This is a genomic window from Sinorhizobium sp. 22678, assembly GCF_052044265.1.
In the GTDB taxonomy this organism is placed as follows: Bacteria; Pseudomonadota; Alphaproteobacteria; order Rhizobiales; family Rhizobiaceae; genus Sinorhizobium; species Sinorhizobium meliloti_A.
Genome location: NZ_JBQEMS010000011.1, coordinates 57,672 through 104,663, shown reverse-complemented (window position 1 = coordinate 104,663; position 46,992 = coordinate 57,672). Strand labels below are relative to the sequence as shown.

General features: G+C 62.4%; 52 protein-coding genes, 2 tRNA genes and 2 pseudogenes (1 of these 56 cut by a window edge). 15 read left to right on the top strand and 41 right to left on the bottom strand.

Annotated elements, in window-relative coordinates:
* From fliI to ACTJKL_RS17950, 3 genes are all read right to left on the bottom strand, one after another.
* On the bottom strand, positions 1–927 hold a 927-nt coding region (gene fliI / locus ACTJKL_RS17960), incomplete at its 3' end, for a flagellum-specific ATP synthase FliI (RefSeq protein WP_440853445.1).
* 45 nt (positions 928–972) lie between these two features.
* Positions 973–1,698, bottom strand: a complete 726-nt coding sequence (flgF, locus tag ACTJKL_RS17955) for a flagellar basal-body rod protein FlgF (protein ID WP_411923365.1) — start codon at positions 1,696–1,698, stop codon at positions 973–975.
* Between the two features lies 1 nt (position 1,699).
* On the bottom strand, positions 1,700–2,479 hold the full coding sequence (locus tag ACTJKL_RS17950; protein ID WP_379941691.1) for a DUF1217 domain-containing protein: 780 nt from the start codon (positions 2,477–2,479) through the stop codon (positions 1,700–1,702).
* Positions 2,480–2,701: 222 nt separating this feature from the next.
* Between ACTJKL_RS17950 and motA the strand changes: the two genes are divergently transcribed.
* From motA to ACTJKL_RS17920, 6 genes are all read left to right on the top strand, one after another.
* Positions 2,702–3,580, top strand: coding sequence for a flagellar motor stator protein MotA (gene motA, locus ACTJKL_RS17945; RefSeq protein ID WP_018094219.1), 879 nt, complete (start codon positions 2,702–2,704; stop codon positions 3,578–3,580).
* Position 3,581: 1 nt separating this feature from the next.
* Positions 3,582–4,529 carry a FliM/FliN family flagellar motor switch protein gene (locus ACTJKL_RS17940; RefSeq protein ID WP_440853444.1) on the top strand — a complete coding sequence of 316 codons (948 nt, stop codon included), beginning with the start codon at positions 3,582–3,584 and terminating at the stop codon, positions 4,527–4,529.
* A 55-nt stretch (positions 4,530–4,584) separates the two neighbouring features.
* Positions 4,585–5,157 carry a flagellar motor switch protein FliN gene (gene fliN, locus ACTJKL_RS17935; protein WP_275596775.1) on the top strand — a complete coding sequence of 191 codons (573 nt, stop codon included), beginning with the start codon at positions 4,585–4,587 and terminating at the stop codon, positions 5,155–5,157.
* A gap of 87 nt (positions 5,158–5,244) precedes the next feature.
* Positions 5,245–6,282: a flagellar motor switch protein FliG gene (gene fliG, locus ACTJKL_RS17930; RefSeq protein WP_440853443.1), complete on the top strand. Its 1,038-nt coding sequence runs from the start codon at positions 5,245–5,247 to the stop codon at positions 6,280–6,282.
* A gap of 209 nt (positions 6,283–6,491) precedes the next feature.
* Positions 6,492–7,574: a flagellar biosynthesis protein FlhB gene (gene flhB, locus ACTJKL_RS17925; RefSeq protein WP_100669601.1), complete on the top strand. Its 1,083-nt coding sequence runs from the start codon at positions 6,492–6,494 to the stop codon at positions 7,572–7,574.
* A 2-nt stretch (positions 7,575–7,576) separates the two neighbouring features.
* Positions 7,577–8,017, top strand: coding sequence for a BspJ family T4SS effector nucleomodulin (locus tag ACTJKL_RS17920; protein WP_512557049.1), 441 nt, complete (start codon positions 7,577–7,579; stop codon positions 8,015–8,017).
* A 54-nt stretch (positions 8,018–8,071) separates the two neighbouring features.
* Here the strand turns inward: ACTJKL_RS17920 and visR are convergent, their stop codons facing one another.
* From visR to ACTJKL_RS17820, 20 genes are all read right to left on the bottom strand, one after another.
* Entirely contained in the window at positions 8,072–8,812 is a 741-nt protein-coding gene (visR, locus tag ACTJKL_RS17915) for a transcriptional regulator VisR (protein WP_379941678.1), read from the bottom strand.
* 11 nt (positions 8,813–8,823) lie between these two features.
* A complete protein-coding gene (gene visN / locus ACTJKL_RS17910; RefSeq protein WP_100669607.1) occupies positions 8,824–9,561 on the bottom strand; it encodes a transcriptional regulator VisN in 738 nt (245 codons plus the stop codon).
* A gap of 825 nt (positions 9,562–10,386) precedes the next feature.
* Positions 10,387–12,060: a flagellar basal-body MS-ring/collar protein FliF gene (fliF, locus tag ACTJKL_RS17905; RefSeq protein ID WP_100669609.1), complete on the bottom strand. Its 1,674-nt coding sequence runs from the start codon at positions 12,058–12,060 to the stop codon at positions 10,387–10,389.
* A 321-nt stretch (positions 12,061–12,381) separates the two neighbouring features.
* Complete coding sequence (gene cheT / locus ACTJKL_RS17900; RefSeq protein WP_440853442.1) at positions 12,382–12,756, bottom strand: chemotaxis protein CheT; 375 nt, start codon at positions 12,754–12,756, stop codon at positions 12,382–12,384.
* A gap of 30 nt (positions 12,757–12,786) precedes the next feature.
* A complete protein-coding gene (gene cheD / locus ACTJKL_RS17895; RefSeq protein WP_018094208.1) occupies positions 12,787–13,338 on the bottom strand; it encodes a chemoreceptor glutamine deamidase CheD in 552 nt (183 codons plus the stop codon).
* Positions 13,335–13,724 carry a response regulator gene (locus ACTJKL_RS17890; protein WP_003529938.1) on the bottom strand — a complete coding sequence of 130 codons (390 nt, stop codon included), beginning with the start codon at positions 13,722–13,724 and terminating at the stop codon, positions 13,335–13,337. Before ACTJKL_RS17890 ends, cheD begins: the two co-directional genes overlap by 4 nt.
* Complete coding sequence (locus tag ACTJKL_RS17885; protein ID WP_100669613.1) at positions 13,724–14,773, bottom strand: protein-glutamate methylesterase/protein-glutamine glutaminase; 1,050 nt, start codon at positions 14,771–14,773, stop codon at positions 13,724–13,726. Before ACTJKL_RS17885 ends, ACTJKL_RS17890 begins: the two co-directional genes overlap by 1 nt.
* Positions 14,770–15,678, bottom strand: a complete 909-nt coding sequence (cheR, locus tag ACTJKL_RS17880) for a protein-glutamate O-methyltransferase CheR (protein WP_100669614.1) — start codon at positions 15,676–15,678, stop codon at positions 14,770–14,772. The genes ACTJKL_RS17885 and cheR overlap by 4 nt, the downstream gene beginning before the upstream one ends.
* Positions 15,675–16,142, bottom strand: coding sequence for a chemotaxis protein CheW (locus ACTJKL_RS17875; RefSeq protein WP_100669615.1), 468 nt, complete (start codon positions 16,140–16,142; stop codon positions 15,675–15,677). The genes cheR and ACTJKL_RS17875 overlap by 4 nt, the downstream gene beginning before the upstream one ends.
* Before the next feature lie 5 nt (positions 16,143–16,147).
* Positions 16,148–18,424 (bottom strand): chemotaxis protein CheA, encoded by a 2,277-nt coding sequence (locus ACTJKL_RS17870; protein WP_440853441.1) that lies wholly within the window; start codon positions 18,422–18,424, stop codon positions 16,148–16,150.
* A gap of 20 nt (positions 18,425–18,444) precedes the next feature.
* The gene (locus ACTJKL_RS17865) at positions 18,445–18,810 is read right to left on the bottom strand and encodes a response regulator (RefSeq protein ID WP_018094203.1); all 366 of its coding nucleotides are present in this window, start codon (positions 18,808–18,810) and stop codon (positions 18,445–18,447) included.
* Positions 18,811–18,813: 3 nt separating this feature from the next.
* A complete protein-coding gene (locus ACTJKL_RS17860; RefSeq protein ID WP_100669617.1) occupies positions 18,814–19,107 on the bottom strand; it encodes an STAS domain-containing protein in 294 nt (97 codons plus the stop codon).
* Positions 19,108–19,131: 24 nt separating this feature from the next.
* On the bottom strand, positions 19,132–20,733 hold the full coding sequence (locus ACTJKL_RS17855) for a globin-coupled sensor protein (RefSeq protein WP_440853440.1): 1,602 nt from the start codon (positions 20,731–20,733) through the stop codon (positions 19,132–19,134).
* A gap of 704 nt (positions 20,734–21,437) precedes the next feature.
* Entirely contained in the window at positions 21,438–22,826 is a 1,389-nt protein-coding gene (locus ACTJKL_RS17850) for an FGGY-family carbohydrate kinase (RefSeq protein ID WP_440853439.1), read from the bottom strand.
* On the bottom strand, positions 22,823–23,137 hold the full coding sequence (gene rhaM, locus ACTJKL_RS17845) for an L-rhamnose mutarotase (RefSeq protein ID WP_018094198.1): 315 nt from the start codon (positions 23,135–23,137) through the stop codon (positions 22,823–22,825). The genes ACTJKL_RS17850 and rhaM overlap by 4 nt, the downstream gene beginning before the upstream one ends.
* Before the next feature lie 10 nt (positions 23,138–23,147).
* Positions 23,148–24,152, bottom strand: a complete 1,005-nt coding sequence (locus ACTJKL_RS17840; protein ID WP_018094197.1) for an ABC transporter permease — start codon at positions 24,150–24,152, stop codon at positions 23,148–23,150.
* Positions 24,152–25,132 (bottom strand): ABC transporter permease, encoded by a 981-nt coding sequence (locus tag ACTJKL_RS17835; protein WP_018094196.1) that lies wholly within the window; start codon positions 25,130–25,132, stop codon positions 24,152–24,154. Before ACTJKL_RS17835 ends, ACTJKL_RS17840 begins: the two co-directional genes overlap by 1 nt.
* On the bottom strand, positions 25,129–26,640 hold the full coding sequence (locus ACTJKL_RS17830; protein ID WP_437407846.1) for a sugar ABC transporter ATP-binding protein: 1,512 nt from the start codon (positions 26,638–26,640) through the stop codon (positions 25,129–25,131). The genes ACTJKL_RS17835 and ACTJKL_RS17830 overlap by 4 nt, the downstream gene beginning before the upstream one ends.
* Before the next feature lie 234 nt (positions 26,641–26,874).
* On the bottom strand, positions 26,875–27,864 hold the full coding sequence (gene rhaS, locus ACTJKL_RS17825) for a rhamnose ABC transporter substrate-binding protein (protein WP_440853438.1): 990 nt from the start codon (positions 27,862–27,864) through the stop codon (positions 26,875–26,877).
* 114 nt (positions 27,865–27,978) lie between these two features.
* Entirely contained in the window at positions 27,979–28,791 is an 813-nt protein-coding gene (locus ACTJKL_RS17820) for a DeoR/GlpR family DNA-binding transcription regulator (protein ID WP_018094194.1), read from the bottom strand.
* Positions 28,792–28,992: 201 nt separating this feature from the next.
* Between ACTJKL_RS17820 and ACTJKL_RS17815 the strand changes: the two genes are divergently transcribed.
* The 6 genes from ACTJKL_RS17815 to ACTJKL_RS17790 all read left to right on the top strand — a co-directional run bounded on the left by ACTJKL_RS17815 (position 28,993) and on the right by ACTJKL_RS17790 (position 34,156).
* A complete protein-coding gene (locus ACTJKL_RS17815) occupies positions 28,993–31,092 on the top strand; it encodes a bifunctional rhamnulose-1-phosphate aldolase/short-chain dehydrogenase (protein ID WP_440853437.1) in 2,100 nt (699 codons plus the stop codon).
* A gap of 13 nt (positions 31,093–31,105) precedes the next feature.
* A complete protein-coding gene (gene rhaI, locus ACTJKL_RS17810; protein WP_275596788.1) occupies positions 31,106–32,398 on the top strand; it encodes an L-rhamnose catabolism isomerase in 1,293 nt (430 codons plus the stop codon).
* Between the two features lie 153 nt (positions 32,399–32,551).
* The gene (locus ACTJKL_RS17805; protein WP_004435988.1) at positions 32,552–32,806 is read left to right on the top strand and encodes a GlsB/YeaQ/YmgE family stress response membrane protein; all 255 of its coding nucleotides are present in this window, start codon (positions 32,552–32,554) and stop codon (positions 32,804–32,806) included.
* Positions 32,807–32,876: 70 nt separating this feature from the next.
* A complete protein-coding gene (locus ACTJKL_RS17800) occupies positions 32,877–33,065 on the top strand; it encodes a hypothetical protein (RefSeq protein ID WP_018094191.1) in 189 nt (62 codons plus the stop codon).
* Positions 33,066–33,143: 78 nt separating this feature from the next.
* A complete protein-coding gene (locus ACTJKL_RS17795; protein WP_440853436.1) occupies positions 33,144–33,605 on the top strand; it encodes a YbaK/EbsC family protein in 462 nt (153 codons plus the stop codon).
* 161 nt (positions 33,606–33,766) lie between these two features.
* Positions 33,767–34,156 (top strand): DUF930 domain-containing protein, encoded by a 390-nt coding sequence (locus ACTJKL_RS17790; RefSeq protein ID WP_018094189.1) that lies wholly within the window; start codon positions 33,767–33,769, stop codon positions 34,154–34,156.
* Positions 34,157–34,439: 283 nt separating this feature from the next.
* Here ACTJKL_RS17790 and ACTJKL_RS17785 read toward each other — a convergent pair whose 3' ends face one another.
* The 13 genes from ACTJKL_RS17785 to ACTJKL_RS17725 all read right to left on the bottom strand — a co-directional run bounded on the left by ACTJKL_RS17785 (position 34,440) and on the right by ACTJKL_RS17725 (position 43,625).
* A complete protein-coding gene (locus ACTJKL_RS17785) occupies positions 34,440–34,751 on the bottom strand; it encodes a hypothetical protein (RefSeq protein ID WP_100669626.1) in 312 nt (103 codons plus the stop codon).
* 203 nt (positions 34,752–34,954) lie between these two features.
* Entirely contained in the window at positions 34,955–36,037 is a 1,083-nt protein-coding gene (locus tag ACTJKL_RS17780) for a nucleotidyltransferase family protein (RefSeq protein WP_275596790.1), read from the bottom strand.
* Entirely contained in the window at positions 36,024–37,124 is a 1,101-nt protein-coding gene (locus ACTJKL_RS17775) for a serine kinase (RefSeq protein WP_440853435.1), read from the bottom strand. Before ACTJKL_RS17775 ends, ACTJKL_RS17780 begins: the two co-directional genes overlap by 14 nt.
* A 267-nt stretch (positions 37,125–37,391) precedes the next feature.
* Positions 37,392–37,467 (bottom strand) — tRNA-Phe (locus tag ACTJKL_RS17770).
* A 240-nt stretch (positions 37,468–37,707) separates the two neighbouring features.
* Positions 37,708–37,920: a DNA gyrase inhibitor YacG gene (yacG, locus tag ACTJKL_RS17765; RefSeq protein ID WP_018094182.1), complete on the bottom strand. Its 213-nt coding sequence runs from the start codon at positions 37,918–37,920 to the stop codon at positions 37,708–37,710.
* A gap of 4 nt (positions 37,921–37,924) precedes the next feature.
* Complete coding sequence (locus ACTJKL_RS17760; RefSeq protein WP_004435951.1) at positions 37,925–38,545, bottom strand: Maf-like protein; 621 nt, start codon at positions 38,543–38,545, stop codon at positions 37,925–37,927.
* Between the two features lie 97 nt (positions 38,546–38,642).
* Positions 38,643–38,861: a translation initiation factor IF-1 gene (gene infA, locus ACTJKL_RS17755; RefSeq protein ID WP_004435948.1), complete on the bottom strand. Its 219-nt coding sequence runs from the start codon at positions 38,859–38,861 to the stop codon at positions 38,643–38,645.
* A gap of 157 nt (positions 38,862–39,018) precedes the next feature.
* A complete protein-coding gene (locus ACTJKL_RS17750; RefSeq protein WP_440853434.1) occupies positions 39,019–39,498 on the bottom strand; it encodes an arsenate-mycothiol transferase ArsC in 480 nt (159 codons plus the stop codon).
* Between the two features lie 13 nt (positions 39,499–39,511).
* On the bottom strand, positions 39,512–39,988 hold the full coding sequence (locus ACTJKL_RS17745) for a UPF0262 family protein (RefSeq protein ID WP_018094178.1): 477 nt from the start codon (positions 39,986–39,988) through the stop codon (positions 39,512–39,514).
* The gene (gene hisD / locus ACTJKL_RS17740; RefSeq protein ID WP_440853433.1) at positions 39,985–41,289 is read right to left on the bottom strand and encodes a histidinol dehydrogenase; all 1,305 of its coding nucleotides are present in this window, start codon (positions 41,287–41,289) and stop codon (positions 39,985–39,987) included. Before hisD ends, ACTJKL_RS17745 begins: the two co-directional genes overlap by 4 nt.
* A gap of 64 nt (positions 41,290–41,353) precedes the next feature.
* The gene (locus tag ACTJKL_RS17735) at positions 41,354–41,794 is read right to left on the bottom strand and encodes a DUF2948 family protein (protein WP_100670012.1); all 441 of its coding nucleotides are present in this window, start codon (positions 41,792–41,794) and stop codon (positions 41,354–41,356) included.
* Between the two features lie 154 nt (positions 41,795–41,948).
* Positions 41,949–43,241: a UDP-N-acetylglucosamine 1-carboxyvinyltransferase gene (gene murA / locus ACTJKL_RS17730; protein WP_275596795.1), complete on the bottom strand. Its 1,293-nt coding sequence runs from the start codon at positions 43,239–43,241 to the stop codon at positions 41,949–41,951.
* Positions 43,242–43,409: 168 nt separating this feature from the next.
* On the bottom strand, positions 43,410–43,625 hold the full coding sequence (locus ACTJKL_RS17725; RefSeq protein WP_018094174.1) for a hypothetical protein: 216 nt from the start codon (positions 43,623–43,625) through the stop codon (positions 43,410–43,412).
* Between the two features lie 261 nt (positions 43,626–43,886).
* On the opposite strand from ACTJKL_RS17725, the gene ACTJKL_RS17720 reads away from it, so the two are divergent.
* Positions 43,887–43,961: transfer RNA gene (locus ACTJKL_RS17720), tRNA-Thr, on the top strand.
* Positions 43,962–44,051: 90 nt separating this feature from the next.
* On the opposite strand, the gene ACTJKL_RS17715 is transcribed toward ACTJKL_RS17720, so the two are convergent.
* Positions 44,052–44,477 carry a hypothetical protein gene (locus tag ACTJKL_RS17715; RefSeq protein WP_379941647.1) on the bottom strand — a complete coding sequence of 142 codons (426 nt, stop codon included), beginning with the start codon at positions 44,475–44,477 and terminating at the stop codon, positions 44,052–44,054.
* 59 nt (positions 44,478–44,536) lie between these two features.
* On the opposite strand from ACTJKL_RS17715, the gene ACTJKL_RS17710 reads away from it, so the two are divergent.
* Entirely contained in the window at positions 44,537–45,280 is a 744-nt protein-coding gene (locus ACTJKL_RS17710) for a hypothetical protein (protein WP_275596797.1), read from the top strand.
* Positions 45,277–45,834 (top strand): type II toxin-antitoxin system VapC family toxin, encoded by a 558-nt coding sequence (locus ACTJKL_RS17705; RefSeq protein ID WP_440853432.1) that lies wholly within the window; start codon positions 45,277–45,279, stop codon positions 45,832–45,834. Before ACTJKL_RS17710 ends, ACTJKL_RS17705 begins: the two co-directional genes overlap by 4 nt.
* Before the next feature lie 268 nt (positions 45,835–46,102).
* Here ACTJKL_RS17705 and ACTJKL_RS17700 read toward each other — a convergent pair.
* The 4 genes and pseudogenes from ACTJKL_RS17700 to ACTJKL_RS17685 all read right to left on the bottom strand — a co-directional run.
* Positions 46,103–46,286 (bottom strand): annotated as a pseudogene (locus ACTJKL_RS17700) (adenylate/guanylate cyclase domain-containing protein); the annotation flags it as partial.
* A gap of 35 nt (positions 46,287–46,321) precedes the next feature.
* A complete protein-coding gene (locus ACTJKL_RS17695; RefSeq protein ID WP_440853431.1) occupies positions 46,322–46,606 on the bottom strand; it encodes a copper-binding protein in 285 nt (94 codons plus the stop codon).
* A gap of 21 nt (positions 46,607–46,627) precedes the next feature.
* Positions 46,628–46,762, bottom strand: a pseudogene (locus ACTJKL_RS17690) (cupredoxin domain-containing protein); the annotation flags it as partial.
* A gap of 27 nt (positions 46,763–46,789) precedes the next feature.
* Positions 46,790–46,992, bottom strand: partial view of a multicopper oxidase family protein gene (locus ACTJKL_RS17685; protein ID WP_440853430.1) — the 3' portion only. It continues 1,147 nt past the right edge of the window; 203 of the gene's 1,350 nt are visible here — the last part of the coding sequence; its start codon lies off the right edge, out of view; the stop codon is at positions 46,790–46,792.

The following is a 46,992-nucleotide window of genomic DNA, read 5'->3' as shown; positions in this document are numbered from 1 at the left end:
GGCGCGCTCGAGCAGCCGCGGCAATTCGGTGAAGACCGAGGCCGGATAGCCGCGGGCGATCGGCGGCTCCCCCGCTGCCGTCGCCACCTCGCGGATCGCATGAGCGAAACGGGTGACGCTGTCGACGATGAGCAGCACGTTGTCGCCCTTGTCGCGATAATGTTCGGCAATCGTGACCGCGGTCAGCGGAGCCATTTTTCTCAGCATCGGGCTCTCGTCGCTGGTGGCGACGACGGCGACCGATTTCGAAAGATTGTCGCCCAGCGTATCCTCGATGAACTCCCGCACTTCGCGGCCGCGCTCGCCGACCAGCGCGATCACCACCTTGTCGAAGGCGTCGGCGCGGGCCAGCATGGAAAGCAGCGTCGATTTGCCGACGCCGGAACCCGCGAAGATGCCGAGGCGCTGCCCGAGGCAGAGCGGGGAGAAGATGTCTATCGCCCGCACGCCCGTCCTGAAGCCCTGCTCCACCCGCTTTCGCGTCATGGAGGGCGGCGCGGTGTTCGCGATCGAGCGGCGGATGTCGCCCTGCAGCAGCGGACCCAGACCGTCGATCGGCTCGGCTAGCGCATTGATGGTGCGGCCGCACCAGTTGTCTGTCGGCGCTATGCGGAAGGCACCCTTGCGGATGACGACGTCATGGATGCCGATCGGGTCCCCCGGTTCGATCGGGCAGACGACCACCCGCTCGGGCTCCACGCGGACGACTTCGCCGAGATGGGTGCCGGTCGTGCTCTTGTGCGCGACGAAGTCCCCGAGCCGGACATGCCGCGACAGGCCGCTGACCGTGTAGTGCCCCGGCGAAATCGTCTGGACATGACCGCCCGGCGCGATGGCAAAGTCGGGATTTGCATAGCGCTCGACCAAACCGGCGAGCGCTGCGAGCGACGTCGACGTCGCAGTTTTTTCAACAGCTTCGCGTGCCATCCGGCTTTCCGTTCCGTCCCGCCCTAAATTCCGTCGACAGAATCATCAACGGCTGCCGCCGAGCGTCTCGATGGCTTTGTCGAGCGATCCCTCACTGTCGCGCATCAGCGCGGTGACGTTGTCGAAGGCGCGGGTGATCATGATCAGCTGCGACATTTCCTGTACGGCGTTCACGTTCGACTCCTCCAGGAAGCCTTGCATCACGCCGACATCGAACCGATCAACGACCGGTTCCGGCTGGGCAGCCGGCATAACGGAACTGTTGTCGTAACGCATGAAGCCTTTGCTGAAATCCGTCTCGTAAAGCCCGAGCAGGGCGATCTGCACGCCGTTCTGGTGAATGGCTCCATCGGCACCGACGGTAATTTCACCGGCACCGCCGTTCAGCTGGATCGGCGCGCCGCCGGCATCGAGCACCGGATATCCCTTGATGGTCACGAGCTCGCCGGTCTCCGTCAGCGTGAACCGGCCGTCGCGCGTCAGCGCCGGGCCGCCGGGCGTCTCGATCGAGAACCAGGCGTTGCCCTTGATGGCGAAATCGAGCGCGGAGCCGGTGCGCGCGAGCCCGCCGGTTTTGCTGCTCAGGAATTCCTCGCCTTCCGACACATAGGAAACCTTGGTCGGCCTGGTGTCGCCAAGCACCTGGTTGAACTTCACTTCCGTGGCGCGGAAGCCAACCGTGTTGGAGTTGGCGACATTGTCGGCCAGCGTGTTCAGGCGCTTTTCAAGCGCCATCTGCGACGAAAGCGCGACATAGAGACCGGTCTGCAAATCAGCGTCCCCCGAGTTTGAGATTGTTGATGGTCAGAAGCAGGTCGGGAGAAATTCCGTAGCCGCTCGACGCGCCGAAAACCGCAAGCGGGTCATAGCCGCCGGAAGGATTGTCGATTTCCCAAAGGGCGGTGAAGCGGTCCAGGAACTCGGCTGTTTTCTGAGGGTCCTGGAAATCCTTGAAATCGATCGCCGCCTCGTAGGCCTCCGCCTGGCGATCCACATCGGCGGCCGCGAATTCGGCCGGCAGCTGCAGGACGGTACGGACCACACTCGAGAGGGCCTCGTCGGCGATGATTTCGTAGCCATTGGCAATCGTCGGCGCCATGCGCTGGAAATAGAGCGCCAGCCGCACGCCGGTGTTTTCCTCGCCGGCTTTCTGCTCCAGCGTCTGCCGCGTGTATTTTTCGGACACGCCCTTCTGCGCCCTCTCGAAGGCAGTAGCGGCTTCGCCGTGCCGGGCGAAATTCAACGACTCCACCAGCGCCTTGTAGCGCCCGTCGGCCAGCTTGTTGGCAAAGGCGTCTTCACTGTCGATGCCTTCGGCGAGCACCTTGCGCATGAAGGCCTTGGCATAGGCCATGTCCTCGAGGCCGTGCGCCTTCATGGCGTAGTTGTAGAGCCGGCTGTCGGCGAAGAAATCGTCGAGCGTTTTGATGCTGCCGATCTTCGACAGATAGTACTCCGTCTCGCGGGCGACGTCCGGCTGCGCCGAAACGCGCTCCAGCGATTTCGTCAGATCTGCAGTGATCAGCCTGTAGCTCGTATAGGTCGTCGTCACGATCGGCTCGCCTGTCGCATGAAGCGTGAGGAAATGTGTGCGGTCTTCAGCCCGCACCGACTGTCGGGGTTCGGACGCGATGCGATCCTACCCTGGCCAACAACCCTGACGGCGTTGGCTTGCGCGAACCTGTCCCGGACGCCGGGTCTCCGCGGCCAGCCTCACGCAAGGATCGGACCCTATTTCATCGGAGGAAAATCACGATTGCGACAGGTATCGGCAATGAACATCATCATCGGGCTTCTTGTGACTTTCGGCTGTATCCTCGGCGGTTACATGGCGATGGGAGGCCACCTGGAAGTCCTCAACCAGCCTTTCGAGCTGATGATCATCGGCGGAGCGGGCATCGGCGGCTTCATCATGGCCAACTCGATGAAGGTGGTCAAAGACACCGGCAAGGCGCTCGGCGAGGCCTTCAGGCACAAGGTGCCGAAGGAACGTCAATACCTCGACACGCTCGGCGTCCTCTACAGCCTGATGCGCGACCTGCGAACGAAGTCGCGCAACGAGATCGAGAGCCACATCGACAATCCGGAAGAATCCTCGATCTTCCAGTCCGCACCCACCGTCCTGCAGAACAAGGAGCTGACCGCCTTCATCTGCGACTATGTCCGGCTGATCATCATCGGCAACGCCCGCTCGCATGAGATCGAGGCGCTGATGGACGAGGAAATCCAGACGATCACCCACGACAAGATGAAGTGCTACCACGCGCTGACGAGCATGGGCGATGCGCTGCCGGCGATCGGCATCGTCGCGGCGGTTCTCGGCGTCATCAAGGCGATGGGCGCGATCAGCGAAGCACCGGAAGTGCTGGGCGCCAAGATCGCCGCCGCACTCGTCGGAACGCTGCTCGGCGTGTTCCTTTCCTATTCGATCGTCGGCCCCCTCGTCGCAAACATCAAGTCCGTACGGGAAAAGCAGAACCGACTCTATGTCATCGTCAAGCAGACGCTGCTTGCCTACATGAACGGTTCGGTTCCGCAGGTCGCACTCGAATACGGCCGCAAGACCATCTCCGCCTATGAACGGCCGTCCATCGATGCGGTCGAACAGGAAATGATGAATCCCGGCGGCGGCAGCGAAAGCAAGGCGGCCTGACATGAGCACGAGTACCGCATCGAACGTCCATGCATTCGACAAAAGGCTGATCGCGCGCATGACCGGCGCGCTCGGCGACGACAAGGCCATCGGCCGAACCGCACTCGAGCTTGCCCAGTTCTTCGACGAACTCCTGCCCGGTGTCCTGCAATCGGAGACCGGATGCGACGTCACGATCGCCTATGCGGGCTTCCGGACGGGGCTCCGCAACGAGCTCATCGCTGCTCTCGGAGACGGAGTCCTGCTCGGCGATCTCTCCCTGCGAAACTGGTGCGCGGACTTCCAGGTCGGCTGCGACAGTCCGGTTCTGATCGCACTTGTCGAGGCTCTGCTCGGGGCCGAACCGACGAGCATCGAGGAGCCGGCCCCACGCTCTCTGTCGAAGATTGAGATCGATGTCGCCTTGCCGGTGTTTCATGGCATCGCCGAGGTCCTGCGCACTGCAGTGAACGCGCCCGGCGGGTTCGAGCCCGTTGTCGGCCGTCCTTACAACAGCGCGGAACGGGCAAAGCCCGATCCGGCGCTTGAAGACGTTTTCGCAGCCTCGATCGACATGACCATAGGCCTCGGGCCGGTGCTCTCCACTTTCTCGGTCATCGTCCCGCAAAGCACGCTCCTCAAGACCCGCATCATCTCTCGCAAAGGTGCCGGCGAGGACCGGAACGCGAAGACCGAATGGACGGAACAGCTGGAGGAGCAGGTCCGCCGATCGGCCGTCGCGCTCGAGGCGCGCATCCGGTTGGAAAGCCTGACGCTCGACACTCTCAGCCGCCTGCAGGCCGGGGATGTCATCCCTTTTCACGACGGGCAGGATGTCCGCGTGGAGGTGAGCGCCAACGGGCGCGACCTCTATGTCTGTGAGTTCGGCCGTTCGGGTTCGCGATACACGGTCCGGGTCAAGGATACCCACGGCTCCGAGCAGGACATCCTTCGCCACATCATGAGTTAATCCTCCCTCGCCCGGCAGAATGCCTGAGGCAAGCTTCAACTGGAATATTCGGCACATGGCACCCAAGAAAGCAGCACCCATCGCAGAACCGGCCGCATTCGCGGCAGACGCCGAGCTCGACCAGGCGATCGACGACCTGCGCGGCGTTCTCAAGAAGGACGGCGAGGCTGACTTCGGCGCCGATTTCGCCGCCGCCGGGCCGCTCGAACAGCCCGTGGATTTCGGCAGCGACTTCGGTTCCGCCGACAGCGCTGGATTCGGCGGGGATTTCGGCGGCGACTTCGCGGAATCCGGCTTCAGCGCGGACTCCGCGGTTCCCGGCGCGGATTTCGATGCGGCACCGGCCGCCGGTGAAACGGCGCCCGGCAGCGGAATGACCGCCAATATGGACCTGATCATGGACATCCCGATCGATGTCCAGATCGTACTCGGGACAAGCCGCATGCAGGTCTCCGGCCTCATGGCGCTCACCGAGGGCGCAACGATCGCGCTCGACCGCAAGATCGGCGAACCGGTCGAGATCATGGTCAACGGCCGGGTGATCGGCCGCGGAGAAATCACCGTTCTCGAGGGCGATGTGACCCGCTTCGGCGTCAAGCTCCTGGAGATCAAAGGCAGCAGGAAATAGAGCGGGATGAGGAAAGGTGTAAGCGGTTTTCCGCCCGCATCCCGTTTCAACTCACTAGGAGCCCGATGATCGGGCGGGGATGAATCCATGACGGATTTCGGAAGTTTCGAGGCACAGGCTCAGGCGCTCGCACAACCGCTGAGCCAGACGGAAAAGGCGGCGGCGGTGCTGCTCGCAATGGGCAAGTCGATTGCCGGGAATCTGCTGAAATTCTTCACCCAGAGCGAGCTGCAGGCCATCATCGCCGCGGCACAATCGCTCAGAGCCGTGCCGCCGCACGAACTGGAAGCGCTCGTCAACGAGTTCGAGGATCTCTTCACCGAAGGTGCAGGCCTCATGGACAATGCCAAGGCCATTGAGAGCATTCTGGAAGAGGGCCTGACGCCCGACGAGGTGGACGGCCTCCTCGGCCGCCGCGCCACCTTCCAATCCTACGAGGCGAGCATCTGGGACCGGCTGATGGATTGCGATCCTGCGATCATCGCGCAATTGCTCGCCCGGGAACATCCGCAGACGATCGCCTATGTTCTGTCGATGATGCCGTCGAGCTTCGGCGCCAAGGTGCTGCTGCAGCTGTCCGACAAGAAGCGGCCCGAGATTCTCAACCGTGCCGTCAACATCAAGAACGTCAACCCGAAGGCGGCGGCAATCATCGAGGCGCGGGTGATCGAAATCATCGAAGAGATGGAGGCCGAGCGCAACTCGCCCGGCCCGGCTAAGATCGCCGAAGTGATGAACGAGCTCGATAAGCCGCAGGTGGACACGCTGCTCGCCTCGCTCGAAACGATCAGCACCGATTCGGTCAAGAAGGTCCGGCCGAAGATATTCCTCTTCGACGACATCCTTTTCATGCCGCAGCGCAGCCGCGTGCAGCTCTTCAACGACGTCTCCACCGACGTCATCACCATGGCGCTCAGAGGTTCTGCTGCGGAGTTGCGCGAGTCTATTCTCGCCTCCATCGGCGCCCGCCAGCGGCGCATGATCGAATCGGACCTCGCCGCCGGCGATGCCGGCATCAATCCCCGCGATATCGCGATCGCGAGGCGCTCGATCACGCAGGAGGCGATTCGCCTCTCCGCAAGCGGGCAGCTCGAGCTCAAGGAAAAGGAAGCGGAGGCCGCCTGACGCCTCCGGCCTGCCGATATATCGCGTTTCGTTTCCGATTTCTGTTGACCCGCGCGGGCTGCCGCACACCCGCACTTGCGCAGGGGCCTGTCCGGGTTCACCACAAAGCGAGCGCTTGCGTCTGCTGCCACGATTCCCTCGCGAATTCGGGTCGAGGGGTAACCGGAAGCGTCGTTCACATTGTCGCCTGCTGAGGAGCTTGCTGTTTCATGGCGGAAGAGCAGGACAAGGACAGTAAAACAGAAGCGCCGTCGGAAAAGAAGATCTCCGACGCGACCGAGAAAGGCAACGTCCCTTTCTCGCGTGAGGTGACCGCTTTCGCCTCGACGCTGGCGATCTACATTTTCGTCGTCTTTTTCCTTTCGGACGGCGCGGCAAACATGGCCGAGGCGCTGAAGGACATTTTCGAGCAGCCGGAAGCCTGGCGCCTCGACACCGCAACCGACGCCGTCGCCCTGATTTCGCATGTCGTTCTGAAATGCGCCGCGCTGGTTCTGCCGGTTTTCATCCTACTTATCGTCTTCGGCGTCGGGTCGTCGATCTTCCAGAACCTGCCGCGGCCGGTCCTCGACCGCATCCAGCCGAAATGGAACCGGGTATCGCCCGTGGCCGGTTTCAAACGGATCTACGGCGTTCAGGGGCTGGTGGAATTCGGCAAGTCGCTGTTCAAGATCATCGTCGTTTCGATCGTCGTCGTCCTCGTGCTCTGGAACGATTATTTCGCCACGCTCGACATGATGTTCTCCGATCCGGTGACGATCTTCACGACGATGATCTCCGACCTCAAGCAGATCATCATCGTCGTTCTCTTCGCCACCGCGACGCTCGCCATCGTCGATCTCTTCTGGACGCGCCATCACTGGTACACGGAGCTCAGGATGACGAAGCAGGAGGTCAAGGACGAGCTGAAGCAATCGCAGGGCGACCCGATCGTCAAATCGCGGCTCAGATCGATGCAGCGCGACCGCGCCCGCAAGCGGATGATCTCCTCGGTTCCGCGAGCAACCCTGATCATCGCCAACCCGACCCACTATGCCGTAGCACTGCGCTATGTGCGCGAGGAGAGTGACGCGCCGGTCGTCGTGGCCATGGGAAAGGACCTGGTGGCCCTGAAGATTCGCGAGATTGCGGAGAAGAACGGCATCCCCGTCTTCGAGGATCCGCCGCTTGCACGCTCCATGTTTGCACAAGTCTCGGTGGATAGTGTCATTCCACCGGTGTTTTACAAGGCAGTCGCCGAACTGATTCACCGGGTTTATGCAGCTCAGCCGCAACAAAGACGGGTGACATGATCTTGAAAAAGTGCCAATTCTCCGAAGAACGAGAACAGATAGTTGCGGAGGCGATCCGTCCGGTTGCGACCGAATTGCGCCTCATCGATGCTGCGGATTTCATCGCGCTTCTGCGCTTCGAGTCCTATGCGAGCATCGCCGATTTGGTGGAATCGGCGGCAGAGCTCTATTTCCTGCCCGGCACCGTGAACTTCGGCCTCGGCGGCAACTATAACCTCGACTGGGACAGTCGCCCGGAGGTTATCCTCGACCTCGAACTGAAGCCCCGCGGCGTGACTGTCTATGCGCGCCTTGTGCTCGCGGGCGATACGGCCGGTATCGAGATCAGCCACATCAACTTTCAACAGCCCTCCGGCAATCCGGACGAGAACACGGCCTTTCTCGCCAAGAGCCTGGCAGAGGCGAAGTTCGTCAAAACCTATCCGTTGCCGCTGGCGAGTTGAGGAAATCGAACAGGCCGCGGCGGGAATTCCGAATCTCGACGGACCTTAGCTATGCTAGCTGATATAGCCAAGGCGGATCGCCTTGGCTATCGCCTGAATCCGGTTGACGGAGTCGAGCTTCGTCGTCGCGGCCCCGAGATAGGCATTCACCGTATGTATCGAGAGGCCCATCTTGTCGGCGATCTCCTCGCTGATATGTCCATCGCCGGCCATTTGCAGGCAGGCGATCTCGCGATCGCTCAAGGCTTCGGTCTTGAACAGGCGCTTCTCGTCGGCGGCCAGGAGGTCTGTCATGATCTGCGCGCTGCGGCCGTGCAGCTCGACGATCTGCTCGCCCGAAACATCGATGTAGCTGCCGGCGAAAATCACGTAGCCGTTGCCCTGCGCGCCGAGCCTTATCGGAAAGGCGATGCCCGAATAGGAAAGCTTGCGCTCTCTCAGCCGGCGCGTGAACGGGCCGAAATCCGAGGCTTCGGCGGTCTGATGCTCGCCCTGACCGTTCCAGAGCACCGGCAGCAGGGAAAGATCGAGATGCTGGAGCAACTCGTCGCCGTAGAGAATGATCAGATCACGCGCGTTTTCCTCGCAAGCGGCTCCCCAGTTGTGGAGGACGCAGGTGAGCTTACGCGTTCCGGGGACGCCCCTGCCATTCGTTCGCAGAACGGCGAAATTCTTGGCGTTGATCTGCCGTTGCATGGCCTGCAAGCGCGTCACCAGCGTCGCCGCCCGCGCCGCGCGGACGTTGCGACCCGACCGGCCGGCGTCGTCGCGATCCTGCGTCACGAGATAAGGCATCGTCACCGCTCCTAAACCAGATTGTTGCGCACCGCGTGGGCGATCGCTTCCGACCGCGTTCGCGTCGCCGTCTTGCGCATTACGCTGGTGATGTAGTTGTTGATCGTGTTGCGGGAGATCCCGAGTATGACGGCGATCTCATCGCTCGTCTTGCCTTCGGCAATCCAGAAAAGACATTCGAGCTCGCGCTCGGTCAGTTCGCATTCCCGGTCGTGGCGCACATCGGCCTTGATCTTGTGACTGGCGACATAGCCGGCAAGCACCGCGATGTCGCGCAGCGCCTCCTGGGAGAGGATCACGTCCTCGGGGAAGAGCAGCATCAACGAGAACCGCGTGCGCCCTACGCTGAAGGTCACAGCGCAATAGCTCCGGCTGACCCCCCGCGGCAAACCGATATCGTCGGGCAGCGTATGGAAGGCCGGCTGCAGTTGGGCGAGGCACTTTTCCAGTTCGGTGATCTTCGTATGGAGCCCGGCGATGATGCCCGAAAGACGCCGAACGATGTCGAACGGCCAGTCGGAACAGACGACAAAATCCAGTCCGCCGTCCTGCGAAACATCGTGCCGGGCGAGAAGGTAATGGGTTGCGCCGACATATTCCGTCAGCGCCGCCAATCCGTTGCCGAGTCCCGTACCCGAGGCCACTTCCCCAAGCCTTCGGATCAGTTGCTCCCTTGATATTTTGCGTCCACAAACCCGCGGCGCAGCGGTCTCCGAAGACCAGACTGCGTCCGACCGCGACATTTCCATAACTCTCAGCCCCCGTGCCGGATTCGGCGCCCTGGAATGTCACGCTTGCCCTGTCGTCCCCGACAGCCGGCTTCGCCGGTATTCTTGCCACCAAGCGAGTATCAGGACGCGAATCAATTGCTAAACTGTACATCGCCGCCCCCAAAAAGACAGGGCGTCCTGTTGCGCGATTACTTGCCAACCTTGCCTTGAGCCATTCACGTATGCGTGAGCCGGTCGGCGGCCGGGCACGCTTTCACTCCGACCAATTCTCTAATCAAGATGTTGATAATAAACGGTATCCTGCAATCGTCGTTTGTGGCCGCACGGTTGAAAATCCGTCACACCGGACGGGAGTTCGCCCTTTCGTTGCAGATAGGATGCTTTCAGGACGCCTCAACTCTTCATCCAAGACTTACTTTAAGCCGGGGAATGTTGCCGAAATGCATCAAATCCTGGCGGGCTCATTGATAGCAACGCCGGGAATGCGGAAAGTCTGTGCTTGAAATTATATTCCGCTCTTTCGAAGATATATTTTGATACAGCTCCGGATCCCGCAAACAACGCGGAGTAACTGACTGCGCGAGCCGCGGCACGGAGAGCGGCGTGCGAATCTAAATTAATTAAAAATTGGTTTAAATTTTCCGACAGCCATCGGACGGGATCCATGACGAGGGGCGGATTCTTTGACCGGACTCCGCCGTGTCGTCGCCAGCCGGAGCTAGACTCGCCAATACTCTCGGAAGGCCCTTGCGCCGGCGCGGGCCGGATTGAGGCGCGCCCAATAGACAAAGTCCCGCCTGTTGGGCGGGACCTCGTTCCAGTTCAGGTTTCCGCCGGCGTTTTCTACGCTGCCCGATCGACCGCCCATTTTCGCAGGATCTTCGCCGCCCGCTCTTCGCTGATCTCGACCATCCGGGCGAGACGCCGCTCCGGCCCTTCCTTGACGCGGCGGTTGAAGCCCGCCTCGTCGCCGAGATTGAGCAGATCGTCGCCGCCGTCGAAGCCGAAATCGGAGCCGAACCCCTCCATGAGGGCACCCCCTGCGCCGGCGCCTGCCGGCGAGAAGTCCGGCAGTTCGAGCCCGGCGGCTTCGCCTTCGAGCTTGCCCGCCTGTCCGCCGAAGCCCAGCTGGCGGGCAAGCGGTCGCATCCCGAACCATACGACCAGGAAAGCGACTGCGACGAAGGCGAGCGCGTTGATGATGCCGCCGAGGTTGCGCGTCAGCATTTCCATGATCCCCGGACCCGGCACCGCCTGGTCGAGGAGCTGTGTCTCCACGAAATCCATGGCGTTCAACGTCACGACGTCGCCGCGGCCCGGATCTATCCCGGCGGCAGAGGAAACGATCTTCTGCATCTCCTGGAGATAGGCATCGATCTTCGCCTGATCCGCCGGTTCGCCAGCCATGGCCGCGAGGCGCCCGCGATTGACGACGACCGCGATCGACAGTCGCTCGATCGAATAGCTGTTCTTGACGGTGGCGATCGTCTTGCTGTTGATCTCGTAATTCGTCTGCTCTTCCTTCTTCTCCGCCTCGTCGCTCGACTGCTGACCGGCTCCGCCGCGCGGCGCGGCCTGAGGGACGTTCTGCTGTACCGTCGCGGCATTGTCCGGCTGCTGCTGGCTGGACTTCTGCTCTTCCTTGATCACGCGCGTCGAGCGCTCGACGCGCGATTCCGGATCGAAGACCGTCTCCTGAATCTGCTGCGCATCGGTGTTGAGCCTGGCGGTGACGCTGGTGCGGAAATTGTCCATCCCGAGGAATGGCGCCAGCGCATTGTCGATCTTCTTTTCGAGATCGGACTGAACGTTCTGGACGACGCCGAGTGACTGATTGAGCGCGCTGTTCGACGGGTCGTCGCCGGATGCGAGCAGTTGGCCGGTCGAATCGAGGACGGTGACGTCGTCGACATCGAGGCCCGGCACGGACGACGCGACCAGATGCCGGATCGAGGACGCGGCGCTGCGGCCGACCGTGGCGCTTGCCCGTATCATGACCGAGGCCGTCGGCGTCTGCTCGGCCTTGCGGAAGCTGCCGCGCTCCGGCATGACGATGTGGACGCGTGCGGCGGCGATGCCGGAGATCTGCTGGATCGTGCGGGCGATTTCGCCCTCGAGCGCCCGAACGCGGGTCACTTCCTGCATGAAAGACGTGAGCCCGAGCGAACCGACATTGTCGAAGAGCTCGTAACCGGCATTGGCGCTGCTCGGCAGGCCGCGCTCGGCAAGCAGCAGACGGGCCTTGCCGGTCATGCCCACGGGCACCTGGATGCTGCCGCCGTCGGTGCCGACTTCGAAGTCGACGTTGGCTTCTGCAAGCGCAATGCTGATCTGGGTGACGTCGCTGCGTTCGAGACCGACATAGAGCGTCTCGAAGGACGGCCGGTTCACATAGATACCGGCACCGAGGACGAAGCCGATCGCCACGACGCCGGCCACGGCAAGCGCAATGAGCTTTCCTTGTCCGAGATTGCTCAGATTTTTCGTGAACATCGAGAATTGATCGAACAGATTCATTCTGTTTCCGCACCCAGTATCGCAAGGCACCCGCTCCGATTATCCGGTCGGTACCCTGCGCAGATCCAACATTCGGGTTTGCTGGAAAACGGCTTGCGCTCAGCCGTTCTGCATTAGCCGCGAATCTACCAGCCCCGGAAGCGAAGCTAGGACACGAAACTTGCGCGAACTTGGCGAAAGGTCAGGTATCGGCGAACTGTCGCGCAGCGCACCGTCCCGATCGCGCGGCCGCCCCTCGTCCGCCAGTCGGGAGAGGGTTAGCCCTCGGGTTAAACCCGGGTGCGACCCGAAGGAAGGGGCACTCCTCTGCGACGGCGCCCCTCAGAAGGCCTCGAAGTCGCCGGACGCCTTGGTCAGCGGCTGCGAATGCCCATGCCGGAGAATGCCGCTGCCGAGCGCTTTCTTCATGTCGGCAAGCTTGACGAGGCTGACTGCGGTGGTGACGTCGACCAGGCAGGTGTCGGGAATGGAGGCGGTGATGGTATCGATGAACTCGGCGAGCCCGCGCGTCTTCTGCACCGCGAGGTCGATGCCCTGCAGCACCATGATCCTGTCCGCACCGGCGCAGTCGTCGCTCATGAGTTGAGGCTCGATGCGCTCGATCAGATAGGCGACATCGTGGAGCTCCGTGACGACGCGCATCAGCACGTCCGGCAGAGATTCTTCCGCGTGAGGCTGGTTGTGGTCTTTCTGCATTGTTTCCTCACGTGGCCTCGGCCGGTATGATCAGAAGAATTCGATGGAGCTTTCGGCCGGCTTCGGCACGGCGGGCCGCTGGTCCATCTGAAGCGCCCGCTGTGCCTCCACGCCCGTCAGCGCATATTGGCGCGCGCGCCCGGACGACGGCCAGTATTCGAGCTTGCGCCCATGGTCGCCGCCGGTGCTTTCGCCGACGATGCGGATACCCTCGTCCATCAGGAACTGGCGCGCGAAGGCGGCATTCTGCTCGCCGACATTCGAGAAACGCGCAATCGTCCTGGCGCCGCCGAAGATCTTCGCCTCCAGCCGGTCGCGCCGCGCCCCCTGCTTCAGGAGGCCGTTGATGAGAAGCTCCATCAGGTGCACGCCGTAGCGCGTGGCGTCCGCGCCGGAGCTCGGCGAGGTCGCCGATCCCGGCAGCAGGAAGTGATTCATGCCGCCGACGCCGGCCACCGGATCGCGCATGCAGGCGGCCACGCAGGAGCCGAGAATGGTCGAAAGCACGATATCCGGATCGTTGACGACCTTGAACTCGCCCTGAATGACATGAACGCGCCTGCCGGCAGCCTCGGTGTTCATTTCAGCGCCCCGAACACGGCCTCGATCGCGGCTTTCATCTTTTCGATCGTGAACGGCTTGGCCAGCACGTTGTTGGCGCCGAGCGCAGCCGCCTTCTGCACCAGGGCGCGGTCGCCCTGTGCCGTGAGGATGATGAAGGCCGCCTTCTTCGTGGCCGGGTTCGCACGCACCGCCTGGAGCAGGCCGAGCCCATCCATTTTCGGCATGTTGAAATCGGAGATGACCAGATGATGGGGATTCTGAGCCATGATCTTCATGCCCTGTTCCCCGTCACCGGCGGCGGTGATCTGCTTGAAGCCGAGCTGCTGCAGTGCGTCGCCCAAGAGCAGACGACTCGTGACCTGATCGTCGACGATCAGAACTTTTATCTTTTCGGCGAGAGACATTATTCGATTCCTTCTTTTCGGGCTGCCGCCGTCTTCAAAATCTCCTCCCCGATCGATCCGAGGGGGAGCTGCGTTTCGACCGCGCCCAATTCATAGGCGACGCGCGGCATGCCGTAGACGACACAGGTCTTTTCGTTCTGACCGAAGGTGCGTGCCCCGGCATGCCGCAATTTCAGAAGACCGGCGGCGCCATCGCGGCCCATTCCGGTAAGAATCACCCCGATGGCGTTGCGGCCCGCCAGTTCGGCGACGGAACCGAACAGCACGTCGACCGAGGGTCGATGTCCGTTGACCGCCGGCTGATCCACCAGGCGGCAGCAGGGCGCGGCGGCATTATGCACCTCAAGATGCCGTTCGCCGCCGGGCGCCAGGTAGACCTTTCCGACCTCGAGCCGCGCGCCATCCGTCGCCTCCTGGACCGTCGGGGCGCAAAGCCGGTTCAGCCGTTCGGCGAAGCTCTTCGTGAAGGTGTGCGGCATGTGCTGCGTGATCACCGTCGGCGGGCAATTTGCCGGGAACTTCTGCAGGACCGTGATCAGAGCCTCGACCCCGCCGGTCGAAGCTCCCATCGCGACGATCTTGCGCCCTGCCCGGTAGTCGGAAACGGCTGTCACCGCCGGCGCGGCCGCCCTGTTGCTGGTGATCATGGACTTGCGCTGCGAACGCGCGGCCGCCTTGACCTTGTCGGCGAGATCGCGGAACGGATGCGGATCCCCTTGCTGCGGCTTGCCGACGCAGTCGAAGGCGCCGATCTCGAGCGCGGCGATCGTGGCTTCCGCGCCCCTATGCGTCAGCGTCGAGACCATGATCACCGGCATGGGCCTCAGCCGCATGATCTTGTCGAGGAATTCGAGGCCGTTCATATTCGGCATCTCGATGTCGAGGGTCACGACATCGGGGTCGAGCTGCTTGATCGCCTGGCGCGCCTCGAGCGCGTCGGCAGCCTGCCCGACGACCGAAATGTCCGGATCGGCATTGAGCACGGCGGAGATGAGGCCGCGCATGGTGGCCGAGTCGTCGACGACGAGAACACGTGCGGGAGTGCTCATGCCCGACCTCCGTGGAACTTGCCCGTGTGGCGATAGGTCGTGATGCCGATATTGTCGAAGAGCGCCTTTGCATCCCCCGACACACGTTCCGAGTGGCCGATATAGAGGTGCCCGCCATTGTCCAGCACGCCGGCGAAGCGCGACCAGATCTTCATCTGCGTCGGCTCGTCGAAATAGATCACGACGTTGCGGCAGAAGATCACGTCGAACGGCCCCTTGAGCGGCCACTGCGCCATCAGGTTGAGCTCGTTGAAGGTGATCAGCCGCTTGACGCGATCGTCGACCTGCCACTTGCGGCGGCCGCCGACTTCGACCTCGCTGAACCATTGCTTGCGCATGGCAGGGTTCACCGTCTCGATCGCCGTCGCGTCGTAGGCGCCGGCCCGCGCCAGCGACAGGATCTTCGGGTCGATATCGGTCGCGAGGATGCGAAAGTCGTAGTCCGCGGCATTGGGCAGCAGCGACAGCACCGTCAGCGCCATCGAATAGGGCTCCTGGCCATCCGAACACGCCGCAGACCAGATGCGAACGCGACCGCCGTTCTTCGCGCGGGCGATGAGACCCGGCAAAACGTCTGTTTTCAGGTGCTCGAAATGATGGTTCTCGCGGAAAAAGCGGGTGAAATTCGTCGTGAGATGCGAAAGCATGTCGCGGCGCGCCGCCGCCCCGGCAGGCGAAGCGACGAGCTGGCAGTATTCGCGGAACCCCTTCAGTCCGAGATTGCGGATATGCTTCGAAAGCCGCGAATAGACGAGCGATGCCTTCGATTCGTTGAGATAGATGCCGGCATCCGCGTAGATCATCGCGGCGATCTCGGTAAGATCGCGGCGGGTCAGCGGATATTCTCCGCTCGCGAGACATTCCTCCGGATACGGACTCTGATCGATGTTGGCCCGGACCCTCATGCCGCCTCCCTTTCCTCGCTCGGGAAGACCGAGTCGAGCTCTACGAGGCAGATCATGCGCCCCTCTATCGCCAACACGCCACGTGCGAAACTCCGCTCGAAATCGGACGCGATGTCCGGTGTCGGCTGAATATCGCGGTCGGAGACGGTGAGAATGTCGGAAACGGCGTCGACCAGCAGGCCGACCACCCTGCTGTTGACCTGTGCGACGATGATCACGTGCCGAACCGTCGGCTCGGCCGCCTTCATGCCTAGCCGGGCGGAGAAATCGACGATCGGCAGCACGGCGCCGCGCAGATTGATGACCCCGAGCACGCAGGCGGGCGCATGCGGCATGGGGGTCGCCGGCGTCCATCCGCGAATTTCGCGCACCGACATGATGTTGACGCAGAATTCCTGGTCGCCGACGCGGAAGGCGATCAGCTCCCGTCCCCCACTGGTCAGATGTTTTGCGGCATTGGTCATGGGGATTATCCGGCGGCAGCAAGAGACATTTCGGGTTTCAGGGATTGCCCGCGCGACGCAGCAACGATGGCGTCGACATCGAGGATGAGTGCCACGCGCCCGTCGCCGAGAATGGTGGCCGCGGCGATGCCGGGCACATGCGTGTAGTTGGCTTCGAGGCTCTTGATCACCACCTGGCGCTGGCCCTGGATGGCATCGACCATCAACGCGCGCTGGCCGCCGCCTTCGGATTCGACGAGAAGCGCCACACCTTCGACCGGGTTGGCCTGTGCCCCGCGAAAGTTAAGGATGCGGCCCACATCCACCAGCGGGCAGAAGGAGTCGCGGATCGAGATCAGCCGCTGGCTGGACCCGAAGCTGTGGATCGCGGAGGCCTCCGGCTGCAGCGTCTCGACGATTGCCGTCAGCGGCACGACGAGCGTCTGGTTGGCGACAGTCACCACCATGCCGTCGAGGACGGCGAGCGTCAGCGGCAGGCTCATGGTGAAGATCGAGCCCTGGCCCGGCTTCGAAGAGATGTTGATGCGGCCGCCGAGTGCCTGGATGGAGCGCTTGACGACATCCATGCCGACACCGCGGCCGGAAATGTCGGAGATCTTGTCGGCCGTGGAGAAACCCGCGTGGAAGATCAGGTTGTCGACCTCCTCGTCCGAAAGGTTTGCGTCCGCGGCAATGAGATCGTTGTCGATCGCCTTCTGGCGCACCTTCTCGCGATTGATGCCGGCGCCGTCGTCTGCAAGCTCGATGACGATGCGGCCGGAACGGTGCTTGGCCGTGAGCCGCACCGTTCCTTCCGGGTTCTTGCCCGCGGCAACCCGTTTTTCGGGCGTCTCGAGACCGTGATCGACCGCGTTGCGGATCATGTGCGTGAGCGGCTCGGCGAGCTTGTCGATGACCGTCTTGTCGACTTCCGTATTTTCACCCTCGGTGATGAGACGGACGGACTTGCCGGTCATGTCGGCGATTTCGCGGACGATGCGGGACATGCGCTGGAAGACCGGCTTGACCGGCTGCGCGCGGATCGCCATGACGCTGTCCTGGATTTCGCGCGTAAGCTGCTGCAGTTCCTCCAGGCCCATATTGATCGACGACGTGCCGTTGGTGTCGTTTTCGATCACGCTCTGCGACAGCATCGCCTGGTTGATGACGAGTTCCCCGACGAGATTGATCAGGCGGTCGACCCGATCGAGATCGACGCGAATGGTCGGGGTCGCGGCGGAAGCGGCCTGCTGGGCGGCAGCCTGTGCCGCCGATGCCGACTGGGAATTGCGGGCATTCTCCGGGGAGACGCGCGCCCTAGACTGCGCCATTTGCAGGACGTTGCTCGCCGTCTGCGCCGCCGCGACGGCCGCATTCCGGGGGTCGCCCTCGCTGGTGGCGGCCCGGTTCTCTTGCCCGGCAGGCGCCTGGGCTTCCTCATCGAGGATCGAAAGGTCGAAGGGGACGGGCTGCATCGGCAGGTCCTCGTCCATCCCGACCATACCGCCGGCAAGCGCGACGTCGAGGTCGCAATCCCACTCGGCGAATTCGAATACGGAGCGGATCGCCTCTTCGCCCTGGTCGGTCTTGAGCGAAACCTTCCAGGAGAAATAGGCGGCCTCCGGATTCATCCGGTCCAGCGGCGGCAGAGTGTCCATCTCGCAATGGATGCTCATTTCGCCGAGGCGCGAGAGATCGCGCAGGAGCAGCGTGGCGTCGTTGCCCTTGGAATAAAGATCCGACTTGGGCTTGAAGACGATCTCATAGGTGGACGGTTCGATCGTCGGCTCGTCGCCTGTCTCGAAATCGTCGAAGGAGAAGGCAACCGGCTGGAAGCCTTCCTCGTTGACGGCCGGAGCAGCAGGGGCAATGGCGGCCGGCGCCGCCTTCGGCGCGGATTCGGCGGCGGCTTGCGGCAATTCGCCGTTGGCGAGCGCTTCGAGTTCCTTGATCAGTTGCCGGCTGCGCGCCTCGTCGACGCCGCCGCCGTCACGGGCGGCGTTGGTGAGATCGGCAAGCACGTCCGCCGATCTCAGCATGACTTTCAGAACGTCCTGATTGGGTTCCAGCCTGTTGGATCGAACGCAATCGAGCGTCGTCTCGAACACATGTGCGAAGGAGACGAGATCGTCGAGCCCGAAGGCGCCGGCGCCACCCTTGATGGAATGGACCGCACGGAAAACGGCATTCACCGTTTCCGGATCGCGATCGCCGTCATTGAGCTTGAGGAGACCCGATTCCAGTTCCGCGAGTTGCTCCTCGCATTCCTGGAAGAAAATCTCTTTGATTTCGTTCATGTCCATTGGATGGCTGTCCCCGGAATTCAGGCCGTTACGCGCTCGATGGCATCGATCAGCTTGGTCGGGTCGAACGGTTTGACGATCCAGCCGGTGGCGCCCGCCTGCCGCGCACGGTTCTTCTTGTCCGCATCGCTCTCGGTGGTCAGCACGAGGATCGGCACCGCACGGTAGCGATCGTTCTTGCGCACACCCTCGATGAAGCCGAAGCCGTCGAGGCGCGGCATGTTGATGTCCGTTACGATCACGTCGGGGTTGGCCGTGTCGAGCTTCTCGAGGCCCTCGACGCCATCCTCCGCCTGGATCGTTTCGAATCCGGCATTGTTGAGGGTGACGAGAAGCATGTTCCGGATCGTCCGGGAATCGTCGACAGTCAGAACTCTCTTCTTCATTGCTCAAATCTCCTTTGCCATCAGGGGACCGATGTCCGCCCCGATGAGCTGTGTCGTCTTGATGAAAGCGTCGGACACCTCGGCAAAGGTGAAAGACAGGCGATCCGCTTCCCAGCTTCTCGCGGCGGCCATGAGCACCTGGACACAAAGCGCCCCGACGCGCTCGACGGCGGACGCGTCGATCGCCACGGCACCGCCTTTCAGTGCCAGGAGGCTTTCATGCAGCACCGTTGCCTCGTTCAGGTCCAATACCGGAGCGAGCTTCAGCGTGTTTCGTGCGGAGTTTCTGCTGGCCATTTTTCCCTCGCTTGACATGCCCTGCTAACGCCGCCATCCGGCCAGATGACGTTCGGAAGTGACTTCGACGAACGGTCTCGTGGTCTCGTCTTCCGGCGCGTCTATCCTCATCCGCGGGGCGAAGCTCGCGGCCGATCTCGCCTGACGGTCGAGATGAAAGCGGCGGACGGTCTCGCCCAGCTCCACGATGACACCGTGAAGATCGTCGGCCGACGCGAGTGCCGCGCCCCCGAGTGCGGCGCTTCGGTTCATCGCCCGCGCGATCCCGTCGATTTCCGATGTTGCGGAGGCAAGATCGCTCACCTGACATTCCGCCTCGCGGGCAATGCCGGTGACGGCCTCGTTTATGGAGATTACCTGTTCGGCGATGCTGCTGATCGCGTGCTGTGTCCGGCCGACGATCTCGACCCCGGCCACGACCTGGCCCTTGGTTCCGGTCACGAGTTGCTTGATCTCGCGCGCCGCTTCGCCGGAGCGTTGCGCGAGCGCACGCACCTCCTGCGCGACGACAGCGAAACCGCGGCCGCTTTCGCCCGCCCGTGCGGCCTCGATTCCTGCGTTGAGGGCCAGGAGATTGGTCTGGAAGGCGATCTCGTCGATCACGCCGATGATCTGACCAATCTTCTCGGCGGAAGCCTCGATGTCCGCCATGGCAGAGATCGCCTGACCGGCGATCTCGCCGCTGCGTTCCACGGCGATCCGCGTCTCACCTGCCTTGGTCTCGGTCTCGGCGATCCGGATCGATCCGGTGCGAATCCGCTCGGTTACGGTGCCGAGGCTCACGAGATGCTGGTCGATGGCTTTCGCTTCCGCGCCGGCATTGCCCGAGAATTCGGCGGCACTGCCGCGCAGCTCCGAGACGATGGCCTCGGCCGCCGTGGCGCGTTTGTCGGCCGCAAGCAGCGCATCCCTGATCTGGCCCAATGCCGTGTTGAGGCCCGCCACGATCGGCTGGTAGGCATCCGGCGCATCTTCCGGAAGACGCGCGGTCAGGTCGCCCTCCCCGATAGCCCGAAGAAAATCCGAGAAGAGTGTCTTCAACTCGCTTTCGTCGTCCCGGCGCTGCTCCGAAAGCTGCCGCTGGTGCTGCTGGCGCAGCGCGTTGAAACGCAGCGAGACTGCAATCTCCGTATCGACGAAGGCAGTGCGCACGAGAGCGGCGACGAGATCGCGGAGTTCTTTCCTGCGTGCCTTGCCGAGGGAGAGGATGGATTTCGGCCAGGCATCCTCGATCGCGCCGAGGATAAGGTGCTCGAGCACGATCGCATGACTTGCGATCTGCCAGCGCGGGTCGAGACCCATGCGGCTTTCGGTATCGGCGAGGACCTTTACGCGCTCCGCATAAAGTCCGTCGAAACGCGCATCTGTGAGCACGTTCCAGTGTGACGATTGAAGATCGTGCAGGCGGTCGATCTGGCGGTCGCTGTCGAAGTGCCGCGCCGCGTCGGGGCTCGCCTGCAGGCGGTGCGAGAGGGCGCGCAACGCCAGGTCGATGCGTGGCGAAAGAGCCTGGCGGTGATCGCGCAGCAGCGCGCAGGCATCCTCGTCGAGACCGGCAAAGCGCAGGCGTTCCAGCAGGCTGCCCGCCTGGCCCTTTCTCGCCTGTTCTGACGCTTCCTGTTTCACCCTGGTCCCCGGCTGCTGATACGTCCCGCATTCGAAATCTGCTGGGGAGGGTCGCCGCCGGCGGCCGGTCACGCCCACCCGATAGAGCAGCGCGCCCGGAAGCGCCCGCCATCGTCCGTCCCACAGTGATCTCAATGAAAGTGGATACCGGACCGAAACCGGTACGGCGGTGCGGCATCATGCCTTGAGGAGAAGTAGAGACTTCCTATTCCGACGTGTTGGACCATGTTTATGGTTAATTCCTTGCTTGAAAGTTAATGCCTCATGCCTCCTAACCGGAATCGCTAAAATTCAACCGGAGCTTTGCCGTCCGCTAGCGATGCAACGTTTTCTTTGAACGCAGCCACAGGTTTTCAATGATGAGAGTTTAGAATTGCGGATCTGCCTGCCGTTCAGTATCGAAGCATACAGCGTCATGCGTCTCCCATCGGACGGGCAGAGGTCGCTATAGCATTTGAAGTGCTGCATGTTCCTGGTGTCGGCTGCGATTCAGAACATGCAGGTGTGATGGCGCGAACTACGCGTTGAGTAGCATCTTCAGGCAATGGGCGGCATCATGACGGTGCGCCACGGGACGTGAACAATGATTGTTCTTGGAATAGGCGCCATCATCACCGCAACGCTCGCAATGGCAGCGATATCGATCGTCGTCAACCTTGAGTATGGCCGCGCAGCGAGCAGAACGTCCGTCTTCTGAAATTCCTTTACGGATCACTCCGGACATGCGCAGCAGTGCGCCGGCGCCATGTCTCGGCATAAGCCGCACAGGCGTCCGGATTTGCGGCCGGTATCGGCTCGGTCCCCGTCCTGACGCGGGCGCCCGCAACGAGGCAGGCGGCGCCGAGGCTCGTTCCCGTGCTGTTCAGCCTGTTGGCAAGCACCGGCCGGCCGGTGGCGGCGGCAAGCATCCTCAGATAGGCGTCGTTCGAGGCAAACGGCCCCTCGACCAGGATCTCGCCCCTTGCCCCGATCAGATCGAGGCAGGTCGCTGTCATCAGTGCAAGATGAAAAGAGACGACGGCGAGCCGTTCGGCGGGAGCGAGCTTGCCTTCGTCCGTCGTCCAGCAGGGGCGCGCAGCCGGAAACGGCCCCGAACCACCCGGCAGCGACGGCAGCAGCATATGCCCTTGTTCCAGGACACTGGCTTCGGCCTCGGGCGAGGCCGGCGGCGGATCGTCGCCGATCAGCAGGGAATAGGCGCGCCCGCCCATGAAGCGGGCCGAAGGCACCGGATCACCGAGTGCGTTGACGTTGATGAGCGTGTCGCGCCGCTCGTCGAGTTTCACGGGCTCGGCGCCGACGGCGAGCATCACCACCCAGGTTCCGGTCGAGACTACGGAGAACGGCGCCTGGCGCGTAATGAGATGCGGCAGCAGCGAGGCGTTCGAATCGTGAATGCCGCAGTGGACCGGCGTTTCCGGCGGCAGGCCCGTCTCATCGGCAACCTGCCGAAGCAGGGGACCAAGCACGTCGCCCGCCCTTCGCACCGGCGCGAAGAGAGAGCGCCAACCCTGCTCGTCGACCATCGACGAGAAGGTTACCGCCTTCGGATTCCAGAGATCGGTGTGGCAGCCGAGCGAGGTCAACTCGCTCGTCCTGACCCCCGTCAGCCGGTAGGACCAATATTGCGCATAGGTGAGGATCGTCGCGACGCGGGCGAAATGCTCCGGAAACATGCGCTGCTGCCAGAAGAGCTGAGCGCCGACATTGAGCCCCATCGGCAGGCGCGCCGAACCGGTCTCCGTGAAGAGAGGGCGCGCCTCCTCGTATTCCTCCGCGAGCGCATCCGGACCGGCGAATTCATAGTCCAGAACCGGCAAGGCGAGCTCGCCCGCTTCATCGAGCAGCACGGCGGTCGCGCCATGCGTGGTCACCGAAATCGCATCCACCGGGTGCTCGCCGTGAAGCGCGGCCAGACTGTCGAGAATGAAACGCCAGAGGCGCTCGGTGTCGAAATGCGGGTAAAGCCCGTCAGCGCTGACACCATTGCCGGCTTTGCGCACGGCGATTTCCTCGAAGCGCTCGAGATCGACGAGTGCGACCTTGGCGTTTGTCTTGCCGATATCGATGACGGCGACGGTTTTCATCATCATTTGAGGTGGAAGACGGTTTTGAGCGGCACGGCGACCGGCTCGTTGTCAGCGCGGGTCTCCATGATATCGGCCATATGGGCCCACCATTTACGCATCACCGGGTGCGACGGCAGATCGGCCATCCTGTGATCGTCCGAACGCCAGAGGACGCCGAAGAGCAGGCCGTTCTCCTCATCGAGGTGGATCGAATAATCGGAGACACCGGCGTCCTTCAGGAGTGTGACCAACTCCGGCCAGATCGCGTCGTGACGCGCCTGGTATTCGGCGGCCTTGCCGGGATGCAGTCGCATGCGGAAGGCGTATTTTTCCATGACTTGCATCTCAACGAACGGAACGGCGGCGGGCGCGCTGCCAGAGAATCGGCAGCGCGATCACCGAAATCAGGAGCAGGCCGATGAAGATCGACATGACGATGCCGGGCACGTTCAGGAGGCCGAAGCCGAAGGTGACCATGCCCATGATCAGCGCCGCCAGCACGACCCCGGGTATCGTGCCGGAGCCGCCGAGAATGTTGACGCCGCCGAGCACCACCATGGTCACGACCTCGAGCTCCCAGCCCAGCGCGATCGAGGGCCGTGTGGAGCCGAGCCGCGAGGTGAGGCAGACGGAGGCGAGCCCGGCCATAAGGCCGGTCAGCAGGAAGAGCGTGAACTTGACCCGCCCGACTCGCACGCCGGAAAAGAGTGCCGCCGTCTGGTTGTTGCCGATGGCATAGACGGCACGGCCGAAATTCGTCCTGTGCAGCAGGACTGCGTAAATGACGGCGAGTACGACGAAGAGCGTGAACTCGAAGGAGAAAACCCACCAGACATAACCTTGGCCGAACCAGGCGAAGCTCTCGGGATAGCCGGTAAAGGCCTGGTCTCCGAGCACGATGAAGGACAGGCCGCGAAACAGGCTCATGGTGCCGATCGTCACCACGATCGACGGCAGACCCAGGCCTGTGATCAGGAGCCCGTTGACGAGACCGCAGAGGAGACCGACGCCAAGGCCGGTCGCGACGAGCGCGGGTGTGCCGAACCCGAGTTGCACCGCATAGCCCATGGCTGTCGAGGCAAGGGCGATAATGGAAGCGACCGAGAGGTCGATCTCGCCGGAGATGATCACCAGCGCCATGGCGAAGGCGATCATCGCCTTTTCGGTGAAGTTGAACGTGGCGTCGGAGAGGTTCCACGGATCGAGGAAGTAGGGCGACGCCAGCGAATTGCCGAGGAAGATCACGGCGGCGACCACGAAGAGCAGCGCTTCCCAACTCTTCAGAAGGCGAGCGCCGCCTCCTTGCAGGCGATCGGGAATGTGGCGGGAAGAAATTTGCGCGTCCGCCATCAGACCGCCTCCGCTTTTTTGAGAATGACCCTGCCCTTGCGCCGCTCGGCGCGGGCGTTGACGGCGACCGCGATGATGATGACCGTTCCGGATATCGCCAGCTGTGCGAAGGGCGAGATATTGATGACCGGCAGGGCGTTCTTGATCACGCCGAGGAAGAGCGCTCCGAGGACGGCGCCCGCCACAGAGCCGATGCCGCCGGCAATCGAAATGCCGCCGATGACGCAGGCTGCGATGATGTCGAGCTCGAAGCCGGCCGCGATGTCCACATAGGCGACCGCATAGCGCGATACCCAGAGGTAGCCCGAGAGGCCCGCAAGCGCGCCCGAGAGGCAATAGGCGAAGAAACGCGTGCGTCCGACATCGATGCCCGTATAGACGGCTGCGTGCGGATTGCCGCCGACGGCGTAGAAGGCGCGTCCGAGCGGCGTGCGCCCCATGACCAGGAACATCAGCGCGACCATGACGAGCGAGAGCCAGGAAAGCACCGGCATGCCGGCCACATCCAGCCGCGGCAGCGCCTTGAAGGCGTCGCTCATCTCATGGGCATTGATCCACTTGCCGTTCGTCAGCACGAAGATCAGGCCGCGATAGATCGTCAGCGTCCCGAGCGTGACGACGATCGGGGGAATATCGAGCTTCCAGACCAACGCGCCGTTGATCGCCCCGAGAAAGCCGCCCAGCACCATGACGGCAACAAGGATGAGCGGTATCGGCAGGTCGGGAAAGGCGTTGTTCAACATGGCCGCGACCATGCCGCAGAGCGCCAGGTTGGCCGCCATCGACAAATCGATGCAGCGGGTGAGAATGACGGCCATCTGCCCCAGCGCCAGAATGACGAGGATAGAGGTGTCGCCATAGACGCGCGCAAGATTGGAAGGAGCCACGAAAGCCGGAAAGCGCAAGGCGATCAGGGCAAGCAGTACCGCAATCGCGACCACGAGCAGGATTTCTCGGTTCTTGAGAAGCCTGGCCATCATGCGGCCCTCCCATCGGCTTGCGTTTCGATGCCTGCTGCGGCGCGCACCAGCTTCTCGGCGGTCAGTTCCGATCGCTCGTATCTTCCGACGACGCGCCCCTCGCGCATGACGATGACGCGGTCCGACATCCCCATGATCTCGGGAATTTCCGAGGAAACCATGATGACGCTCAAGCCTTGCGCCGCAAGCTCGCTCATGAAGGCATGAACGGCGGCCTTGGAGCCGATATCGATGCCCTTGGTCGGCTCGTCGAGGACGATGACCTTCGGCCGGGTGGCGAGCCACTTGGCGATGACCACCTTCTGCTGGTTGCCGCCGGAAAGCGTGCCGACGTCCTGATCGAGCGCGGCGGCCCGCAGATCGAGGCGGGAGGTGTATTCGCGCGCCAGCGCGAATTCCTCGGCAAGCCGCAGGAAGCCCGAGCGCGAGGTCTGTGAAAGCGAGGGCAGCGTGACGTTCTGGAAGATCGGCATGCCGATGATCGCTCCCTGCCGTCCGCGCTCTTCCGGTACATAGACGATGCCGGCGCGGATCGCCTCCGCCGGGCTGCGGATGACCAGCACCTCGCCGTCAAGTTTCACGGCACCGGCGGACGGGCGGGTGATGCCGATCAGCGACTGCATGAATTCCGAACGCCCGGCGCCGACAAGGCCATAGAAACCGAGGATCTCGCCGCGCCTGAGTTCGAAGTTGATGTCCTCGAATTCGGTCGGGTGGCGATAACCGGAAACGGTAAGCACCGGCTGACCGATCGTCACCTCCTTCTTCGGATAGACGGAGCCGACGGCGCGGCCGACCATCATGCGGACGAGATCGTCCTGGCTGACGTCGGCGATCAGCCCTTCGCCGATCATCGCTCCGTCGCGAAAGACGGTGTAGCGGTCGGCGATGCGGAATATCTCATCGAATTTGTGGCTGATGAACAGGATGGCCTTGCCGTCGGCCTTGAGCCGCTCGATCAGTTCGTAGAGCTCGTGAATTTCCTTGTGCGACAGTGCGGCCGTCGGCTCGTCCATGATGACGACGCGCGCATCGACCGAGAGCGCCCGGGCGATCGCGACCAGATGCTTCTTGGCGATGCCGAGATCGCGCAGGCGGATGGTCGGGTCGAAATCGGCGCCCGCGCGGCGCAACAGGGCCTGAGCGTCGGCGTTGAGCTTCTTCCAGTCGATGAGACCGAACCGGTTGCGCGGAGCGTGGCCGAGAAAAATGTTTTCCGCGACGGAGAGCTCGTCGAAGAGCACCGTCTCCTGATGAATCGCCGTGACCCCGGCGCGGGACGCCGCAAGGGCGGTCGGAAAGGTGGTCTCCGTGTCGCCGAGCCGGATGCTGCCCGCATCGGGCTGATAGATGCCGGTCAGTATCTTGACGAGCGTCGACTTGCCGGCGCCGTTCTCGCCGACCAGCGCCGTCACCGAACCGGGATAGAGAGCGAGCGATACATCGGAAAGAGCGCGCACGCCCGGAAAGGACTTCGATATGCCCTCAAGCGCAATGGCGGGCTTCATCCGCGATGTGGTTGTGTCCTGCAACAAGAGTGGATCCACCAGTTCGGTCGTTTCAATTGGATGGCGGCCAGGTCCTCGATCGCATGAGGCTGCCCCTCATCCTGTCCCTATCCCTCTCCCCGCTCGCGGGGAGAGGGATAGGAGAAGATTGCCGCACGTCGCTTCTCCCCGTCAGAACGGGGAGAAGGTGGCCGGCAGGCCGGATGAGGGGCGGACGCCGCCTCCTCGTGACGATCAGAAGATCTTCGCGAATTCCTCGACGTTCGAGGCATCATAGACGAACGGGTCAGCCATGGCGCCTTCGTTGTTCTCGTCGAGCTTGACCGTGCCCATGCGGCCCATCTTGAGTTCCGCGCCGGGCTTGGCTTCGGCACCGTTGATGAGGTCGTAGGCGATCATCGTTGCCGAATAGCCGAGGTCGATCGGATTCCAGATGGCGAAGGACTTCGAGGCGCCGGACTTCACGTGTCCGGCCATTTCGGAGGGGAGGCCCAGACCGGTGACGTTGATCTGGCCGATCTTGCCGGTGTCGGTCACGGCTTGCGCCGCGGCGACGATACCGACGGAGGTCGGCGCTATGATGGCCTTCAGGTTCGGATGAGACTGGATGAGCCCTTGCGTTTCGCGATAGGACTTGTCGGCCAGGTCGTCGCCATAGACGGTGGCGACCACATTGATGCCCTTGTAGTTGCCCTGGACCTTCTTCATTTCGGCGATCCACGTATTCTGGTTGGTCGCCGTTGCGGAGGCCGAGAGCACTGCGACGTCGCCGCCTTCGGGCAGATTGTCGGCGGCGAGCTTGATGATCATATTGCCGATCAGCGGGCTCGAGGACGGGTTGAGATGCATCAGGCGGCCTTCCTTGGCCACACCCGAATCCCAGGAGATGACTTTGATGCCGCGGTCCATCGCCTTCTTCAGCGCGGGGACGAGCGCGTCCGTGTCGTTGGCAGAAACCGCGATCGCATCGACTTTCTGGGCGATCAGCGAGTTGATCACTTCGATCTGGCCTTCGGCCGTCGTCGAGGTCGGGCCGGTATAGATGATCTCGACGTCGCCGAGTTCCTTGGCCGCTTCCTGAGCGCCCTTGTTGGCCGCTTCGAAGAAGCCGATGCCCAATGCCTTGACGACAAGGGCGATCTTCTTGTTCTCCGCATGAGCGGCGTTTGCCATCAGCGCCACGGCGACGGCGGCCGTCACCATCAATGATTTTAGGACTTTCATCGTTTTTCTCTCCTCCCATGGGCCCGCATCCGGAGTGGCTGCGTCTTCCTGCCCGAACAATCATTTCCCGATCTTCACCCGGAAGCTCGGGACATCAGCTCCTCTCCCCATGCTTCATGCGGGTGTCGAAGCCTTTTCGGCGTCGGCCTTGGCGCTCTGAGCGGCGACGATCAGGCTGACGCCGGCATTTTCAAGCATCGAGGCATGTCTGTCCTCGATACCCGAATCGGTAATGACGGTGGCGATGCGCTTGAGACCGCACAGAATGAGACTCGATCGCCTGTGAAATTTCGAGGAATCGACGAGCACGACGAGGTCGTCGGCCTGGTCGATCAGCTTCTGCTCAGCCTGGATCAGCAGCGGATCGGCCTCCATCAGCCCGAGAGGCCCCAGCCCCTGCGCCCCCATGAACATGCGCCGCGCATAGAAGTTGCGCGTCACGTCGTTCTCGAAGGGGCTCAATATGATGTTCTGCTCGCGATAGATCGTCCCGCCCGACAGCATGACGGTGTTCTTGGAATGCTTGAGCAGGTGCTCGGCGATCGGGAAGGAATTGGTGAAGACCTGCATCCGGCGATTGGCGAGGAAATGCACCATCTGAAAGGTCGTGGTGCCGCCGTTGATGATGATCGGTTCGCCGTCCTGACAGAGCGCCACCGCTTCCCGGGCGATCGCCTGCTTCTCCCGCGCATGCAGGCCTTCGTTCACCCGGAAGGGGCGGCCGGCAAGGCCTACGAACTGCGGAGGGTTGATCGCTTCGGCACCGCCCCTGACACGGCGCAGCCGCTTTTGCACATGCAGTGCCGCGATGTCGCGGCGGATCGTCGCCTCCGAACTGCCGGTGAGATCGACCAGTTCAGGCACCGTTGCGACCGGCTTTTCCTGCACCGCCGACAGGATGATCCTGTGTCTCTCTTTCTCGTGCATGCGCTCCTCCGATGCTCCGCATGCTTCCATCCCTTCCGAGCATTGTCAATCACAACCAATCATGTTTTTTCATTGTGCGGCGCATCATGAAAGTTTTTGATCGTTTTTGATTGACATCGGCGTAATCACCGTGTGATCTGGTGCCAATCATAGGGCCGCGGTTCCAAGTTGCGGCAGCCAGATCAGCGGGAGGAGTTCGACATGCTCGACAAGCACCAGGGCGCGCGCCTTGCCAATCTTTGGGATGAGGGCAAGGCGGCAGGAATGACCGAGCCGGAAAAGCTCCTCTACCGCTCGAACCTCCTCGGATCGGACAAGCGGATCACCAATTACGGCGGCGGCAATACCTCCGCCAAGGTCATGGAAAAAGACCCGCTGACCGGCGAAATGGTCGAGGTCCTCTGGGTCAAGGGCTCCGGCGGCGACGTCGGCACGATCAAGATGGACGGCTTCTCCACCCTCTATATGTACAAGCTCCGCGCGCTGAAGGGCATTTATCGCGGCGTCGAATTCGAAGACGAGATGGTCGGCTACCTGCCGCACTGCACTTTCAACCTCAACCCCCGCGCCGCCTCGATCGACACGCCGCTGCACGCCTATGTTCCGAAGCCGCATGTCGATCACATGCATCCGGATGCTATCATCGCCATCGCCGCCTCGAAGAACAGCAGGGAACTGACGAGCAGGATCTTCGGCGACGAGATCGGCTGGCTGCCGTGGAAACGGCCCGGCTACGAGCTCGGGCTCTGGCTTGAAAAGTTCTGCCAGGAAAACCCGGATGCGCGCGGCGTCGTGCTCGAAAGCCACGGCCTCTTCACCTGGGGCGACACGGCGAAGGAGGCCTACGAGACGACGATCGAGATCATCAACCGCGCCATCGCCTGGTTCGAGACCGAGAACACGGGTCCCGCCTTCGGCGGTCAGTCCAAACCGGTGCTCGCCGCCGCCGATCGCGCCGCGATCGCCAAGAAACTGATGCCGGTGATCCGCGGTCTCATCAGCGCGGGGGAAAGCAAGGTCGGTCATTTCGACGACAGTCAGGCGGTGCTCGATTTCGTGACCTCGACCAGCCTCGAGCCGCTGGCGGCGCTTGGCACAAGCTGCCCCGACCACTTTCTTCGCACCAAGATCCGACCGCTGGTCGTCGATTTCGACCCGACGCAGCCGGATGCCGGAAAAACCCTTGCGGGCCTGCCCGAGGCGATCGCCACCTATCGCGCCGACTACGCAGCCTATTACGAGCGCTGCAAGCGCGCCGACAGCCCGGCCATGCGCGATCCGAACGCGGTCGTCTATCTGGTGCCCGGCGTCGGCATGATCACCTTCGCCAAGGACAAGGCGACGGCGCGCATCTCGGCCGAGTTTTACGTCAATGCGATCAATGTGATGCGCGGCGCGTCCGGCGTGTCGACCTATGTCGGGCTGCCGGAGCAGGAAGCTTTCGATATCGAATACTGGCTGCTCGAAGAAGCCAAGCTGCAGCGCATGCCGAAGCCGAAGAGCCTGGCCGGGCGCATCGCGCTCGTCACCGGCGGCGCCGGCGGCATCGGCAAGGCGACGGCCAACCGGCTGATGCAGGAGGGCGCCTGCGTGGTACTTGCCGATATCGACGAGACGGCGCTCGAAGCGGCTCAGACCGAGCTTTCCACCCGCTACGGCAAGGACTTCGTCCGCTCCGTCAACATGAACGTCACGAGCGAGGCGGCCGTCGAATCGGGCTTCGGCGACGCGCTCCTCGCCTTCGGCGGCCTCGATATTCTCGTTTCCAATGCCGGCCTCGCCACTTCGGCGGCGGTGGAGGACACGACGCTGGGGCTCTGGAACAAGAACATGGACATTCTCGCGACCGGCTACTTCCTGGTCTCGCGCGAGGCTTTCCGCATCTTCCGCAACCAGAAGGCCGGCGGCAATGTCGTTTTCGTCGCCTCCAAGAACGGGCTTGCGGCATCGCCCGGGGCGTCGGCCTATTGCACGGCCAAGGCGGCCGAGATCCATCTCGCCCGCTGCCTGGCGCTCGAGGGAGCGTCGGCGCAGATCCGCGTGAACGTGGTCAATCCCGACGCGGTTCTGCGCGGCTCCAAGATCTGGACGGGCGAATGGAAGGAGCAGCGCGCAGCTGCCTACAAGATGGACGTCGACGAGCTGGAGGCGCATTACCGCGAACGCTCGATGCTGAAGCTCAGCGTCTTCCCGGAAGATATCGCCGAGGCGATCTACTTCCTGGCTTCCGACATGTCGGCGAAATCCACCGGCAATATCGTCAATGTCGACGCGGGCAATGCCCAGTCCTTCACCCGCTGACCGGGAGGCACCGATGACCCTGATGATCAGCACATCCGTCCTCGATTTAGAGAATGCAAGCCGCCGGGACGGTCTCACGCGCGACTACGAAAGCCTGGGCGAGCGGCTCGCCCGCCGCGGCATCGATATCGATGCGGTAAAGGCCAAGGTCGCGGCCTACGGCGTTGCCGTCCCCTCCTGGGGCGTCGGCACCGGCGGCACGCGCTTTGCCCGCTTCCCGGGCGCCGGCGAGCCGCGCAATATCTTCGACAAGCTTGAAGACTGCGCCGTCATCCAGCAATTGACGCGGGCGACGCCGGCCGTGTCGCTCCATATCCCCTGGGACAAGGTCTCCGATCTTGGGGCCCTGAAGGAGAAGGGCACGGCGCTCGGCTTGAGCTTCGACGCGATGAACTCGAACACCTTCTCGGACGCGCCCGCTCAGGCGCATTCCTACAAGTTCGGCTCCCTCTCCCACACCGATCCCGCGACCCGACGCCAGGCGATCGAGCATAATCTCGAATGCGTCGAGATCGGCAAGGCGCTCGGCTCCAAGGCACTGACCGTCTGGATCGGCGACGGCTCCAACTTCCCCGGCCAGAGCAATTTCACCCGGGCGTTCGAACGCTATCTCGACTCGATGAAGGCGGTTTACGCGGCGCTTCCGGATGATTGGCGCATCTTCACCGAGCACAAGATGTTCGAACCGGCCTTCTATTCGACCGTCGTGCAGGATTGGGGCACGAACTACCTGATCGCACAGGAACTCGGGCCCAAAGCCTTCTGCCTCGTCGACCTCGGGCACCACGCACCGAACGTCAACATCGAGATGATCGTCGCCCGGCTGATCCAGTTCAAGAAGCTCGGGGGCTTCCATTTCAACGATTCGAAATACGGCGACGACGATCTCGACACCGGATCGATCGACCCCTACCGCCTGTTCCTCGTTTTCAACGAGCTCGTCGATGCGGAGACACGCGCCGCGCACGGTTTCGATCCGGCCCATATGCTCGACCAGAGCCATAACGTGACGGATCCGATCGAAAGCCTGATGACGAGCGCCATGGAGGTCGGCCGTGCCTATGCCCAGGCGCTGATCGTCGACCGTAACGCACTTGCAGGCTATCAGGAGGAGAACGATGCGCTGATGGCATCAGAAACACTGAAGACTGCCTTCCGGACCGACGTCGAGCCCATCCTCGCCATGGCCCGTCTGGAAAATGGCGGCGCCATTGCGCCGGTTTCCGCCTACCGGGCAAGCGGCTACCGCGCCAGGGTGGCAGCCGAGCGTCCTGCAGTCGCCGGCGGCGGCGGCGGCATCGTCTGAACCGCGCCGCAGCAACTTCTCCCTGCCAGAACGGGAGAAAGTCGCGGCGGCGGCGAAGAAGGCATTCCCCGCCGTCAAAAATACGACGCGCGACTTCTATCGCATTCGAAAACATGGTTTATCCTCTCCTCAGATACAACGAGAGGGTGATTCATGGGCATTGAAAGCATTCTGGTATTCCTGATCGTCGGCGCAGTTGCAGGCTGGCTTGCCGGTTTGATCGTCAGCGGAGGCGGCTTCGGTCTGCTCGGGAATATCGTGATCGGCATCGTCGGCGCCTTCATCGCCGGCCTTCTCTTCCCGGCCATCGGGATCAGCATCGGCACCGGCATCTTTTCTGCCATTATTCACTCGACGATCGGGGCCGTGATCCTTTTGGTGCTGATTCGCGTCGTCAAACAAGCCTGATCCGCGTTACCCCCATACGGTCCGCGCCAAACGCGGACCGGCCATCGCAAGCCAACGAGCGGAGGCGAAAATGACCGAACTCTACGCGGAAAAGATCGAGGACGCACTCAAGTCCTACATCGCGGACCACCCCGGCACCCTGACGCGCGAACAGGCGATCTCCACCATCCTCGAAACCTGGTTCGCAAGCAACGGCTACCTGCCGTCGCAGCAGGAAGGGATGCGTCCCGAAGATCTCGATGCTTCGAACGACGACTGAAATGTGCCGCGCCTGAACGGCGGTTTTTAGCCCTGTGCGGCGCCGACGCCAATTTGATCCAAACTACAGATTGCCGAAATGAGCCTCGCTTCCGTCAAACAGTTCTTTTCCCGGAACGCACCGGACATCGACGTCATCGAGCTGGAGCAGAGCACCGCCACCGTGGCGCTCGCGGCAGAAGGCCATGGCATCGAACCGGCGCAGATAGCCAAGACGCTCGCGCTCCGGGTCGGCGACGAAATCATCCTGATCGTCACGCGCGGCGATGCGCGCCTCGACAACAAGAAATACAAGGCGCGGTTTGGAACCAAGGCGCGCATGCTCGGCTTCGACGAGGTCGAGACGGAAACGGGCCATCCGGTCGGCGGGGTCTGCCCTTTCGGGCTCGCCAAGCCCCACAGCGTCTATTGTGACGAGTCTCTCAAGGCTTTCGACGTGGTCGTGCCCGCAGCTGGTGCGACCAACGCCGCCGTCCATATCAGCCCGGAGCGGATGGCCGAGCTGACCGGTGCAAAATGGATCGACGTCTCGGCGGTGTAGCGTCTACATGCCGCGGCACGCAGTGGTCTTGGGCAGTGGTCTTGGGCAGCGGCCTTGGAATGGCCACATAGTTTAACTGAATGCTGACAACTCCCCCACCCCGCGAGGCAGGCCGATGAGTCGGAATGCCACCGCGTTGTAGATCTGGAGCGGTACGGAGAATGAAATCACGCGCATGCGCCCTCGCCCTCGCCACATTGGCGGCATGCCCAACGCAAGCGATGGACCGGTCCCTCGTCCGGCAATTCGAGAAGCTCGATCCCCAGACGCGGCTGGAGCAGCGTTGCGACACGGAAGCGATGGAGCGGATCGGCGCCGACAAGAACCGGTTCAAACCGGACAAGGTCATCGCCTATACCTTCGCCGATCCCGTCATGAAAGGCGACAGGATGAAGGCGACGGGCGCGGTATTCCGAAGCAAGGGCGACTGGTACAAACTGGCATTCAGGTGCAAAACGGATTCCGAGCACCTTGAGGTGCTGTCCTTCGAATACAAGATCGGAGAACGTGTGCCGCGGGAGAACTGGGACCAGCTCTATCTTTATCCCTAGGAGAGCCGCACAGTCATCGCGATCTAGACGATCGCCATCAGGAACACCAGGGACCCGAGCGACAGTGCGGCGATGATGCTCATCAGCACCTTCATCATGTGTTCCGTCATTTCGTACATCCTACCCAGCTCCTCAGGAAGACGAATGCCGCACCTGCGCCGGATCGACGGGCCAGCCGGCCCGTGATCATCGGCGTCAAGAATTTTGTAAGAAATTGGTTAACAAATCACCTTCATTGGCGTGATCCGGCTTGCTCCGGCCCACGACCCGCATTGGCGAGCGATTAACGCAAGACCCCGCCTGACTTCGAACCGCCCTGCGACTGCCCGGCTCCCGGGCCGCCCTGCGACACGCCGCCGCCATGCGAGCTACCGGGATTTGTTCCGTCCGGTCCGTTGCCGTAGCCATTGTTGCCCTTCGGGCCGCCACCGCCGCCGCCACCCGACTTGGCAATTGCATTCGATGTAAGGCTGGTCGAAAGCAGCATGGTGACGGCGGGTGGCGTCACCACCGCGAAGCGCCCACAATTCTTCAGAAATTCACGTCGGTCTTCGTCGCTGCGCGACGGCAGTCCGTTTGGCATTTCGGAACTCATGGAACCTCCCCCTGTTCGTTGACTATTTCGCCGAATTTACAGTAAAATTTTGCTGGACAATAGTGTTACATTTGGGTGCTTCCCGCAATATAGAATACTATATAATCAATTATAATTAGCCATATATAGCTACAAAGATTTATTCTGGTGTACACTCAAGACCGTTACAGGAAATCGGCACCCTTCAGCCATCAATATCCACTCTAGATCTTTCCGGACGGTCTCGACCGAAAGATGCGTCGGAGCTCGCGGAGTTTCCGCTTGGCCTCCTGGCGCCGCGACGGGTATGACTCACCGCCGTACCGGTCCCAGGACGGGTAGTGGGCGATCTCGGTCAGGAGCGTGAAAACGGTGAAGGGGACGAAGAGATAATCCCTTCCAAGCTGGACGCGTCTGCGTTGCAATTGAAGCCGCGGCAGCTTCCCGGCGGACAAAGCGGACGCCACACCCATCCCGAACAGCATGTCGGCTGTCAGAATCTGCGTCTCGACCGCATGTCTTTCGTACCCTCTGGCGAAAAGCGACATCAGCTGCGCCCAGTCGACGCTGTCCGAAGCTGCGAGCTTCGACAGATCGAGAAGGTGTCGTAGATCGATCAGGCCGCGCCAGTAGTCGCCATCCTGGAACTGATCATGCAAGATCAGGAAGACGATCTGGGCAAAGGGCGACGGAATGCGAACGTCTCCGCCATCGAGAACGATCCTGCGGCTGTGCCCATACAGCCATTCGATGTCGCTGAAGGAGGCCGGCCCTTTAGGCCGGCATTGAAGATCGATGCTCCCTGCATCCGTCGGCCGCTCCAGGACTGCGGGCAGATGGAATTTGGGGTTTCCCGGCCATGAGCCGCTGCCGGCGGCAAGGCGGATCTCGTAACCGATGTCCTGCAGTGCTCCAATCGATGAAGCCATGTCGGCGGGGCGGACGAGAATATCGAGGTCGGTCAGCATCCGCGCCCCGATCTCGTCCGGCTTCTGTGCAACCAGGATTGCCGCACCCTTCATGAGGACCGGCTCCACGCCGATGCGGTCGAGGCATTGAACCGCCTCGGTCAGTTGCGCCAACAGTCTCCTGTTGCGCTCCGCGTTCCTGTCGTAAATCAGAGAGAGGTAGCGATGGACATCCTCGGGCACGTCCACCGCATATTTCCTCGCCGCGAGAGCGAGCGAGGATATCGTCAGGCTATCATTCGCAAGCGCGATGACGTGCTCCCAGTCCACGTCAGCCGGAGGCTTGCCGTTGAGGCAGGATGTGAGCGCAAGAAGGTTTCGGTAGCTACGTCCCGTCATGGTGCCTGCTCAGTATTTCTACGGCCTCGTCCAGCCGCATATAGGAAAGCTCGACGGCACTGGCGCCGCGAATGGCGTTCAGCAGGGCGTCGAACTGCGACAGATCGAGGCGCCGTGTCGGCGTAAAGGCGCCGAGAAACAGTTCCGACAGAACCCGCGCCGGTTCGACCGCGGCAAGCTCCGTCCGGCCTTTGCGCCGGCGCAGCAGCACGATGGTGCCAAGCGGCACTGCATCGTCAGACGCAAAGGGGATCGACGCCAGGTAGCGGACATATCGATTGTCGAGGCGGCGATGAACCGGCGCCGCTTCGATCGTGCCGCGCATGCCTTCGAGGAGACCCCATGAGCCGCGCTTCAGAGCAGGGGCGAAGGGAACGCCCCGCAGCAGGCCGTCCGGCCTCATCAGCGCGATATCGTCGCCGCCGCAGGCAAAGCCTGCTTCGAGGAGCGCGAGCGCGAGCGTCGACTTGCCCGCGCCCGGCGCGCCGCAAATCAGAAGCCCCTTCCCGCTCTTCACCAGGAGCGCGGCATGAAGCGCCACCTTCGTGCCGAGGCTTGCAAGCACATCCTCCGTCAGCAACGCTTTCAGCGCCGGCACCGCTTCGTTGGCCGCGATGATCATGCCGGGGGAACGGTTGCGGCTGACGCACACGCGGTTGCCGAACTTCGCCACCGCATAGGAGACCGACGGCTTCAGGCCCTCTGACGCCTGATGATCGAATACGGGCAGGATGAGATCGAGGAGGCCCCTATCGTGATATGCTATCGAGACGGCGGCTCCATGCATGTCCAGCACATGCGTGTGTATCGGCGCCCCGTCCTCGGCGTCGAAGGCAATCTCCAGCAGACCCTCGCGGGACATATAAAGGAGATAATCCCGCACCGATTTTCGCGCTTCGGCCCGGCCGGCGCCGCGTGCCACGAGATCGGCCTCCAGCCGGCGCTGCGACATGGGTTCGGCGAGAAGGCAGGTGAGATACGCGGTAAGGTCGTCAACCTCAAAAATCTGCTGCGACGCTTCGACGAAAATCGTCTTGCGCTGTCCGAGCAGAAAAAATCGTGCCCCGTCGGAGACGCGGAATTTCATTCCAACCCCCTCGCGCTGCCGCGTGCCTCGGCATGTTTTCGTATTTGTGGTCGAAAATTCGCGATCCCGCCAGCCCCGACGCGGCGGCCACGGCAGAGGATTCAATGGGATACTGCTAAAGATACATCGTTCGGCAGCGAAAATAAGCAGCTCGAGTTAAGGCCGCGGATGAAGTGCCGTGGCCTCGGGCTGTCCGCGCGCAGCGTTGACGTGACGGCGGAAGGCTCAAGGAGCTTCTTAAAAAACTCAATGATTCTAAAAGTAAAATGGTGCCCGGAGGCGGATTTGAACCACCGACACGCGGATTTTCAATCCGCTGCTCTACCAACTGAGCTATCCGGGCATCCTGCCTTGACGGCGGCAGTCTCCTTCGGGAAACCGCTGGGGCGTGTCGTTCGCCCCGGAAGCGAGCGGGGTTATAACATCTTGTTCGGCCGTGTCCAGCACCAAATGACTCTTTTTCGAAGGAATTTAGCTGGCTGCGGAAAGGTGGAGAAAGTCGAAGGAATTCAGAGAGATCGCCGGCGTCCGCGAATTCCCCGGGGCCCGCTCCGAATAACCGATGTTCGGGTGGAGCGAAGAATTACCGTTCGTCGCCGTCGTCGGCCTTCGACTCGTCGTCGGCGACCGGGATCGCATAGGAACCGGACAGCCAGCGATTGAGATCGACGTTACGGCACCGCTCGGAACAGAAGGGATAATGCTCGCGCACGGAAGGGCGTCCGCACTCCGCGCAGGGACGCGTTGCGCGCAAGGGTTCTACGTTCGACCCGTTCTTCTTGCCTTCGCCGCGCATCTTCTCAGCCTTCCAGCCAACGATCGTGCACGTCGTATCCTTCGCCGACGAGTAGATTGACGGTCTCGTAGAGCGGCAAGCCTACCACATTGGTGTAGGAGCCGACCAGCTTCACGACGAAACCTCCGGCAATTCCCTGGATACCATATCCGCCGGCCTTGCCGCGCCACTGGCCGGAAGCGAGATAGCTCTCGATGTCGAGCGTGGAAAGGCGCTTGAAGCGCACCTTGGTGTCGATCACCTTCTGGCGAAGCGTGCGGTCGGGCGTGACGAGGCAGATGCCCGTATAGACGCGGTGGCTGCGGCCCGACAGAAGATGCAATGCGCTCGACGCCTCGCTCACCAGTTCCGGCTTCGGCAGGATACGGCGGCCGACGCAAACGACGGTGTCGGCTGCGAGAATGTAGCTGCCGTCCCAGGCAGGGTCGCCGGTAATCGCAGAAAGCGCCGCCTTCGCCTTCTCAGCCGAGAGCCGCCGCGCAAGCGAGCGGGGGTGTTCCGAACGCTTCGGCGTTTCGTCCAGGTCCATAGGCATAAGGCGCGCGGGCTCGATTCCCGCCTGCGCCAGGAGCTCGACACGACGCGGCGATCCGGACGCCAGTATCAGTTTCTTGGTCACTGCCATCGATGCGAGCCGTTATTCCCGGAGTTTGTGCCATGCTCGTGCATGTCGCTGCCCAAAATCGCTCAGCACTTTTGGGCGACGTGCATTCGGCCGGGGCCTACTTGAAGCGGTAGGTGATGCGACCCTTCGTCAGGTCATAGGGCGTCATCTCGACGAGGACCTTGTCGCCGGCCAGAACGCGGATACGGTTCTTGCGCATGCGGCCCGCCGTGTGGGCGATGATCTCGTGCTCGTTTTCAAGCTTCACGCGAAACGTCGCGTTGGGAAGCAATTCGGTGACCACGCCCGGAAATTCTAGGACTTCTTCTTTCGCCATGCAGGACTGTTCTTTCTCGTGCTCAATAGCGGACGCAACAGGCATCCTCGAAAAGTTGCCGGAAACTACACAATCGCCGCGGCTTTGTGAACCGCTTTGATCAGGCTTTTTCGGGTACCCGATCATCGCACATCGAATTGCGGCCCGAGGATCGGAATCATGCCGCCGGAGGACTGCCTTTCTGGGGGCTTTCCACGGCGAGACGGCTTGCGATCAGCGCCGCCAGATGATCGCGCACCGCCCGGTAGGCGGCCACGATCTGCTCCCGTGTGCCGGTCGCAACGGTCGGGTCGGGTGTCGGCCAGTATACCACATCCACGGCCATGGATCGGGTCAATTCGAGGGCCATGTGGTGGGCTTCGGGCGCCAGCGTCACGATAAGGTCGAAGTAATCGTCTTCGAGCTCTTCGAGCGTGCGCGGCTGATGCCGGCCGATCGTCAGCCCGACCTCTTCGAGAACAACGTCTACGAAGGGATCCCGCTCGCCCTGCCGGACGCCGGCGGAGGCGACGTAGGTCCCTTTCGGAAGCGCTACGCGGGCAAGCGCCTCGGCCATTGGCGAACGGATGGCGTTCATGCCGCACATGAAAAGAACCGAGCGGGGCGCTTTCGATTGCGGCGTGGCGGTCGCGATCATCTCCGCCTCCCCGTCAGCCGCGCCAGTACAGCACGCAGACGAGCGTGAAGAGCCGGCGCGCCGTATCGAAATCCAGTCTGATCTTGCCCGACAGCCGGTCCATCAGGGTCTGAGAACCCTCGTTGTGGATGCCGCGTCGCCCCATGTCGATCGCCTCGATCTGGCTCGGCGTCGCCGACCGGATCGCCTGGTAATAGCTTTCGCAGATCATGAAGTAGTCCTTCACGATACGGCGAAAGGGCGTGAGCGAGAGGATGTGGGTGGCGACCTCGGTACCGCCATCCGTCGAAATCCGGAAGACCAGCTTCGCGTCGACCAGCGACAGATTGAGCCGATAGGGGCCGCCGGAATGCCCGACGGGTTCGAACAGGTTGTCTTCGAGCAGGTCGAAGATCGCAACCGCGCGCTCATGCTCCACATCCGGCGTCGAGCGGCCGATCGTCTCGTCCAGCACGACATCGCAGAGCCGCAGGTTGCGATCGGCCTTCATCCCTCTTCCCCGAGGTTGAGGCGGATGGCAACCGATCGGGCATGGGCCTCGAGGCCTTCCGATCTTGCCAGCGCGATCGCGGCGGGCCCGAGAATGCGCAACTGATCCGGGCCGAGCCGCAGGATCGAGGTTCGCTTGACATAGTCGAGCACGCCGAGGCCCGAGGAGAACCGCGCCGAACGCGCCGTCGGCAGCACGTGGTTGGAACCGCCCACATAGTCGCCGATGACTTCGGGCGTGTGCCTGCCGATGAAGATCGCACCGGCATTGCGGATCGCGGGAACCATCGCGTCCGGATCGGCCGTCGCCAGTTCGAGATGCTCCGGGGCGATGCGGTTGGCGAGCGGCACGGCCTTGTCGAAATCCGGAACCAGGATCACGGCGCCGAAATCGCGCCAGCTGGCTGCCGCCGTGTCGGCGCGCGGCAGCGTCTTCAACTGACGCTCCACCGCCTTTTCGACCGCATCGCCGAAGGCCGCATCGTCGGTGATCAGGATCGCCTGCGCGCCGGCGTCGTGCTCGGCCTGGGCGAGCAGGTCCGCGGCGATCCAATCCGGATCGTTGTCGCGATCCGCGATCACCAGCACTTCCGACGGCCCGGCGATCATGTCGATGCCGACCGTGCCGAAAACCTGCCGCTTGGCGGCCGCAACATAGGCATTCCCAGGGCCGACGATCTTCGCAACCGGTTCGATCGTCTCGGTGCCGTGGGCGAGCGCGGCCACGGCCTGCGCGCCGCCAATGCGGTAGATCTCCTCCACACCGGCAAGGCGGGCGGCTGCGAGCACCGCCGGGTTGATCGCCCCGCCGCTGGCCGGCACGACCATGACGATGCGCGGCACGCCTGCGACCTTGGCCGGCAGAGCGTTCATCAGAACCGAGCTCGGATAGCTCGCCGTGCCGCCGGGCACATAGAGACCGACTGCGTCGATCGGCGTCCAGCGCGAGCCGAGGCCGACGCCCATCTGGTCTTCGTAAATGTCGTCCTTCGGCAATTGCCGCCGGTGATGCGCCTCGATGCGGGTCGCTGCGACTTTCAAAGCACCGAGCACTTCCGGAGCAACCGCGTGGATCGCCGCATCTATTTCCGCCGACGTCACCGCCATGCCCGCGACCGTGAAGTCGATCCCGTCAAAACGCGTGGAATAATCGGCGAGCGCCGCATCGCCGCGGGCGCGGACATCATCGATGATGGTGCGCACGACGGCGTTGACGTCTTCGGAAACTTCCCGTTTGGTCGTGAGGAACGCGGCGAAATCGCGCTCGAAGCTCATATCGAGATAGTTCAGCCTGATTGCCAATGCGATGATCCTTTTGGTGGTTGCCGGCGGGGACGCTCAAGCGGGAGTTTTCAAACCGGCGTCCTCAGGCGCCCTCGGGGTGGCGCGGCTTGAACGCCGTCTCCCAGGCGCCGCCGGTATCGGCAAGCTGCACCTCGATGCACTCCACATCGAGCGCGATCGACGCCTCGCCCGCGAGCACGAGTTCGATCGTGCCTTCCGGCCCCTCCCCCTTGACGTCGAAGCGCAGGGCGAGAAGGTCGAGCACCGCTTCCATGTCGGTGCGATCGAAGCCGAGCGACCGCACGGCACTGACGCATTTGAACAGAAGGACGGCACGGCGCCGCTCGAAGCTGCGGCGCTTGCCCTCCGCCTTTTCCCAGGCGAAGCGGTTGACCACCAGGGTGAACTGCCGGCGCCGGGCGTCGTAGGCGATGCCCGCTACCTTGAAGACTGCGTCCTGCACATGGGCGGAGACGACGCCAAGGTCTTCCTCGTCGAGTGCCAGCAGTTTCAAAGCATCCATGCGATTCATCCCGTCCGTTTTCATGCCCCGCATTTTAGCGGGTGATCGTCAAGGACATAGGACGTTGCGCCCGAAACCGCAACGGCTCGAGCGCGGGAAGTGACCGAAAGCGCCACAGCGGCTTTGCGCACCTGATCGGACGCGCCGAGCCGGATCAGTCGCTGACGCGCTCGACATGGGCGCCGCAGCGCGTGAGCTTCTCTTCGAGGCGCTCGAAGCCGCGGTCGAGATGGTAAACGCGCGAGACCATGGTCTCGCCCTCGGCCGCCAGACCGGCGATGACGAGCGAAACGGAGGCCCTGAGATCCGTCGCCATGACCGGCGCGCCCTTCAGCCGCGATACGCCCTCGACCTTGGCCGTCTGGCCGGAGAGCGAGATCTTGGCGCCGAGCCGCGCCAGCTCCTGCACATGCATGAAACGGTTTTCGAAGATCGTCTCGGTAATGTGGGAAATGCCGCTCGACCGGGTCATCAGTCCCATGAACTGCGCCTGGAGGTCGGTGGGGAAGCCGGGAAACGGATCGGTAACGATGTCGACCGGCTTGATGCCGGCGCCGTTGCGGACGATGCGGATGCCGTTGTTCGTCTCGCTGATCTCGGCGCCGGCGCGACGGATCGCCTCGAGCGCCGTGTCCAGGAGGCTCGCCTCGGTGTCCTCGAGAATGACGTCGCCGCCCGCCATGGCGACGGCCATGGCATAGGTTCCCGTCTCGATGCGATCGGGCAGCACGCGGTGACGGGCGCCCGAGAGCGAGCGCACACCCTCGATGGTGACAGTGCTCGTCCCCTGCCCGCTGATCTTCGCGCCCATGGCGTTCAGGCATTTGGCAAGGTCGACGACTTCGGGCTCGCGTGCGGCATTGCCGAGCACGGTCGTGCCGTTGGCCAGCGTTGCCGCCATCATCAGCACATGCGTCGCGCCGACGGAAACCTTCGGGAACACGTAGCGCGCACCGATGAGCCCGCCTGCCGGTGCGGTGGCGTTGACGTAGCCGCCATCGATCTCGATATTGGCGCCAAGTGCTGCCAGCCCCTCGATGAAGAGATCGACCGGACGCGTTCCGATGGCGCAACCGCCCGGCAGAGACACCCGCGCCTTGCCTTCGCGTGCGAGCAGCGGCCCGATGACCCAGAAGCTCGCGCGCATCTTCGAGACGAGTTCATAGGGCGCCGTCGTCGAAACGATGTTGCGGCTGGTGAAATGAACCGTGCGGGCATAGCTCTCGCCCTGACGCTCGCGCCGGCCGTTGACGGAAATGTCGGCACCATGATTGCCCAGGATGCGGATCAATTGCTCGACATCGGCCAGATGCGGGACGTTTTCGAGCGTCAGCGTGTCGTCGGTCAGCAGCGACGCGATCATCAGCGGCAAGGCGGCGTTCTTCGCGCCGGAGATGGGGATCACCCCGTGGAGTTCGTTTCCGCCTACAATCCTGATGCGATCCATGAGACCTCTCGAACGGGCGCTGCCCGCCTTTCTGGAAAATCGATGCCGATCCGGCATTGTTGAAGGGCGTCTCTTTAGTGGAGATGCGGTGAAATTAGAAGTGCCTTGAAAGGCGGGGTGCAGGGAAGCGAAGACCCGGACGGCCCCGCCTGCCGCCGGTTGCAGGACCTAATCTTCCGATTCGTCCGTTTTTGCGGCAGGCAGTCCGGATGTCTCGTCCGCAGCACCAGCCCGGCGCGCACGCATCTGCTGCTTGCGCCGCTGGAGATTGTCGCGCAGGTTCTTCGCCAGACGCAGCCGCCTCGCCTCGGCCTCGCTCGAATGCCCTGCGCCCTTTGCCCGCCCCGGCACATGCTTATTGTTATCGTCGCTCTGCATGGCCATCCATTACCGCAAAACCAGGACCTTCGGAAGCGGCAAGCCGGCCGGAGGAGAGCGAAATCGGGGAAAACCGCGAAGCTGCTTCCGAGCCGGTCCGTGCCGCAACAGGCCACAACGGAAGAGCTTGAACGCCCTGGACCGCGTAAGCCCGCCGACTTCCCGGCACGGCCCGCCCAAAAACTTCGAAATGCGGCTTGCGCTCTCCCTCAAGCTATGGCAATAGGCCCCTCGCCTGATGCGGCTCGTCACGAAGCGCCGCCGGATGCTGCTATAGCTCAGGGGTAGAGCACTCCCTTGGTAAGGGAGAGGCCGAGAGTTCAAATCTCTCTAGCAGCACCATTAATCTCCTAAAGAAATGAAGTACTTCCGGCCTTCCTACAAAACGCCCAACTCACCAACATACAGCAGTTTGGGCGCTATTTGGGGCACTCAAGGAAAAGTGGACGTCGCGCCCGATCTCGCGCACCCTCGCCGAAACGACGGTTTTGCCATGCCCCAGTTCTTCGCCCGCGCCACGACGGCGGCGATCGCCGTCGCGAGATAGGTGCCGCTGACCTGGCCGCGCATCCACTCGTAGGTCCGGGTCTGCAGCGTTTCCGGCGTCTGGATATTGGCGCGCTCGACGGCTTCGGTATTGGCCGAACGCCGCTGCGTGTAGGCGCCGGACGACGGCCCTGCCGCGCGCCCGTTTTCGAGCGCTGCAATACCCGGGTTGCGCGTGCGATCCGCAAGTGTGTCCTGATAGCCGGGGATGACTACGGAGGCGACCGGCTGACCCGGGCGCATGATGTCGTCGACCAGCGCCGCTATTTCTTGCCACGAGAAACAGTACCGTTTGGTTTCAGGGGCGATCAATGGTAGTCGTGTGGTAAGATGGTCGGAATTTGCGCCGATCAGCGTGAGGCATGATTGGAATGAGCGAATATAGGTTTCAAATAGAAAACAGCTACACGCCGGAAACGCTGCCTATGGACCGGCTTGCGGAGTACATGGCGGCGTATGCCCGTTTGCTTGGCGAAACCGCCAATGTTCATTTTCAGAGTGTCGAGACGGGTTCTGCTATTCTTGTCGCCGCAGTGGATGAACCAGCGCAGCCGAAGGTGCAGGACAGGGTGCTGAGTCTTCAGCGGGGGAGCGCGCCCAAGGATGCCCTCAAGGCGTTTGACGAACTTGATGAGATGCTGCGCAAGGACAATGCAACCGGCGAACTGAGCGGGAACGATGGCGCTGTCATTTTGCCGTTTCCTGGTCGTACCCGACCGGAGCCCCTTGTCTTTGGGCCGATCCGGCAGGAAGGCAGTCTAGAGGGGCAGGTCATTCGTGTCGGTGGTAAGGATGACACCATCCCGGTTCACCTGCGCGATGGTGCCACCATCCATAGCGGTCTCAATGCTACAGCCGACCTCGCCCGGAAGATTGCACAGCATCTTCTCGGCCCGACCTTGCGGGTTTACGGCAGTGGGACATGGTATCGGGAAGCCGATGGCAGTTGGGTTTTGAAGAGCTTCAAGATCACCGATTTTGAAGTTCTGGGCGACGAGCCTCTGGAAGAGGTGGTTGCTTCCCTGCGAAAGATCAAAGGAAGCACCTGGAACGAGGTTCCCGATCCTGTTCGTGCACTCCTTGAAGATCGTCATGGTGGCGGAGACGCGAATTGATTGTTGCCTTCGACGCCAACATACTTCTCTACCTCTTCGATGAAAGTGCCAACGCGCCGACCTGCAAAACCACTGGCCTGCCAGTCGAGCGTTGCCGCGAGCGTGTCGAGTATCTGATCGCAACCCTCCAGCGGGAAAAGACGAAGATCATCATCCCCACGCCCTCGCTCGCCGAAAGCCTTGTTAGGGCGCAGGACGGAGCACCGGAACGTCTCTCGATCATCAAGAGAAGCAAGCATTTCCGCATCTCGCCTTTTGATGAGCGTGCGGCGGTAGAATACGCAGCAATGCAGGTTGAGCGCCGCCAGAGCGGGACGAAATCTGCAACGGTGTCAAAGGCGAAAGCCAAGTTCGATGACCAGATCGTCGCCATAGCCGCTATCGAGGGCGCGACGGTCATCTATTCTGATGACGGGGACATCAAGAAACTGGCTGGCTCGAAATTCGAGGTCTTGGGCATCGAAGACTTGCAACTTCCGCCCGAAGATGACCAGACATCATTCAGTTTTGAGCCACCCACAATCGATGAAAATGGCACGGAAGACAGCGAGTAATCGCCGGGTCATCTGTAATTCCTCAGTTGCTGGGAATGCCTTCGGACAAACTCTGTCGATCCGAAGGCCAAGGGCTCTCCCGCCTTGCTGCCGACCTGGGCGGAGTTGGGAGCAGGACAACTAACCCTGTGCTATTAATTGCAAGTGCGTCCCGTATGAACGTCCCGACCCGGATAAGGATGCAGACACGTCGGCAGGAAGTCGTATCAGCAACGCCTTCAAGACCGCCTGCAAACGTGCAGGGCTTGGCTGGACTGTCCAGGCAAGGACGCTCGATCAGCGAAAACGAGATCACAAGCGGAGCGTCGAGCGACTTGGCCGGGGTTTTCGAGCCTTTGCGCCACGTTCACCGCATCGACTATTACAGTGAACTCGCTGTGGACGCCGCTGTCCAGAACGCCTCCGACGACCGTGCCGTAATGCGGGCCGATGACGGCATCGAAGCCGGGATGGGGACGGGCGGCATCCCGTCGCGTCTCTATCGGAGCTACTTCACTTCGGTGACGGTCAGCTTGCCGTCGACGCGTTCGGCAACGAATTCGATCTGATCGCCTTCCTTCAGCTTCGACAGCAGGGCTTCGTCCTTGACCCTGAAGACCATCGTCATGGCAGGCATCTCGAGAGCCTTCAGCTCCTCATGCTTCAGCGTGACCTTCTTCGCTTTGGCATCGACCTTCTTGACGGTACCTTTGGTGAAGTCGCCGACGATGGCGCCGTAGGCCGTGCCGAGAGCGAGGGCGAAGGCCAGTGTGAACTTGACAGTCGTTTTCATGTGAGACCCTTTCCTGAGGATTTATTTCCGTGCGGCAGTCACGTCGCCGTGCATGCCCGCGTCGTAGTGACCCGGCACCAGGCACGCGATCTTGAAAGCGCCGGCATTGGTGAATTTCCAGACCATCTCGCCCGACCTTCCGGGGGCGAGACGGATCGGTTGGTTGAAGATCGTCATGCGCTATCATCCGTGTTTGGAGTGCTTCGGCGTGATCCGCGTCTTTGCGTCATCGGCCCTGGTCCAGTCCGGAAGCTCGCCCGTCCACTCCCAAGCCTGCGTTCCGGGCGGGTTTTCGTACCAGCCGGGGTCGGAGTAATCGTCCGCCGAGATGCCCTCGCGCACCTTGACGACGGAGAACATGCCGCCCATTTCGATCGGCCCGTGCG

Bases quoted from the DNA above. Each gene is read 5' to 3' on its own strand.
- infA (WP_004435948.1), bottom strand. From the start codon at position 38,861: ATGGCGAAAGAAGAAGTCCTAGAATTTCCGGGCGTGGTCACCGAATTG.
- ACTJKL_RS17835 (WP_018094196.1), bottom strand. From the start codon at position 25,132: ATGATGGCCAGGCTTCTCAAGAACCGAGAAATCCTGCTCGTGGTCGCG.
- ACTJKL_RS17850 (WP_440853439.1), bottom strand. From the start codon at position 22,826: ATGATGATGAAAACCGTCGCCGTCATCGATATCGGCAAGACAAACGCC.
- visR (WP_379941678.1), bottom strand. From the start codon at position 8,812: ATGCCTTATCTCGTGACGCAGGATCGCGACGACGCCGGCCGGTCGGGT.
- fliN (WP_275596775.1), top strand. From the start codon at position 4,585: ATGGCACCCAAGAAAGCAGCACCCATCGCAGAACCGGCCGCATTCGCG.
- ACTJKL_RS17735 (WP_100670012.1), bottom strand. From the start codon at position 41,794: ATGGATGCTTTGAAACTGCTGGCACTCGACGAGGAAGACCTTGGCGTC.
- ACTJKL_RS17820 (WP_018094194.1), bottom strand. From the start codon at position 28,791: ATGCACGAGAAAGAGAGACACAGGATCATCCTGTCGGCGGTGCAGGAA.
- ACTJKL_RS17745 (WP_018094178.1), bottom strand. From the start codon at position 39,988: ATGAAGGCCGATCGCAACCTGCGGCTCTGCGATGTCGTGCTGGACGAG.
- ACTJKL_RS17815 (WP_440853437.1), top strand. From the start codon at position 28,993: ATGCTCGACAAGCACCAGGGCGCGCGCCTTGCCAATCTTTGGGATGAG.
- rhaM (WP_018094198.1), bottom strand. From the start codon at position 23,137: ATGGAAAAATACGCCTTCCGCATGCGACTGCATCCCGGCAAGGCCGCC.
- rhaI (WP_275596788.1), top strand. From the start codon at position 31,106: ATGACCCTGATGATCAGCACATCCGTCCTCGATTTAGAGAATGCAAGC.
- ACTJKL_RS17890 (WP_003529938.1), bottom strand. From the start codon at position 13,724: ATGTCTCTCGCCGAAAAGATAAAAGTTCTGATCGTCGACGATCAGGTC.
- yacG (WP_018094182.1), bottom strand. From the start codon at position 37,920: ATGCGCGGCGAAGGCAAGAAGAACGGGTCGAACGTAGAACCCTTGCGC.
- ACTJKL_RS17790 (WP_018094189.1), top strand. From the start codon at position 33,767: ATGAAATCACGCGCATGCGCCCTCGCCCTCGCCACATTGGCGGCATGC.
- murA (WP_275596795.1), bottom strand. From the start codon at position 43,241: ATGGATCGCATCAGGATTGTAGGCGGAAACGAACTCCACGGGGTGATC.
- motA (WP_018094219.1), top strand. From the start codon at position 2,702: ATGAACATCATCATCGGGCTTCTTGTGACTTTCGGCTGTATCCTCGGC.
- ACTJKL_RS17840 (WP_018094197.1), bottom strand. From the start codon at position 24,152: ATGGCGGACGCGCAAATTTCTTCCCGCCACATTCCCGATCGCCTGCAA.
- ACTJKL_RS17775 (WP_440853435.1), bottom strand. From the start codon at position 37,124: ATGAAATTCCGCGTCTCCGACGGGGCACGATTTTTTCTGCTCGGACAG.
- rhaS (WP_440853438.1), bottom strand. From the start codon at position 27,864: ATGAAAGTCCTAAAATCATTGATGGTGACGGCCGCCGTCGCCGTGGCG.
- ACTJKL_RS17885 (WP_100669613.1), bottom strand. From the start codon at position 14,773: ATGAGCACTCCCGCACGTGTTCTCGTCGTCGACGACTCGGCCACCATG.
- ACTJKL_RS17695 (WP_440853431.1), bottom strand. From the start codon at position 46,606: ATGAAAACGACTGTCAAGTTCACACTGGCCTTCGCCCTCGCTCTCGGC.
- ACTJKL_RS17795 (WP_440853436.1), top strand. From the start codon at position 33,144: ATGAGCCTCGCTTCCGTCAAACAGTTCTTTTCCCGGAACGCACCGGAC.
- ACTJKL_RS17785 (WP_100669626.1), bottom strand. From the start codon at position 34,751: ATGAGTTCCGAAATGCCAAACGGACTGCCGTCGCGCAGCGACGAAGAC.
- cheR (WP_100669614.1), bottom strand. From the start codon at position 15,678: ATGAGGGTCCGGGCCAACATCGATCAGAGTCCGTATCCGGAGGAATGT.
- ACTJKL_RS17750 (WP_440853434.1), bottom strand. From the start codon at position 39,498: ATGATCGCGACCGCCACGCCGCAATCGAAAGCGCCCCGCTCGGTTCTT.
- ACTJKL_RS17760 (WP_004435951.1), bottom strand. From the start codon at position 38,545: ATGGCAGTGACCAAGAAACTGATACTGGCGTCCGGATCGCCGCGTCGT.
- flhB (WP_100669601.1), top strand. From the start codon at position 6,492: ATGGCGGAAGAGCAGGACAAGGACAGTAAAACAGAAGCGCCGTCGGAA.
- ACTJKL_RS17800 (WP_018094191.1), top strand. From the start codon at position 32,877: ATGACCGAACTCTACGCGGAAAAGATCGAGGACGCACTCAAGTCCTAC.
- ACTJKL_RS17830 (WP_437407846.1), bottom strand. From the start codon at position 26,640: ATGAAGCCCGCCATTGCGCTTGAGGGCATATCGAAGTCCTTTCCGGGC.
- cheD (WP_018094208.1), bottom strand. From the start codon at position 13,338: ATGAACACCGAGGCTGCCGGCAGGCGCGTTCATGTCATTCAGGGCGAG.
- visN (WP_100669607.1), bottom strand. From the start codon at position 9,561: ATGGAAATGTCGCGGTCGGACGCAGTCTGGTCTTCGGAGACCGCTGCG.
- fliF (WP_100669609.1), bottom strand. From the start codon at position 12,060: ATGAATCTGTTCGATCAATTCTCGATGTTCACGAAAAATCTGAGCAAT.
- cheT (WP_440853442.1), bottom strand. From the start codon at position 12,756: ATGCAGAAAGACCACAACCAGCCTCACGCGGAAGAATCTCTGCCGGAC.
- ACTJKL_RS17725 (WP_018094174.1), bottom strand. From the start codon at position 43,625: ATGGCCATGCAGAGCGACGATAACAATAAGCATGTGCCGGGGCGGGCA.
- ACTJKL_RS17865 (WP_018094203.1), bottom strand. From the start codon at position 18,810: ATGAAGAAGAGAGTTCTGACTGTCGACGATTCCCGGACGATCCGGAAC.
- ACTJKL_RS17875 (WP_100669615.1), bottom strand. From the start codon at position 16,142: ATGACCAATGCCGCAAAACATCTGACCAGTGGGGGACGGGAGCTGATC.
- ACTJKL_RS17805 (WP_004435988.1), top strand. From the start codon at position 32,552: ATGGGCATTGAAAGCATTCTGGTATTCCTGATCGTCGGCGCAGTTGCA.
- ACTJKL_RS17940 (WP_440853444.1), top strand. From the start codon at position 3,582: ATGAGCACGAGTACCGCATCGAACGTCCATGCATTCGACAAAAGGCTG.
- fliG (WP_440853443.1), top strand. From the start codon at position 5,245: ATGACGGATTTCGGAAGTTTCGAGGCACAGGCTCAGGCGCTCGCACAA.
- ACTJKL_RS17870 (WP_440853441.1), bottom strand. From the start codon at position 18,424: ATGGACATGAACGAAATCAAAGAGATTTTCTTCCAGGAATGCGAGGAG.
- ACTJKL_RS17780 (WP_275596790.1), bottom strand. From the start codon at position 36,037: ATGACGGGACGTAGCTACCGAAACCTTCTTGCGCTCACATCCTGCCTC.
- ACTJKL_RS17710 (WP_275596797.1), top strand. From the start codon at position 44,537: ATGAGCGAATATAGGTTTCAAATAGAAAACAGCTACACGCCGGAAACG.
- ACTJKL_RS17860 (WP_100669617.1), bottom strand. From the start codon at position 19,107: ATGGCCAGCAGAAACTCCGCACGAAACACGCTGAAGCTCGCTCCGGTA.